This window comes from Nocardia sp. NPDC020380, assembly GCF_044386975.1.
Taxonomy (GTDB): domain Bacteria; phylum Actinomycetota; class Actinomycetes; order Mycobacteriales; family Mycobacteriaceae; genus Nocardia.
This window is the reverse complement of record NZ_JBIRVQ010000004.1, coordinates 171,098-228,768: the sequence shown is the minus strand read 5'-3', so window position 1 is coordinate 228,768 and position 57,671 is coordinate 171,098. Positions and strand designations below refer to the sequence as shown.

The window sequence follows — 57,671 nt, the reverse complement described above, 5'->3', positions numbered from 1 at the left end:
CCGAGCAAGTCGCGTAGCGCATCGGCCTGGCCCCAGACCACGGTCGACTGGGCGTGGTCATCTGTTGCGGACAACACCAGGTCGAGCCCCACTTCGGTGGGCAATTCACCGAAGCCCATGTCACGCAATGCCCGTCGGGCGGCGGCCGGCGGCCGCATTCCACCCTCGGCCCATACCGGCCACGCGAGACTCACCACGGTCGGTCCCGGCTGGCCGGCCGATTGTTCGGCAAGAACGTCCAGATAGCGATTCGCCGCCGCGTAATCGGATTGCCCTGGATTACCGACGATTCCGGCGAGCGACGAGAAGAGCACCAAGCGGTGTGCATCGGACATTGTGGCCAATAGGTTCGCGGCCCCGATCAGCTTGGGCCCGAGCACTGTTCGGGCACTGTCACGATCGGTGGACAAAAGCATTCCGTCGCGCAGTTCGCCCGCGCAGTGGTACACCACATCGATCCGGCCGAAATGCGCCCGGGCCACCTCGGCCAGGCGCTGCACATCGGCGGCGACGGTCACATCCGCCGTCACATGGATTGCGCTGCCGCCCAGTTCGTGAAGCTCGCGCAGCAGCCGGACAGCCGTCTCGTCGAGCGGATGGCGAGCCGCGAGTACCAGTCGCCCGCCACGCCCGGCCAGTCTGCGGGCAAGCATCCGGCCGATACCGCCCATGCCTCCGGTTATGACCGCGACGTCGGTCGGCTGATCATCGCCGGGCTGGTGTGTACCGCCGAGGATTACCGCGACGTCCGGCCTCTTCTGGCCGAGTTGGCGGGTGCCGACGGCGGCCGTCGTGGGTTCGGGTCCGTCGTGATGGCTGGTGCTGTGGGTGCGATCGGTGGCTGTCGTGGCGTTCGGCTTGTAGCGGTGGGTGGGCTGGTCGGTGCTGGTGCGTTCCCGCGGCACGCGGACCTCGCGTAGGCCGTGCCAAAAGCGAATCTCGCTGGCGGCGCGCTGTTCCGGCGCACGGGCGATCTCCGCGGCAATGATCCGGGGTAGGTCCGCGTCGGCCTCGTACAGCACCGCGGCCACCTTCGGGTGCGGGAGCTCCCGACGGGCCGTCCGGGCGAGGCCGCCCGCCATCGCGGTGAACAGCGCGCCGCTGGTGGTCGCTGGGCTGACAGCGAGCACAATCGGGCACATCGCGGCGGCGGTGGCGGATTCGGCGAGTGCACGCATCAGATCGCGCAGGGGCAAGTAGCCCTGCTCGATCAGCTGTGCAGGATCCGTTGTCGCATCGGGGCCGGTGTCATTCCATCGGTAGATTGCGGCATCGAAGGTGAGCCCACGATCGGACAGATGCCGCAGTAGGCGTTCCATGTGCTTCGGATCGGCTGGATCGATCGTGTAGCCGTCCGCCTGTGTGGCGAAGACGTCGCCTGGTCGGATGTGGATGGTCTGTATTGGCGGGTTCGGTTGGTACGGGGCGGCATCGGTGTCGAAGACCAGCAAGGCGTGCGGCGATACGGCGGTTTCGGGTGTGGTGGTTGCGGGTTCCCAGTCGAAGCCGAAGACCATCAGGCTGTCGGTGTCGTTCTGCGGTGGGTCGAAGGTCGTGGCGTCGGCCAAATGGTCGGCGAGGGCGTCGATCGTCTGGTGCTCGAACAGCAGGGTGGGGTAGAGCAGTCGGCCGAGGCGCGACTCCAGTGCGGTGGTCATTTGCAACAGGCGGGCCGAGTCGACGCCCAGCTCGTAAAATCCTGCGTCGGTGGCGATCTCGGCAGGGGCGAGTCCGGTCGCTTCGGCGATGAGCTGCCGGAGTTCGGTGACCAGTGCCGCCCGGTCCGTAGGGCCTGTAACCGGGGGAGCTGCGATCACGTCGTTTGTGGGGCGTATCTCCCTGGTGACAGCACCAGGATCTGTGCCGAGGCTACGATACAGGTCGCTGTCACTGCGTACGCGTTTCGCGGTGAGGTTCCGGTATTCGGCGATGAGCGCGCCGGAGGTGTCGGTGAGCAGGATGTCGGCCTGCATCACGTCGGCTCTGCCGTCCACCGCGCGGACCACCGAGCGCAGGATCACCTCGTCCGGGGTGGGTTGCCAGGCGCGGAATCGACCGAGGTACATAGGGATGTAGGCACTGTCGTCGTCGGGGTCGACGCAGCCTACGAACGGCACGATGGTCGCGGCGTCGAGAAAGGTGGGGTGCAACAGGAACTCCGAGGCGCGCGCCGCAGCCTCGGGGCCGAGTCCGAGGAGGGCGGTGGCGTTGTCGCCATCCCAATCGAAATGACCTGTTGCGCACATGAATCCGCGGTGCACGATGCTGCGTCCGCGGACATGCTCGTACATCTGCTGCAATGGGCGATTGCCCATCGTGGGCACGAGTGGCGGCAGAACGGGTTCGGGTGCGTCGGTGCGAGCTGCTACGCATTCCGCGATGCGGAGGGGCGGATCCGTGGGCTCGCCGCCGGATCCCTGCCTGGCCGCCTCGATATCGATCTGCCCGGTCACCGGGTCGACTCGGAAGATGATGCGAGCTGTTCCGTCCGGCAGCGTCAATGGCCGGTGGAACAGTATGTCGCGCAACTCGATATCGGCCTGAGCATGCCCCGCGGCCAGCGCCGCGCGCTGGAGGATATCCAGATACACCACGCCCGGCAGGATGGGCATGCCGTGCACCCGATGGTCGAAGACCACGGGATCGTCCGCTCGGAGAGTGGTTGCGAAACTGGTCAATTCGATCCCTGTCATGACAGTGGCTCCAATCGCAGCATCGGCAGCCGCTCGGCGAGAGCAGGCAGGGGGAGGGCAGACCGCTTGGGCAGCAACAGGCGCCGCTTGACGAACCGCGGCGGCGGCAGCGCGATCCGGGCAGCGTGATAGCCCGGTGGAGCCTGCTCGACGATGAGGTGCGCATTGGTGCCGCCGAATCCGAACGAACTCACCCCGGCCAGCCGGTGGCGGCCATCAGCGGTGATCCACGGCGTCGGTTCACGGTTGACATACAGCGGCGAGCCGTCGAACCGGAATCGCGGGTTGAGATTCGGGCAGTGCAGCGAGGGCGGAATCAGGCCATTGCGCACGGCGAGAATGGTCTTGACCGCACCCGCGATGCCGGAGGCACCCAGCAGATGACCGATATTGGTTTTCACACTGCCGACCGCGCAGCGATCCGCCTTGTCCGGTCGTGAGCCGAGCACCGTGGCCAGCGCCTTGAGCTCGATGGGGTCGCCGATCATGGTTCCGGTGCCGTGCGCCTCGACATACGACAGCTCGTCCGGGGCCGCACCCGCCGCACGCAGCGCCCCGGTGATCACCGAGATCTGCGCCTGCAGGTTCGGCGTCGTGAAACCCATGGTGTGACCGTCATTGCCGACCGCGGAGCCGCGAAGGACCGCATATACCTGGTCGCCGTCACGCATCGCCGCATCCAGTGGTTTGAGCAGCAGGGCAGCGGCGCCCTCGCCGGGCACGAAGCCGTCGGCGTTCTGATCGAAGGTGCGGCACAGACCGTTCGGAGACAACACACCCGCGGCCGACAGCGTCAGATAGCTCATCTCGTCGAGCAGCACCTCGACGCCGCCCACGAGCGCCGCATCCAGCTCACCTGTCCGCAAAGCCTGGCAGGCCAGATGCACGGCGACCAGTGAGGAAGAGCAGGCGCTGTCGATCACCATATTGGCTGCGTGCCAGTCGAAATGGTCCGAGATGCGCGCCGCGATGAAGTTCTGGCCGGTACCGAGCAGCGTGTGCCGATCGGGCACCGGCATTCGCTCGAAGTAGTTGGCCGAGCGGCAGCCGACATAGACGCCGATCCGCCCGCCGGCCAGCTGGTTCGGCTCGTAGCCCGCGTCCGCGACAGCGCCGGCCGACACCTCGAGCATGAGCCGCTGCAGCGGGTCCATCTGGCGGGCGAATGGTTCGGTGAGGCCGAAGTAGTCCGGATCGAAGAGGTCGATATCGGTGAGGAAGCCACCCAATTTGCTGACGGTGCGTCCAGGGCGTGGCTCGGGTGCGTAATAGCGTGCCGGATCCCATCGGGCCGGATCGACCTCGCGGACAGCGCATTCGCCGGCGGCCAGCAAGCGCCAGAAGTCGTCCGGTGTATCGCCGCCGGGGAGGCGGCAGCCGATGCCGACGACCGCGATGGGGGCCTGCGCGGTCGGAACCGGCTTCCATGCCTGGCCTGGTGACAGGCTCGAAACCGGTGCAGCTTCGGCGGTCGTGGCCTTAGCGGTGACAGTCGTTGCCCTAGTAGTGAATCGATGCGGATAGCGCTCGGCCAGCAGCTCGGACAACGCCTGCAGCGTCGGGTATTCGAGCACCGTGGCGGGGTCGACCGGCTCATCGACCAGGCCCTCGATGCGGCGGACCACCGAGGCGATGAGCACCGAATCGGCGCCGTAGTCCTCGAATCGGCGATCGGGTTCGAATCGCGTCTGCGGCAGCTTCAACTCCTCGGAGAAGATGCGCAGCAGATCCTGGTAGGCGGCCGGTCGCGGTGTCGTGCCGTTCGAGGCGGGCCGCCGGGTGCCGCCATTGGTGGCAGCGCGTGATCTCGGCGGGGTGCGCAGTGTGAGGGTGGGGTCGGGGCCCAGATAGGGCAGCAGGACCGGCTCATTTGGCACTGCCAGAACGGCTTCCAGGAGTCGGAGACCGTCGGCGGCAGCCAGTTTGGGGAGGCCCGTCGCACCGTAGGCCGCGGTGGTGATCTCACGCAGGCCGCCGTCGCGGAAGGACGGCCACTGCACCGACCGCACTTCGGCGTGGCCGGCGGCCCGCCGGGCCTCGGCGAAGCGATCCAGGTGGGCATTGGCCATGGCGTAGTCGGACAGCCCCACCGCCAGTGTCGGCACGATGGCCGCCACCGAGGAGAAGAGCACGAAGAAGTCCGGCCGATCGGTGTCGAGCGCCTCGGCCAGCGCGGCCAGGCCGGCGATCTTGGGCTCGGCAACCTCCGCGATGCCCGGACCGGTCTTGTGTACGAAGGCCGGACTTTCCGCCGAGGCAATGCCCGCGCAATGCAGCACACCCGCAATGGGACCGAGTTCGGTGCGGACCGCGCCGAAGAAGTCGCGTAGCGCGGCACGATCGGTGAGCGGACCGCTGTAGAGCCGAACCGTCGCACCGCGCTCGCGTAGCGCCCGAAGGCTACGCACCCGGCCCGCTGACGGATCTCCATTGACGGCGAGTCGATCCCACTGATCTTCCGGCGGCAGCGGCGCTCTGCCGAGCAACGCCAGCCGTCGTACCCCGCGGTCGACCAGCATGGAAGCGAACTGCGCGCCGAGCCCGCGGGTCCCGCCGGTGATCACATAGACGCCCTCGGGATCGATCCGCACGCTCCCGGTGGGTTGCGCCGCAGCCAGTTCCGGCACCTCGCGAACGGCACCCCGATAGCGCACGCGCGGGCCGTCGTCGGTCCATGCGCATTCCGCGCCGAGGACGCGGAGCAACCGATCCGGATCGGCAGCGACCGATGCCCTCGAATCCGCGAAATACACACTGCGGGTGCTGATATCGGTGAACTCCCGTGCCAGCCCCGCCGCAAGACCTGCGAGCGGGGCGTACTCGGGCCCGTCGACTCCGGGCAGGCCGGCGCATACGTGCAGTAGCGTCACCGCGCCCGCGTGCGCATCGAAAACGCCTTGGTAGAAACCGATCCGGCCGAAATCGACCGATCCGGCGGTCGAGCCTCGAAGGGGCGCCAGATCGCAGAGGTCGATCACGCAGTCGGTGTCGCGATGGTGTGCGAGCATCGCCCGGCCGAGGTGCGCACCGTCCGCGAAGTTGTTGCGGTCCAAGTACTCAGGGAAAGCTTTGCCCGCCGCCGTGGGCCGACGTGCGCTCCCTACCGTCACGAGCCGATCGACGCCGCCGATCGTGGCGGCCACGGCGTTGCGCAAAGCGGCGGGTGTGTCCTCGTCGCAGAGCACGATCACGCGGTGTTCGTGCAGCGTGTCCACGGGCGCGGGGGCCTCTCGCCACCGCGGCACCAGGACCTGCGGAGTGGAATCGTCGGTGGCTGCGGTATCGGTGATATCCGGCAGCCAGTAACGCTCCCGCGCAAACGGATAGGTGGGCAATGCGATTTGTCGCCGCTGCTCATGGGATGGGCGCCAGTCGACGGGTTCGCCGGCCAGCCAGCGGTGGGCGCGTGGGTCGCGGTTGGCCGAGGGCTGGGCAGGCCAGGCCGCCAGTTGGTCAGCGAGCTCGGCCACCGTGGTTGCCGTGAACAGAGCGCGGGTTGGCAGCTGGATGCGGCCGCGTTGGAGGGTGTGAGCGGTGTCCGCGAGATCTGGCTGTTCGGTAGTGAGGAACCCGTGCAGACGGGCTACATACTCCGCCAGCCGTTCTGGGTCGCGGGCCGACAGTGGGATCAGATGCGGGCCGGAGACGGGGGTGGGCATGCGGGTGTCGAGGTATTCCTCGATGATGACGTGCGCGTTGGAGCCGCCCGCCCCGAAGGAGTTGATCACCGCGCGCCGCGGGCGCCCGGACTCCGGAGACGGCCACGGCACCAGGCGATCCGGGACACGGAACGGCGTGGCGGAGAAATCGATGGCGGGGTTCGGTGGGCTGCTGTGCAGCGAGGGCGCGATCATGCCGGCGCCCAGTTGCAGCACCACCTTGGTGAGTGCGGCAATACCGGCCGCCGCCTCGGTGTGACCGATGTTCGACTTCACCGAGCCGAGCAGGCAGCTGCCGGGGATCGCGGCGCCGAATACCCGTGATAGTCCGGCGATTTCGATCGGATCTCCGAGGGCAGTACCGGTGCCGTGCGCCTCGATATAGGAGATCGTCGCCGGATCGATGTCGCCGCTGCGCAGGGCCGCCCGGATCACCTCCGCGTGCGCCTCCGGATTCGGCACGGTGAAACCGGTGACGTGACCGCCGTGGTTGATCGCGGTGCCCTTGATCACCGCGTGGATGGTGTCGCCGTCGGCCTCGGCATCGGCCAGCGGGCGCAGCACGACGGCGCCTACTCCCTCGCCCGGCACGTATCCGTCTCCACCCGCGCCGAACGAACGGCAGCGCCCGTCGGTGGAGAGGTACTTGCCTTGGCTGAGGGCCAGATACTTGTACGGGTGCGTGGTCAGATTGACGCCGCCCGCGATCGCCAGTCGGCATTCGCCGGTGCGCAGGCTCTGACACGCCAGGTGTAGCGCGGTCAGCGACGACGAGCACGCGGTATCGACGGCCATGCTGGGGCCGCGGAAATCCAGCGCATGCGAGACCCGGTTGGCGATGCTCCAATACGTCGACGACGGCACCGCGCCATGGCCCAACCGGCGCGGATCGCCCGCGAAGAGTTGATAATTGCCCCACATGACTCCGGCGAACACGCCCGCCTCGCCGTGGCCGAGCCCGTTGCGGAACAGGTCGTCGGCGGTATGGCCGGCGTTCTCCAGTGCGGCCCAGGCGATTTGCAGGAAGAGTCGTTCCTGCGGGTCGAGGAGTTCGGCTTCGCGCGGTGAGATGGCGAAGAACAGCGGGTCGAAGCAATCGACATCGTCGAGGAAGCCGCCCCACCTGCTGTAGGAGGTGTGTGGACGGTTCCGGTCCGGATCGAAGTAATCGTCGGGATTCCATCGCTCGGAAGGGATTTCGGTGATGCAATCGCGGCCCGTCGCCAGCACCTGCCAGAACTCGGTGAGGTCGGCAGCGCCCGGATACCGACCTGCCATCCCGACGATCGCGATATCCCCGTCTCGGGACGGGCGGGTCGCCCCGGAGCCGGGCGCGGGTCGGCTATCGGGCCGTGGCTCCGACCGAGGCGTCGGCTGAGTGGCTGCGGTCTGTTCAACGAGATAGTCGACCAGCGCGCGTGGTGTCGGATACTCGTAGGCAAGCGTCATGGGCAGCCGCAGCCCGGTTGTGTAGGCCAGCTTGTCGCGAAGTTCCACTGCGGCAAGAGAATTGATCGCGGCGTCGGACAGCGGTAGGTCGAGGTCGTGGGTGTCGGACAGACCGGCGGCCTGACGGACCAGATGCTCGAAGCGCGTGACGGCTGAGTTCGTAGCGCGCGGAACGGTATCGACGGCGGCGGATGCATCGGTGCCCGTCGTGGCGGACCCATGGAGAGGTGCTGTGGCGTCGATGCGGATCAATCGCATGCCCCCGACCGCGAGCAGCACCCGGCCCGCCGCGTCGAGCACCTCGACGTCGTAGACGCCGGCGGCGCCGGTCTGTTCGACCACCCGCGCATGGCCGAAGCGGGCCGTTCCGCTCCGGCCGTAAACGGTGACGCTGTCGATGGCGAACGGGACCCAGGTGTGCAATCTGGCATCCGCATCGAGGGCGGCGAGGATCGTGTGGAAGGCCGAATCCAGCACCGCCGGATGCACGATATCGGTGTCGCCGTAGGGATCCGACAAGGTCACGAGGCCTTCGCGCCTGCCGGTGCGGATTCCGCGCGCCTGCTGGAATGCCGGGCCGTATGACAGCCGTGAGGCCGCAAGGCTCGCGTAGAAGTCCTTGCTGGGCATGGTGTCCGGGCAGCGTGCGCGGACACCCTCGAGATCCAGATCGGGGGGCGGCGCGATTTCCGCGGACATGGTGAGCCGAGCCGTCAGATACGACTGTCCCGCACCTGCCGCCGGGCCGGCCTCGACCGTGAAGTGGCCCTCGGCCGGATGGAAATCCAGTGCCAGCCGGTGACGGTCGGTCAGCTCGACCGCACGATGCAGCTGGAGGTCGGTGAGCCGCAGTGCATTGCCGCGTTCGGCACCCATCGACCGTGCCGCACGCACGATGGCGGTCAGATACCAGGAGGCGGGGAGCAGCACCCGGCCGTCGATGACATGGTCGCGCAAGTACCTCTGGTGATCCGGTCCGACGGTCGCCGAGAATCGTGTCAGCGGCGCAGGAGCGTCCACGCGGACGGGATGGTCCGATACATCAGGCTGATCCGGGCTGCCGCCGTGATCGAGCGCGGTAGCCTGCACCGGCGCGGTTACGTGGGGCGCGGTTACGTGGGGCGCGGACGCGTGGGCCGGCGCGGGGGCAAGATCGAGCCAGCAGTGACGGCGCTGGAAGGTGTAGGTGGGCGCGATGATCCGCCGCCGCTGATGCGGGCGATGCACCTGCTCCCAATCGATGTCGATACCCGCCGTGTACAGCTGTGCCAGCGCGGCGCCCATCGATGCGAGAGCATCCTGGCCGCGGCGCAGCGACGGCACGAATCGCGCGGGCTGCTCGACACATCGTTGCCCGAGTGCCGAAAGGATGGGGTGGGGACCTATTTCGAGATACATGTCCGTGCCGAGCCCGGCCAGTGCCTGCATTCCTGCGGCGAATTGCACCGGCCGGCGGGTATGTCGCGCGAAGTACTCCGCGGTCAGCTCGCCTGCGGCCAGCGGCACGCCGGTGACGTTGGAGATCAGCGGAATCGCCGGGTCCGACAGCTGGATTCGCTCTGCCGCCGAGATCAGGTCGGCGAGCATCGGTTCCATGAGCGGGGAGTGGAAGGCATGGGAGACGCTCAACGGGGTGGTGCTCATACCCATGGCGCGCAGCCGGTCGCCCAGCTGTCGTAGAGCGGCCGCGCGGCCCGCCACGACAACCTGTTCCGGACCGTTGAATGCCGCCACCGAGACCGCGTCCGCTTCTGCCGTCGCCGAGGCGGTCAGCGCGGGATCGCCTGTGACAGCGAGCATCTCACCGCTTTCCGGCAGGCCCTGCATCAACCGACCCCGGAGTGCGACGAGCCGGAGTGCATCCGTCACCTCGAGTGCGCCCGCCGCGCACGCGGCAACGTACTCTCCGACGCTGTGCCCGAGGACGGCCGCGGGCTCGATACCCCAGTCCCGCCACAGTTGCCACAGCGACCACTCGACCGCGAACAGCGCGGGCTGGGCGAACACCGTTCTGGCCAGCATCTGGGCGCCGGAGGTTTCATCGAACACCACATCCAGCAGACGTCGGCTGTTCGCCGGGCTCCCAGGATCGGCTATGGGGCCGACGATTTCATCGCACTGTCGCATAGCGGCCGCGAAAACCGGTTCGGCGTCGAACAGGTCCCTCGCCATACCCGGATACTGCGATCCCTGCCCGGTGAACAACAAGGCGAGAACCGGTCGGGGAGCGGCTCGCTCGACGCGTCCGCGGGCGACCAAGTGATCATCGGCCGTTCCAGTGGCCGCCGCCCGCAGCTGTACGGTCGCATCGGCGCGCGAATCGGCGACAATGGCGAGCCGGTCCTCGAAATGGGTACGCCCGGCCGCCGCCGTGTATGCGAAGTCGCCGAGGCCGTCCGGATGGGCGGTGGCTCCAGGATCGTCGGCGAGTGCGTCGGCCCAGCTCTGCGCGAGTGCGGTCAGGGCCTCGCCGCTGCGGGCCGAGAGCACCAGAACCTGATGCGATCCGGTGTCCGGCGCGGAGGCGGTGACCGGTGTGGGCTCCTGCAGCACCACATGGGCGTTGGTGCCGCTCATCCCGAACGAACTCACCGCCGTGAGTCGGGGTCCCGAGGAGATCGGCCAATGGCGTCGTTCTCGCACCACCTCCAAAGGAACTGCATCCCAGTCGATGTGCGGGTTGGGGTTGTCGAAATGGAGGCTCGGCGGGATCTCGCCGTGCTGCATCATCAGCACGGCCTTGATCAGGCCCGCGACACCTGCCGCGCCCTCGGTGTGGCCGATATTGCCTTTGATCGATCCGATCAGCAGTGGAGTGGTGCGGCCGGCACCATAGGCAGAGGCCAATGCGCCGGCCTCGATGGGATCGCCGAGCGGCGTTCCGGTGCCATGGGCTTCGACATAGCCCACGTCGGCGGGAGACACCCCGGCGCGGTCGAGCGCCTCGGCGATGACCCGCTCCTGGGCTGGTCCGTTGGGGGCCGTGAGTCCGTTGGACCTGCCATCATGATTGACCGCGATGCCCCGCACTACCGCCAGCACCGGGTGCCCGTGGCGGCGTGCGGCCGAAAGTCGCTCGGCCACAACCACTCCGCATCCGTCGGCGCGCACGTATCCCTTGGCGTCGGCGTCGAAGGCCCGGCACTGGCCATCGGGGGAGAGAGCGCCGAGGCGGCAGAACGCGATCGTGGTGTCCTGATCCAACTGCAGGTTGACTCCACCAACCAGGGCGAGGTCGCAGCGACCCGCGCGGAGGCTGTCGACCGCCGATTGCAAGGCCACGAGTGAGGAGGAACAGGCGGTGTCCAGTGTGAGCGCCGGCCCCTGTAGACCGAGGCAGTACGCCACGCGGCCCGCGGCGATGCTGCGGGCAGTGCCGGTGATGAAATACGGGCCGAAAGTCGTCGGGTCACGGTGCGCGCCGGTGGTTCCCGGATTGCTGCGCGTGCCCGGATACTCGTCGAAACACAGGCCGACGAAGACCCCGGTACGACTACCTACCAAACTGCCCGGCGCGTACCCCGCGCGTTCCAGCGCCTCCCAGGATGTTTCCAGTAGCAGCCGGTGCTGCGGGTCGACGGCTTTGGCCTCGGTCGCGGCCATGTCGAAGAATTCCGGATCGAACTGATCGCATTGGTCGAGGAAGCCGCCCCAGCGGGTGTACATGGTGCCGAGTGCGGTGGGGTCTTCGTCGAAGACCGCGTCGATATCCCAGCGATCGGCGGGTACCTCGGTGATGGCGTCGCGGCCTGCGGACAGGAGATCCCAGAGCAGCTCCGGGCTATTGGCCCCGCCGGGGAAGCGGCAGCTCATTCCGACGATGACGATCGGGTCGTCCGAATCATCGTCGGACATGGCGGGTTCGGCTACATCGGCCGCTGACGCCGGGGTGGTGACGGTCGGAGCGTTGGGTGCTGCGGCGGGCACCCCGCCCGTTCGATCCACCAGAGCGGCGATCGCGCGGATCGTCGGGTGATCGAAAACCAGTGTCGGGGGGAGGGTTCGGCCGATCTCGGTCGACAACGCATTGCGGAGTTCGAGGCTGGTCAGCGAATCCACGCCGATATCACGCAATGGGCGGTCGGGATCCACCTCGGCGGGCAGATCCAGCAGCCGCATCACGATCCACTGCACCACTGAGCGTGTATCGACCTTTGCGGTGGTCGCTGTGACGATTGCGTCGCTGGTCGCGAACACTCCGGTAGTTGCCGGATCGATCCGAAGCAACCGATCCAGCGCCGCGTCGGCATCGGCGACCGTGAGTGCGGGAAAACCGCGCTGAGCCAATCGGTCCAGCAGGCCCGGTTGTGAGGCAGCCATCCCGACTTCCGCGAACGGTCCCCACGCGACGCTCAACGCCGGAAGTCCATCTGCACGCCGTCGCCAGGCCAGCGCATCGAGTGCGGCATTCGCGGCGGCATAGTTGGCTTGACCCGGTGAGCCGAGCAGTCCGGCCACCGAGGAATACATGATGAACAGGTCCAGGGGCAGGTTCCTGGTGAGTTCGTCGAGGTGTTGCGCGCCTTCATATTTCGGGCCCAGGACCTTCTCGAAGCGCGACCACTCCTGATCGGTGACCAGTGCGTCGTCGAGCACGCCCGCGCAGTGGATCACGCCACGCAGCACCGGCATATCGGAGTCCGAGAGCTCGGTGAGGAGTCCCGCGACGGCGGCGCGCTCGCCGATATCGATGCGGCGCTGTAGGACTCGGACGCCCATGGTTGTGAGTTCCTCGACCAGTGCACGACCCTCCGGGCCCGGTCCGCCACGGCCGATGAGAGCCAGGTGGCGTGCGCCGCGTGCCACCAGCCAGCGCGCGGCCGCGGCACCGAGTCCGCCGAAACCGCCGGTGACGAGGTAGGTTCCATCGGCCACCACGCGTGCGGCCGGTGCCGCGCACAGCACGATCTTGCCGATGTGGCCGCCTTGGGACATCGTCCGGAAGGCGGGCTCCACGGCCGACATCGGATAGGTCGCGAGCGGCAACGGGGTCAGCTCGCCGTGTGCGATGAGTGCGGCTACCTCGCGCAGGATCGTGCCGAGTCGATCCGGGCCCGCCTCGTTCAGATCGAAGGCCCGGTAGCGCACGTCGGGACGGTCGGCGGCGATCGTGTCCGGGCTGCGCACATCGGTTTTGCCGAGTTCGACGAAACGGCCACCGGGATTCAGCAGCCCGATGCCCTCGTCGATGAACGAACCGGTCAGCGAATTCAGCACCACGTCGACGCCTGTGCCACCCGTGCGGGCGCGGATCGCTGCGGCGAAACCGGACTCACGGGAGCTGTAGACCTGCGGTAGACCGAGCGCGCGGACGGCCGGCCATTTGGCCGGGGCCGCGGTCGCGAATACCTGCGCACCTGCCCGGCGGGCCAATTGCACGGCGGCCATGCCGACTCCGCCCGCGGCCGCGTGTGCCAGCACGCTGGTCCCCGGGCCCACTGCCGCGAGATCGAAGAGGGCATACCAGGCGGTGGTGAAGGCCATCGGGATCGAAGCGGCCGTGGTGAACGACATGCCCTCGGGGATGGCCGCGGTCAGCCTGCGATCGACGGTGACGTAGCGGGCGAGGCTGCCGCCGGTGAGCGCCATAACCCGATCGCCTACGCGGAACTCCTGCTCGCCCGCGCCGATTCGGTTCACCCGGCCCGCACATTCGAATCCGAGCGGGCTCGGTCCATCGGGGTACGCGCCAAGTGCGAGCAGGATGTCGCGGAAGTTGAGACCTGTTGCCGCCACTTCGATTTCGAGCTGTTCCGGGTCCGGTGCGATACGGTCGGCGGGTGTGCCGCGCAAGGCGGCGAATTCGCCGGACGGGTCGGGCGTGAATCGGTAGTTCTCGGTATCGGGGACCACTGCGTCGGACGGCCAGGGACCGTTCGTGGTGCGGCCGGCCAAAGTCCGATCGCCTCGGAGAGCGAACTGTGCCTCGTCTCCGGCGTCGCACAGGATCGCCGTGGCGTGCCCGGAATCAACCCGCTCGGGTGCGAGGTCGAGTAACCGGCAACGCAATTCGGGATGTTCGGCGGCGAGAGTGCGACCGAATCCCCACATCATCGCTTGCTCAGGTGATGGCCGATCGGTCGCGGCAGCGTACTGCGCGCCGACGGTTACCAGCCATAGCGAGGTAGCCGGGCGACCGTGCGCTACGAGGGCTCGGGTGAGCTGAAGGGCTGCGGTGAGTCGAGTCTGTGCTGATCCGCCACACCATGCGTAAACCACTGCGGTGGCTGAATCCTGAGCGAGCAGGCGTGCGAAACCTGACGGGTCTTCGACCGGCAGCAGGTATCTGCCGTTCGCGGCAGCGAATTCGCTACCGGGGCGCACCAGCACGACGTCGGCACCCCGCGCGGTGAGTCCGGCGGCCAGCGCATCGCCAGGCTCGCTGTCGCTGAATACCAGCCACCGGCCGGTTGGGCGAGAATCGGCGATCACCGCCGGAGTCCACGTCAGCTGATGCCGCAATGCATCGATCCGAGCGGTATCGATTGCGGTGGTATCGGTTCGGGAGTCGCGTGCGGCGGGGGGCTCGCTGTCCGCCCGCGGTGCCGCCGCGGGCGCATCATCCACCTCGATCCAATGCCGTCTGCGCTGGAACGGATAGGTGGGCAGCTCCGGGTAGCGAGTTCTGCCGAGATATTCTGTGGCCCAGTCGATTGCGGCGCCAGAGAGATATCGGCGCGCCAGTTCGACTGTTCGAACCCCGTGCTGGTCTGCGGCCACGATGACCTCGCCGGGAGCGGTCGTGCTGTCGGCGAGCGCGGCCAATCCCCGTCGTGCCGTCTCGATGCTGTCGGCGATGACCGCTGCCCGGCATTCGAAATGAGAGCGGCCCGCATTCATCGCTGTGCAGAGCTGCGGGAGAGGAATGTCCGGGTGGGCGGCGAGGTGGTCCCGATACCGCGCGGCGAGATCGCGCAGCGCTCCCTCGGTGCGAGCGGAGAGCACGAGCAGATCCGCGGCCGGCTCACCGATCGCGGACCAGGGAACCGATTGCGGGGGAGCCTCTTCCAGCAGTACGTGGGCGTTGGTGCCGCTGATTCCGAAGGCGCTCACTCCGGCGCGGCGCGGTCGGGCCGAGCGCGGCCACGGAGTGGGTTCGGCCACGACCCGGATGGCGAGGTCATCCCAATCGATGTGAGGGTTACCCCGGCGGTAGTGCAACGTGGACGGAATCCGTTGGTGGCGAAGCGATTCGACCACCTTGATGATCCCGGCGATACCCGCAGCCGCTTGGGTGTGCCCGATATTCGATTTGACCGCGCCGAGCAGCAGCGGTCGCTCCACGGGCCGCCGCGCCGCCAATGTGGCGGCCAGCGCGTTCACCTCGATCGGATCGCCGAGCGCGGTGCCGGTGCCGTGGGCCTCGACATAATCGACATCGGCCGCGTCCAGCCGGGCATCGGTGAGGGCCGCGCGCAACACGGTCTCCTGCGCCGGTCCGTTGGGCGCGCTCAATCCCTGGCTGCGCCCGTCGGAATTGACTGCCGAACCGCGAACCACCGCGAGTATGCGGTCACCGTCGCGCCGCGCGTCGGACAGCCGCTTGAGGACGAGGGCCGCGGCCCCGTCGCTCCACACCACACCGTCCGCGGCGGCGTCGAAGCTCTTGCAGCGTCCGTCCCGGGCCAGTCCTCGGGCTCGGGCGAAGTAGATGTCGAGGGTAGGGGTGAGGACCACGCTCGCGGCAGCGGCGATGGCCAGGTCGGATTCGCCTCGGCGCAGGCTCTGTACCGCGAGGTGGACCGCGACCAGCGATGACGAACAGGCAGTGTCGACGGTAAGACTCGGCCCGCCCGCACCGAGGAAGTAGGACAGCCGGCCCGAGGCGACGCTGGAGAGATTGCCGGTGCCGAACCAGCCGTCCGGGGCAATGCCCGCCCGGGTCATCCGCTCGGCGTAGTCATTCGACATGATGCCTGCGAAAACCCCGGTGGCACTGCCCATTACCTGGTCGGCCGGATGATTCGCGTGCTCCAGCGCCTCCCATGTCACCTCCAGCAGTAGCCGCTGCTGGGGGTCGAGCATGCGGGCTTCGCCCTCGGAGATATTGAAGAAGCCGGCATCGAAATCCTCGACACCGTCGACGAATCCGCCCCAGCGGGTGTAGGTCTTGCCCTCGGCGTCCGGGTCGGGGTCGTAGTGGGCGGCGAGGTTCCAGCGGTGCGCGGGTACCTCGGTGATGGCGTCGACCTCGTCGGAGATCAGCTGCCACAAGCGGGCGGGACTGTCGACGCCGCCGGGGAACCGGCAGGCCATGCCGATGATGGCGACGGCGTCCGGGTCGTCGGGTGGCTGCTGCCGGGTGACATCCGGGGTGGGGACGGTCTCCGGCGAGGGTGCCCGAACCTCAACGGGCTGGGGCGTTTCAGGAGCCCGGCGGGCCAACTCGGCTGCCACCTCCTGGACGGAGGGATGGTCGAAGAGCAAGGTCGCGGGTAGCCGGATGCCTAGCTGCTCGGCGAGGGCAGTGCGCAGATCCACCGCCATGATCGAATCCAGGCCGAGTTCACGCAGTGGTGTGCGGTCGGGGATCGGCGCGGTGCGCTGTAGTACCGCCGCTGCTTGATCGCGCACCAAGCTCAGTAGGTCAGGTGCGGGATTGGCGCTGTGGTTAGGTTGTGCGGGAGCAGGTTTCGCGATGGCATGTGTGGTGAGTACGCCGCCGGTGGTGGATATGGTGTCCCACATCGTCGCGGCATCGCCGGGGGCCAGTGGACCGATCCCGGCCTGTCGCCACCGCGCGAGGGCGGCATCGCCCAGTCCGCTCGCCATACCGACCGTCGCCCACGGTCCCCATTGGACGCTCGTCGCGGGCAGGCCGCTCGCCCGGCGCATGCGGGCCAGCCCGTCGAGAAATCCGTTGGCGGCGGCGTAACCGGCTTGTCCGCCGGTGCCTTTCGAGGCGCTGATCGAGGAGAAGAGGACGAAGTGGTCCAGATCGTGTCCGGCGGTCAGTTCGTGCAGGTGCCAGGCGCCCATTGCCTTGCCGGCGAAGATGCGGCGTAGTCGTTCGGGTGTGTGGTTCAGCAGTGTCCCGTCGTCGAGGACGCCGGCACAATGCACGATCCCGCCCAGCCGGGGGAGATCCGTGCCGAATCGATCGACCAGCTTTCTGGCTGCCACATTGTCGGCGATGTCGGTGCGCACGCAGTGGACGGCAATGCCACGTGCGGTGAGCCGGTCGACGAGTACGGTCGCTTCCGCACTCGGTGCGCTGCGGCCGGTGAGCACGAGGGTGCGGACGCCGCGGTCCGCGAGCAGTGCGGCCGTGTGCAATCCGAGAGCTCCGAGCCCGCCGGTGACCAGATAGGCGGCCGTGGCATCGAGAATCTGGCGGTCCCGTGCCATGGGAAGAGGGGAGAAGGTCGGCGCGTATCGGCCGTCGGGACGGACCGCGACTATGAGTTGGCCGTCCGTCGCCGTGATCTCGCTGATGACGTCGTCGGCATCGAGTGGCAGCTCGGCCGCGATATCGATGACCCGGCAACCGATTTCGGGCAGCTCGGTGCGAATCACGGCCGCCAGGCCCGCCAGTGCGGCGGCGGTGGGTCCGGGGTGCGGAGTGTTCGAGCGGGCATTGTGAGTGACCAGCAGTAGCGGACCCCGGCCGGTTCCAGCGGCCATTGCCTGGGCGCTGCTCAGCGCCGTTTCGACTGCGCGGAAGGCGGAGTCGGCGTCGTCCCCGGCCTCGATCAGGAACAATACGGAGTCATCCGCGATCCGAGCGGGTAGGACCGGCACCGCGAGTGCCCGGTGCCCGGCGCGCTCGAGGCCCGAGGCCACCGCCGAGGCGGGGTGCGAGGGGCCGAGTATTCGCCATTTCCGCTGTGGGGCCGCCGACGCGGATGCGCCGAGCGAGTGCCATTCTTCGTGGCCGATGAACAGGTGCTCTGGTGTCACCGCGGGCTCTGCTGGCAAGAGCGGACTCGGAACCGGTTCGGCGGCCGCGAAACGCACGCCCGTCAGGATGGCCAGTACCGTCCCGTCGTCGGCATACAGCGTGACGTCTACTGTGCTGTTGTGGGCGGCGCCAGCTGCATTGCTGCTCGAACATGCCAGTGCCCAGCCATATTTCACCGGATCCGGGGTCATGGTCAGTTGCGTGCGGTCGATGGCGATCGGTGGGCCGACCGGACCTGTGGCGGATGCCAGTGCGAATCCGGTCTGGATGGCAGCGTCGAGCAATGCGGCCTGGAGCGGGTCGGCGGATGGATGCAGCGTTGCTGGGCGAATCAATCTGGACAGCAACCGATCTGGCCCAGCATGCAGCTCGGTTATCCATCGCAGGCTCGGACCGAGGTCGAGGTGCGCTGTGGTGCAGTGGTTATGGAAGTCGGCAAGGTCGTAGTCGGTGCGGCAGCTGGACCGGGCCGACTGCAGAGATTCGTGGTCGGCGGACTCGCTCTCGTCGAGGTGGCGGATGTGCGCCGAGCAGACGATCGGATCATCGGCTGTGGCAGCGAATGTCACGTCGACTCCTACCGCCGCCGGAGCGGTGCGGACCACCGGTGTGTGGCTCGTGCCCAGCGGCCGGGCGACAATGAAATCGAGCAGTTCTTGTGGACCGGCGGGGGCGGCGACCTTGGCGGCGCGTAGCAGGAGGTACGCGGCCGGTAGTACCGCGTTGCCGTCGAGCCTGTGTTCGTCGAGATAGCTGGGTAGCGGCTGTTCTGCGGCGGCGGGATTCGAATCAGTGGGTTGTGCAGTCATATTCGGGACGCAGCGTTCACGTTCGAAGGGGTAGGTGGGTAGATCGGTGCGACGCCGCGCGCCCGGGTCAATTACGGCGGGCCATGTGGGTTCCGCACCGGCACAGTAGAGTTCGCCGAGCGCGGACAGGATCGAATGGTCCGCTGCGGTTCCAGGCGCGGCGGCGGCCATCCAGCGGATGCCAGGATCGGTGATCACCTGCCGGCCCAGCTCGGTGAGTACCGGTTGCGGGCCGAGCTCGAGGTAGCAGTCCACCCCGAGTTGCGCCGAAGTACGCAGGGCATCGGCGAACCGGACCGGCATTCGCGCTTGCGTGGCCCAGTATTCGGGATCGAGGTCCTCGGGTGCGGTGGGGCGACCGGTGAGGCCGGACACCATGGTGATCGTCGAATCTGGTTGGGGAGTGGGGAAAAGACATTCGCGGGCAATGGTTCGGAGGTCGTCGAGAACGGGGTCGATCGCAGGGGAGTGGAAGGCGGTGCGGCCCGGCAGCGCGATGGTGGTGAGGCCGCGTGCGGCCGCGGTCGCGCAGGCGCGCTGTACGGCTGCGGCAGAGCCGGAGATGACGAACTGGTCCTCGCTGTTGATCGCGGCGACCGTTATCCCGGGTGTCTCGCTATCCAGCACGTCGCTCAGCTGAGACGGCTTGCCGTATACCGCCGCCATCGCACCGTCCGAGGGCAGCGATTGCATCAAACGCCCGCGCTCGGCCGCGAGCCGCAGTGCCGCAGCGGGTTCCAGGGCACCGGCAATGCAGGCGGCCACGAGCTCACCGAGGCTGTGGCCGAGCACCGCCACCGGTTCGATACCCCACGCGGACCACAGGCGGAAGCACGCCCATTCGAAGGTGAACAACGTGGGCTGGGCGAGGTCGGTCCGGTCCGGCGTGAGATCGGCCGGGTCCAGCAAGAGTTTTCGCAGGCGGCGGCCGTCGGCGAACTCTCCCAGCAGTTCGTCGCATTCGTCCACTGCGGTGCGGAACGCCGGAAACGTGTCGTAGAGCCCGGCGCCCATGCCGGGGTACTGGGTGCCTTGCCCGGTGCACAACAGTGCGATCCGTGGTGGGTGTGAGGTCGCCGTGCTCCGCATCGCGGTGCGGGTGCGCAACTGGTGGGCGGCGTCGGCGGCGTTGGATGCGACGACCGCGGCCCGGTGGCCGAACGATTGGCGGCCGAGCATTGCCGTCGCGCAGACGTCGGCGAACGAACTGTCGGTATTCGGAAGCGCTGCCGCCCATTGCGTGAGCTGCGCATCCAGCGCTCGATCCGAGCGGGCCGAGAGGACCAGGAGCTGTGCGCCTTCGTTTGCCGGCGTAGGCGTTCGATTCGGGGGCTCACCGAGGATGATGTGTGCGTTGGTACCGGCGAAACCGAACGAGCTCACTCCGGCATACCGCGGCCGGTCCCCGCGTGGCCATGCGGTATCCGCGGTGGGAATCGCCAGCGACGACCCCTGCAAGGTGATATTCGGGTTGAGTGTGGTGAAACCGTGCTGCCGTGGCACGGTTTCGTGTTCGAGCACCAGGATCGCCTTGATGAGCCCGGCAATGCCCGCCGCCGACTCCAGGTGCCCGATCTGGGATTTCACCGATCCGAGCAGACAGTCCGCACCATCGGGGCGAACCGTGCCGAGAACCTCGCGCAGGGCCTCGATCTCTATCGGATCGCCGAGCAGCGTTCCGGTGCCGTGGGTTTCGACGTAGCCGATATCCGTTGCGGCGCAACCTGCCTCGGCGAGTGCGCGTCGCAGCAGTTGCGCCTGGGCGACCTGGCTGGGCGCGGTGAGCCCGAGGGATCGCCCGTCGTGGTTGACCGCCGAGCCGCGGATGACGGCCCGGATATCGTCGCGATCGGCCAGCGCCTGCGAAAGACGTTTCAGCACAATCATTCCGGCGCCCTCGCCACGCACGTAGCCATTGGCCGCGGCATCGAAGGGGCGGCAGCGGCCGGTCGGCGAGAGGGCGTTCATGCGGTGCAGCGCGGCCGAGATGAGTTCGGATTGCAGCAGATTGACACCGCCCGCGAGCGCCACATCGCAGTCGCCCGCCTGCAGGCTGCGCACCGCCTGGTGGATCGCGACCAGCGAGGACGAGCATGCGGTATCGATCGCGATCGCAGGGCCGCGCAGGCCCAGCAGATACGAGATGCGGCCCGCGACAATGCTCGACATCGTGCCGGTGAGGGTGTGCGCGTCCACCGACGCGACTCCCTGCGGGGTAAGGGTTCGCTGGTACTCCTGCCAGCTCACCCCCGCGAAAACGCCGGTGGCGGACCCGTTCGACTGCGCGGGGATGATGGCGGCGTTTTCCAGTGCCTCCCAGGCTGTTTCGAGGATCAGCCGTTGTTGCGGGTCCATTGCGGCGGCTTCGCGGGGTGCGATCCCCATGAAGTCGGTGTCCATGGTGTCGATCGGATCGGTGAGCAGGCCGGCCCGATAGGCCTGGCTGCCGGGCTCGGGCTCCCAGCGATTCGCGGGCACCGGGATGACGGCGTCGGCGCCCGACCGGATCAACTCCCAGTACTGCTGGGCGTTGTGCACGCCGCCGGGGAGGCGGCAGGCGAGGCCGATAATTGCAATGGGTTCGTTCGGCGAATATGAAGCAATCGATCCTTGGGTGCCGTCTTGCAGCTCTTCGATTCTCTTAAGAGCCCGAGTGAGCATTTGTCGGAGTTGCCGACCACTGTCTGTCGCCATGTTGACCGCCAACGCTTACCTGATCGTAGCTTTTAGACGCTACAACGGGGTTCTGCATTTCGGGATCGATATGGACAAATTGAACTGTTAGCAGGGCGTTACACGCAAGCGTGTGAAACTTCTTTCCACTTGGTAGCTGGTTGGTTGTCGAGTGGCTGGGACAGCGCCGGTCAAGCTGTATTTTCGATCTTGACAGGAAAAACGAAGCGCACGAATGCCCAGAATCTGAAGCCCATTCCGGCCAGGGTGCCGATTATTTGTGCGGAAATGAAATCCGCGAGGTTCTGTGTGAAGCGCGAGACGTTCGGTATCTCCAATCCGAACGCATAGCGTGAGAGCCATAGTGGCGCAATGTTCAATACCACGGCCAGGAAGCTGATGAGATAGAACAGAAATGCTTCCTGGTGTGGTGGCCGGCCGCCGCGGCGATGGAAAGACCACTGCCGATTCAGTGCATAAGAGAACGTAATGGCGACCAGTACGGCAAGGAATTTGGCGGTGATGGGATGGGTAACGAGAACCGTGCTCTTGAGTACCAGGAACAAGGTCGTATCGATCACGAAAGCGATTGCACCGACGAGGGCGAACCGGCTCAGTTCTGGGCTCCGGAGCGCGGAAGGTACTGCGGCCGTTGCCTGTTGGATCAGCCTTCGAACCCACGCTGACATGCGTAGAGTCTAAGCAGAAGTTCCGCGCCCCGAGACCGATAGGGGAACATCGTGATACGGAATCCATTCCGGCCGAGTCCTGCCGCCGCCACTGCGGCGCCATTCCCGGGTGCGGCGAATGCGTTACCGCCGGAGCCGATAGCCATAGTCGGCATGAGTTGCCGGCTACCGGGCGGAGTGGACGGCCCGGCAGCGTTCTGGCATTTACTCGTGGATGAGGTGGATGCCGTTGAGGATACCGTGCCGGCGACCCGCTGGACGGCCGAACAGTATGTAGACGTCGATCGCGCTGCCCCGGGAAAGACCGTGACCGCCGCGGGCGGATTTCTTCCAGCCATCGAACGGTTCGACGCGGAATTTTTCGGTATCAGTCCCCGCGAGGCCGCGGAGATGGATCCACAGCAGCGGCTCGCACTCGAACTGGCCTGGGAGGCATTCGAGGATGCGGGAGTGCCACCACGTGCCAAGGAAAACGGACCGACTGGTGTGTACTTTGCGGTTAAGTTCAATGATTATCGCGCGCTGAAAATAGCCATTGCAACGGAGATTTCACCGTTTACCAGTACCGGCGATGTGGAAGGCATCATTGCGAACCGGATTTCGCATTGCCTCGGTATGAGCGGACCCAGCCTGACGGTGAACGCATCGTGCGCCGGATCCTTGATCGCCGTCCATCTCGCCTGTCAGGCCATCCGTTCGGGAGATTGCCCGACGGCTCTCGTCGGCGGCGTGCAGCTGAATATCATTCCGGAAACCGCCGTGGGGCTGTCGAAGCTCGGCGTGCTGTCACCGCATGGACGCTCACGGGCCTTCGATGCGGCCGGGGACGGATATGTCCGCAGCGAAGGCGGTGGAGCGATCGTTCTGATGTCCCTGGCCGACGCGGTGAAACAGAACCGGCGAATATATTGCGTCGTGCGCGGCACCGCGACCAATAACAACGGGCACAACCACAGCCTCCCGGCCACCAGCGAGACGGCCCAGCGGGAGCTGTTGCGGCGCGCTTGCGAACGGTCCGGAATCGATCCTGGCACAGTGGATTACGTCGAGGCGCATGGGACGGGGACCGAGCTCGGCGATCGGACCGAACTGGGTGCGCTGGGCGCGGTCTACGGCACCGGGCGCGGCGCGGACCGGCCGCTGCTGGTCGGCTCGGTGAAGACGAACATCGGGCACACCGAGGCTGCGGCGGGGATAGCGGGCCTGATCAAGACGGCGCTGGCACTGCGGCATCGGATCATTCCGCGGAGTCTGCACTATGAACGGGATCGCGAGGGGCTGGATTCGGCGGCGCTCAACCTGCGGATGACTTCGCGGCGATGGTCGTGGCCGGAGGCGGCGGACCATCCCATGCGAGCAGGGGTGAGCGCCTTCGGGTTCGGCGGGTCGAACGCCCACGTCATTGTGGAGGAGCCGCCGCATCGCGCCGCCCCGGTGGTTGCGGAGCGCGAGCAACTGCTGGTGCTGTCGGGCCGTACACCAGCGGCCACGCTTGCACAGGCTGCTCGCCTGCGGGATTACCTGTTGGCACATCCCGATACGCCGCTAGCGGCGGTAGCCGACACCCTCGGCCGAGGACGCACTCATTTCCTGCACCGGGTGGCGGTCACTGCGACGACAGTTGCCGAGGCCGTCGAGGCATTGGCGGACGTCGAGATTGTGTCTGTGACGGATGAATCTCCCTGGCACGAGATGGTTTCCGATGGCGCGGTAGGGAGTTCTGAAGCGGTGCGGCAGTGGGTGCGGGCATTCCCGGCGGCCGAGCTCGAAGGGGATCAGCGGCACGCGTCGTTGAACGCCCTTGCCTCGCTCTACCGGCTCGGCTTCCTGCCGGACTGGAGTGCGCTCGCTGCGCCGGTCGAAGTGCTGTCGCTGCCGACCTATCCATTCCAGCGCGAATCACACTGGCTACGAATGAATTCCCCGGCAACGAGTGCGACCGTGCATCGTGTGCAATCAAGCGCGGTCGGCCAATCGATGCAACCACGTGCGGAGACGCTGCCGGATGAGTCGACCGCTGCGGCACGCGTGACGGGCGAGTTCACTCGGACCGTGGCGAGTGAGGTAGCCGCGGTGCTGGGGATTGCCGTGGCGGCACTCGATCTCGGCGAGAACTTCGCACGGGTCGGGATCGGATCGGTGCAGGCGGTGGAAATCAGTGCGCGACTTGCCGCCAAGCTCGGCATCGAAGTGCCCACCGTCGTCGTCTGGGGGCATCCGAGCGTGCTCGAACTTGCCGGCCATCTGGCCACGTCGAGTGTGCCGCGGGCTGTGGATGCGCCGGATGAATCCGACGCCGATATCCTCTCCGACGCAGAGCTTTTGGACCTGGGACGCCGACTGCTCGGGTGATCAGGCCTGCACGAGGCGGGTGGCGCGGCGTACCGGCATCATCCGGATCCCGTACCGGGGGCGGAGATTCACCGAGGCCAGCGGCACCACCGGATGCGTCTTGTCCGGCTCGAACCGGAATCGTTGCAGGGTCATGGCGAGTATCAGCACCATTTCCGACAGCGCCATGTCCTTGCCCAAGCAGGTGCGGGGTCCACCGGAGAAAGGGAAGTAGGCGAAACGCGGTCGCTGCGCGATCTCCTCGGGCGTGAAGCGTTCGGGGCGGAACTGCAGCGGGTTGTCCCAGAGTCGCTCGTCGTGGTGGATGCGGTGCATGAACATGCTGATCCGCGCGCCGGCGGGGACGGTGTAGCCGCCTATGGTGTCGTCCTCGAGCGGGCTGCGTTCCACCAGCCAGGCCGGCGGGTACAGCCGCATCGTCTCGTCGATGACCATGCGGGTGTATTCGAGATCGCGGAGATCGGCGAAAGTCGGTGTGCGGTCGCCGAGTACCTCCTGGATCTCGGTCACCAGGCGGGCTTCGACCTCGGGGTTCGCGGCCAGCAGATGCAGGGCCCAGGACAGCGCGTTGGCGGGTGACTCGTGCCCCGCGACGAGCAGCGTCTTGACCTCGTTGAGCAGGTTCTCCTCGCTCATACTGTTGCCGTCTTCATCGCGCGCCCGCACCAGATTGGTCAGCAGATCACCCTGATCCGTACCGTGGCGGCGTTCGTCGATCAGCCTGCGCACCACCTCGTCGAGATCGCCGACCCTGCGAGAGACATTGCGCGACGCGGGCGTCGGGAGCCAGCGCGGCACCTTCACCGGCGAGTTCACCCGCTTCATGATGTAGGCGAAGGCGGTCTCCATCGCATCGGTGACCTGCCGGGTATCGGTGGACAGGTCGAGGCTGAACAGGATCCGGCCGATCACGGTCACCAGCAACTCGACATAGTCGGCGTAGATATCGCGGTATTCGCCTGGTGCGGCATCCCAGCGATCCAGCATGGCCGCGGTGCTCTCGGTGATATCGGTGGCGAATCGCTGCACGTGCGAGCGGGAGAACGCCGGATGGATGAGCTTGCGCTGTGCGCGCCAGTACTTCATGTCGTTCGTCGTCAGCTGGCCCTCGCCGAGCAGGATGCTGAAGTCGTCGTAGATCGCGCTCTTGCGATAGTTCGCGTAATTGTCTTGCAGCACATAGCGAGTCATCTCGGGGTCGGAGATGACCAGGACCAGCATCGGCCCGGCGTTCACCCGGACGATATCGCCGAACGAGTCGGCCAGATCATTGAGGGCTCCCATCGGATCGGGGCCGAGTTTGCGCAGCAGCCTGAGGGTTTCGACGGGAGTGGGGCCGGGTGGCTTCATGAGGCGACCTCTTGCCGAGATATGAACTGGCCCTTCAGATTGCGCGCGTGCCGGTGAGCGCGTCAAGATCCGCGACCACGCCTTGCCCGCCGGCATCCCGAGGGCAAACGATCCGGCCGCGGTTTTCCACTTTGCAAGCCAAACTTACCAGTCTAGCCTTCTAATCATGAGTAACGAGGCGCCCGACCTTCGTGACGTCGCCGCGGGACTGCGGGGCGGCATCGGCCTGGTGGTGCGGCGACTGCGGCAGGCGCAGTCCGAGGGCGGGCTGACCCTGCCCGAACGGTCGTTGCTCGGGAGACTCGACCGCGGTGGCCCGGCCACCACGGCCACCCTCGCCCGGCTCGAGCAGATCAGTCCGCAGTCGATGGGGACGACGGTCGGCGGACTCGAGACCCGCGGCCTGGTCGGCCGGCAACCCGACCCGCAGGACGGGCGATGCGCGCGAGTCTCCATCACCGAGTCCGGCCTGCAAGCGCTGCGCGACAAGCGTGATGCGCAGACCCAGCTACTGGCCTCGGCCCTCGCACACGGCTTCACACCCGAGGAGATCGGTCACCTCAGCGCAGCGGGACCGCTCCTCGAAAGATTGGCGCAGAGCATCTGATGACGGCGACCGGGCCGCAACGGCATCCGGTCACCGCGATACCTCTGCCGGACAGGATGAGCCGAAATGTCCAACCGGCCTGCAACACCCGTCCTGCCACCCTCCGGACTGCCCGCCGAACCCGGCAGTGCGCGACCGGACCGCTACAAATGGGTGGCGCTGTCGAACACGACGCTCGGCATGTTCATGGCCACGGTCGACGCGTCCATCGTGATCATCTCGCTGCCGGCGATCTTCCGCGGCATTCACCTCGATCCGTTCGCGGCGGGGAACATCAGCTATCTGCTGTGGATCATCATGGGATATCTGCTGGTCACGGCCGTGCTCGTGGTGACGCTCGGGCGGCTGGGCGACATTGTGGGGCGGGTGCGGATCTACAACCTCGGGTTCGTGATCTTCACGCTCGCCTCCGTCGCGCTGTCGCTGGATCCGGCGCTGGGTACGGCCGGGGCGATATGGCTCATCGTGTGGCGGCTGGTGCAGGCCATCGGCGGGTCCATGCTGATGGCCAACTCCGCGGCGATCCTGACCGACGCCTTCCCGGCGAGCCAGCGTGGGACGGCGCTCGGCGTCAATCAGATCGCGGCGCTGGCAGGGCAATTCATCGGGCTCGTGCTGGGCGGGATTCTGTCCGTGTGGGATTGGCGGGCGGTGTTCTGGATCAATGTGCCGTTCGGGATCATCGGCACGATCTGGGCGTATCGCAGCCTGCGTGAGGTGTCCGCGCGGCATCCGGCGCGGATCGACTGGTGGGGGAACGCGACTTTCGCTGTCGGGCTGGGGATTCTGCTGATCGCCATCACCTACGGCATTCAGCCCTACGGCGGACATGCCATGGGATGGACCAGGCCCACGGTGCTCGGCGGGCTGATCGGCGGGGTGGCGCTACTGGTGGTGTTCGTGCTCATTGAATCGCGGGTGGCGCAGCCGATGGTGCGGCTGGCGCTGTTCCGCAGTCGCGCCTTCGCGGCGGGAAACATTGCGGCGCTGCTGGCTTCGGTCGCGCGGGGCGGCATGCAGTTCATGCTGATCATCTGGTTGCAGGGCATCTGGCTGCCGCTGCACGGGTACGACTACGCCGATACACCGTTGTGGGCAGGGATCTTCCTGCTACCGCTCATGGTCGGATTCCTGCTCGCGGGGCCGCTGTGCGGGTATCTGTCCGACAGGTACGGCGTGCTGTACTTCACCACCGGCGGACTGCTCGTCTTCGCGGCCAGTTTCATCGGATTACTGCTGCTACCACTGAACTTCCCGTACTGGGCGTTCGCATTGCTGATCATGCTCAACGGCATCGGATCGGGCATGTTCTCCGCCCCCAACACCTCCGCGATCATGAGCGCTGTCCCGCCCGAGCACCGCGGCGCCGCCTCCGGCATGCGCGCCACCTTCCAGAACTCCGGCATGTCGCTATCCATCGGCATCTTCTTCTCCCTGCTCATCGCGGGCCTGGCCAGCCGACTACCCGAAACCTTGTCGACCGGCCTACGCGCCCAGGGTGTTCCGGCCGCCGCGGCCGCCCACGCCGCCGCACTCCCACCCGTCTCCACCGTCTTCACCGCCTTCCTCGGCGCCAACCCAATGCAAACCCTCCTCGGCCCAACCGGCGTCCTGGATTCCCTCTCGCCGGCCGACCGAGACACGATCACCGGTCACACCTTCTTCCCCAACCTGATCTCCGCCCCCTTCCACCACGGCCTCACCATCGTCTTCGCAGCCGCCGCCGGCATGGCCCTCCTCGCCGCAGCCGCCTCCCTCCTCCGCGGCGGCCCACCCGCCGAGCGTTGACGTTTCGACCACCGGACCGTAACCATGGTTGCGAAGGTGGTGCAGCCATGGATAATTCGATCGAGCCGAACGCAAAGTCCATACCGCTCGACGGATACCGTCAGGTACTGGCCCAGCAGGAAAAGGCCGAACTGGAACGACTATCGGCCCTCGAAGCCATCGCCGACCCCCACACCATCGCCCTACTCGAGCGCATCGGCATAGAAACCGACTGGCAATGCGCCGAACTCGGTGCGGGCGCGGGTTCGATCGCGCGCTGGCTCGCCCAGCGCTGCCCAGCAGGACGACTGGTAGCAACCGACCTCGACACCCGCTTCCTCATCGACCTGGGCCCGAATGCCGAAGTCCGCCAACATGATATGCGCACCGACGACTTCCCCGCCCGCTCCTTCGACCTCGTCCACGTCCGATCGGTCCTGGAACACCTACCCGACCGCGACACGGTGCTCCCGCGCCTGGCGGAATGGGTCGCCCCCGGCGGCTGGCTCGTCATCGAAGACGCAATATCAACCTCAGCCACGTCACCAGACGCCCAATACCGTCGCGTAATGGGCATAGTCGAAGACACCTTGTCCCGAACAGTAGGCACCGACCTCCACTGGGCCCGCACCCTCCCAAAATCCCTCTCCACCTTGGGCTTCACCGACCTCACCCTCGCCCCCACCACCCTCGTAGTCGGCGCAGGCGGCCCAGTAGACCGCTTCTGGCGAGCCACCCTCACCCAACTCGCCACACTCCGCACCAATACCGGCCACACCGACGCAGCCGACCTCATGTCCCTGGCCGCCCGCTTCGACGACCCGACCTTCGTCGAACTGTCCTACACGATCATCGCAGTAGCCGCCCGCCGCCCCTGACACAGCTTCGAGCGGCACATGGGGATTGCAAACGTCGAGAGACTTCGATCCTGGTGTGCCACTCGAACGTTGACTTCGATCTGGTGCCTGGATTTCGGCCGTGTTCACTGCTCGGGGCAGCAAATCTGTCGGTTGTCCGGCTCGCTGATGGTGGGGCAGCAGGTTTTGCCGCGCCAGGCGTTGAGGCCTTCCTTGGTGGCGATGACTGCGATGACGAGGGCTGCGAGGGGGTCGGCCCAGGACCAGCCTAGGAAGGTGTTGAGGAGGAGGCCGAGTAGTAGGACTGCGGATAGGTAGGTGCAGAGGAGGGTTTGCTTGGAATCGGCTATGGCGGTGGTGGAAGCGAGTTCGTGGCCGGCTTGGCGTTGGCCCCACGACAGGATGGGCATTACTGCCAAACTGATTGCGGCCAAGGTGATTCCGATGGGGGAATGGTGGGGGTCGGTGACGCCTAGGAGGGCGGTTGCTGACGCGGTCGTGACGTATGCGGCCAGGGCGAAGAATGAGAAGGCGATGATCCGGAGGGTTGTTTGCTCTCGGCGGTGGGGGTCTCGGGCGGCGAATTGCCAGGCTACTGCGGCTGCGGAGGAGACTTCGATGACCGAGTCCAGGCCGAATCCGATGAGGGCGGTGGAGGAGGCGCGGGCGCCCTCGGTGAGTGCTACGGCGGCTTCGATCACGTTGTAGGAGATGGTTGCTGCGACGAACCAGCGGATGCGGCGCGTCAGGACGGCTCGGCGCTGCGGTGAGAGGACTGGCTGGGGAGCGAACTGGGGTATGCCGAGGGATTGCAACATCAGCAGCACTCGTCGGTGTCGGAAGTGGGGCAGCAGGCGGGGTCTACGGCCAGGATGAGGCCGGTGAGGTCGGTGAGGGCGCGGGCGATGCGGGGGTCGGCGAGTTCGTAGCGGGATTTGCGGCCTTCGGGGACGGCTACTACCAGGCCGCAACCACGCAGGCAGGCAAGGTGATTCGAGAGGATCTGGCGGGAGACGCCGATCTGGTCTGCCAGCTCCGAGGGGTAGCTGGGGGCGGTGCTGAGCGTCAGCAGGATTTGTGTTCTGGTCGGGTCGGACAGGGCGTGTCCGAAGCGGGCCAGTGCGTCACGGTGCAGCAGGGTGTCCACGCCTCGATAGTACATGGAGAACTGTATTCATAATCTGATGAACTATCCCTGTCGGGGCGGCGACTCACCTGTTCGGGTGAGGGCAGGCCTGTCGGTGGTGGCGGGCTTCTGATCCACTTCCAGGACCTGCCAAGTGCCGTCGAGGAATTCGATGCGGTTCCAGCAGGCGGTGCGCTGGCGGACGCCCGTCAGGCGGGGGGCCAAGGCGGTGAGCAAGGGTTGGTTGAAGGCGTCGTGGGAGACGAGGACCAGTGGGCCGGTGGGGTATTCGGTGACGATGTCGTGGAAGGCTGCGGTGGCGCGGGCGGCTACGACGGGGAGGGGTTCGACGCCGGGGGCGTCGTCGACGCTGCCGAAGCGGGCGATGACCTCGGAGCGGAGTTCGCCGGTCCAGGGGCCGTAGTCGCGGTCGTTGAGGCGGGCGTCGATGGTGACTTCGAGGCCGGCCGCGGCGGCGATGGCGGTCGCGGTGGAGATGGCGCGTTGCAGGGGGCTGCAGAGGACGGCGGTGGGGTGGTGGGCGGCGAGGACGTCGGCCAGGGCTTTCGCCTCGGCTATGCCGACCTCGTCGAGGGGTGGGTTGCTCAGTCCGCGGAGGCGGTCGCCGACATTGAGGGCGGTGCGGCCGTGGCGGGCCAGGAAGACCTGTCGCACACCGGGTTCCGAGGGGGTCGATGGCATCGTGGGTCCTTCGGGTCGGGGCCGCGGGCAGGCGGTCGCGTGGTCGGCGCCCGGCGCCCGGCCGGTAGCGGACTACCGGGCGGGCGGAGCGGGCCTTACGGTGTTTCAGCCGTTGGCATTACCGGCTTTCCATGTCGCCCAAGGGACTTCCCAGTCACCGTAGGTGTCCCACACCGGCAGGGCGGGGCCGCCGGAGTTGGTGATCTCGACGACGTCACCGATGCCGAAATGGTCGTAGAACCACTGGGCGTTGGCGGGGGAGAGATTGACGCAGCCGTGCGAGACATTGCTACTGCCCTGCTGGCCAACGGACCAAGGGGCGGAATGGACGAATTCGCCGTCGTTGGAGATGCGTTCGTCGAGGGCGACGGTCTCCTTGTAATAGCCGGGCTGGCCCTGGCAGGTGCCGTAGGTGCAGGAGTCCATCACGATCGAGGGCTGCTTGCCGGAGATCACGTGCGGGCCCTCATGCGAGGGAAAGCCGGGTGAGCCGAGGCTCATCGGCATCTGGTTGACCTGATTGCCGTTGTCGAAGATGGTCAGCAGGTCGGTACTGCCGTCGGCCTTGGCGACCCAGGCATCGTGAACGGTGTAGTCGGCGCTGTCGTTCTCCGCGCCGAGCACGCCGTTACCCAGGTCCAGGCCGAGGACATCGGCCTCGATGTGCAGTTTGGTTCCGGGCTGCCAGTAGTTCTCCGCGCGGTAGTGCACGTCCTTGTCGTCGACCCAGTACCAGGCGCCCTCCTGCGGCGGCGACACCGTGACGTGCAGGTGCTTCTCCACCTCGGCCTTGTTCGAGACCGGCGCGGTGAACTGGAAGACCATGGGCTGACCCACGCCGATGCCGGTGTCGGAGACGACGTCGGGTGCGGGCACGACATTCGCGTAAGCGGTCTTACCGGGAGTGATCGTGGTGACGGTGAACGTCTGCTTGGTATGCGCCCCAGCCGAATTCACCGCATCGGCGGTGACGGTGTACGTGGTGGCGTACCCGAGCGGATCGGTAGTCGCCCACGATTGGTGATCGGCGGCGAAAGCGCCCGCGATCTGGCCTTTGTCGTACTGTACGGTCACGCTAGCCAGCTGCCCGCCGGCAGCCGATACCGCGATCGGAGTGGCCGGGTTGATCGGATTCGGCCCCGCCACCGGCACACTCAGGGTCGCGGCCGCCGGGGCCGCGGGTGCCGCCGCAGGCTGGGACGACCGCCCGCTGTGGCCGGAAATGCCGATCACTACGCCGGCGATCACGATGACCACTACGACGGCCGCGCCTATGAGCAGCCACATCCGCGTCCGCTGCGGTGACTTCGGGGCCCCGCCGCTGTTCGGGTTTTCGCTGTTCGGGCTCTCGGATTCGGTCATTGCTCCCCCTTATCGACCAGAAGTCCATCTGCGTGTCTCGGCGTGCACTCGCCGGCGTCTGTAACCGCCATACCCACAACCCAACCATGGAAAGCGCTACGACCACAGCATGTGTACCCGGTTCGCGGCCAATGGGCGAATCGGCGCCGGGGTGTCCCGAACGGCGGCGCGTACCATGAGGGACGGTTCCCAATCGCGGAGAACGGCAGAAAGAGTGGCGCATCGGTGACCGCACGACCGCCCTTCCTGCATCCCGCGCTCCTGTACCGCGGTGAGGAAGAGTATCTGGCGGGGACGGTCGGTTTCATCCGGGCCGGACTGGAAGACGATGAGCCCGTGGCGGTCTCGGTGCCTGCGGTCAACCTGGCTCTACTACGGGACGCCCTCGGGGGCGATGGCGCGGCCGTGCGGTGGATGGACATGACCGTCGAAGGCCGCAATCCGGGACGGATCATCCCGTGTGTGCTGCGGGCCTTCACCGATACGCATCCGGGGCGGCGAGTACGGATCATCGGTGAACCGATCTGGGCCGGGCGCTCGGAGACCGAATATCCGGCCTGTGCGCAGCACGAAGCCCTGATCAACGCGGCATTCGCCGGACGCGAGGTCGCCATTCTCTGTCCGTACGACACGGCGACCCTGCCCGCTCACATCCTGGCCGATGCGTATGCGACGCATCCCGTCGTCATCGACGACAGCGGCGAAAAGGACAGCAGTGCATACGATCCCGATCGGATCGTCGCTGCCTACAATCAGCCGCCGCCCGAGCCGCCTGCAGAAGCCGCTGTGCTCGACTTCGACGGAGTCACCCTCTCGCCCACCCGCTATCTGGCCGTGGACTATGCGCGCCGAGCCGGAATGACCGACGCACGACTCATCGACTTCGAGCTGGTCATCGCCGAGACCACCACGAACTCGGTCGTGCACGGCGGCGGAAGAGGCCGCCTCACACTGTGGCTCGATGGGGACCAGGTGTGCTGTCAGGTGCGCGACTCCGGACACATCACCAACCCGCTCGCGGGACGCCTCCCGGCCCCGGCCCGCGTGGTCGGCGGTCGCGGCCTGTTGATCGTCAACCAGCTCGCTGACCTGGTACGCATCCATACCGGTCCGCAGGGGACCGTCCTGCACATCCTGCTGCCCCGCTCATAGCCGCAGCCCGCCGCATCGCAGCCGGTTCTGTTACCCGTGCCGTTTCAGGGCTTCGAGAGCGGGTAACCGCCCGAATACGCCGGAATCTTCGGGTCCCACAGTGAGGAACTGGACATGTCAACTGAATACGCGCCTCAGTCGGGAACATCGGTCGACGACGAGAGTAGGGGCGATTCATACGACAATATCGAGCCCTGGCTGGCGAAACTGGCGGCTCTGCCGGCCGGTAGCGCCGAACGCGATCGACTGCGCGAGGAAATCCTGGGCAAGTGCCTGCCGCTGGGTGAGCACATCGCGCGCCGCTACAGCGGGCGCGGCGTCGAATTCGACGATCTGGCCCAGATCGCCGCGGTCGGGGTGATCCTCGCCGTGGACCGCTTCGATCCGGGTAATGGCGCGACCTTCCTGTCGTTCGCTGTCCCGACCATCATGGGTGAGGTCAAGCGGTACTTCCGCGACAGCACCTGGGCCGTGCGAGTACCCCGCAGGCTCAAGGAGATTCAGCAGCGCCTCGCCACCGCGGTGCCGGAACTGTCACAGCGACTGGGACATCCGCCCACCGCGCGCGAACTCGCCACCCACCTCGACGCCGATCTGGCCGAGATCACCCAGGCGCTGATCGCGAGCAATTGCTACAGCGCCGACTCCCTCGACGCGAGCCGCTCCACGACCGACGAAGGCGAACAGGCCGCCTCCCCGCTCGACCGGCTCGCCGCCGAGGACCCCGGCTATCGCATGGTCGACGAGACCCTCACCGCGGCACCGCTCTTGGCGGCCCTGCCCGAACGCGAGCGCAGCATTCTGGTCATGCGATTCGGAGATGGCAAGACCCAGGCCGAGATCGCCGAGGCGATCGGCGTATCGCAGATGCACGTGTCCCGGCTGCTGTCGCAGACCCTGGCCCGGCTGCGGGAGCAGGCCCTGTCGCCGCGGCCGCTGGCCGGGGTCGCGTGAGGCCGGTCGGCGCAGCCGGTGTACCAGCGAGGCCGAACAGGTAGTCTTCCCGCACCGGGCAGGCAGCGAAGGGCGGGCGGTGTGGGCACGACGGTGGGACTGCGAGTACGCGCGGAACCCGAACAGCTCACCATGCTGCGCGCACTCGCCGAAACCGTCACGCTGGTAGCCGATTTCGATATCGGCGAGGTCAACGACCTGCGGCTCGCGCTCGACGAGGTGGCCACCGTGCTGATCGGCGACGCCGTGCCCGGGTCGGTCCTCGATTGCGACGTCACCTACGACTCCGACGAGGTCACCGTGCGCGTCACGGTGATCGCCGTATCGGAAGACGCGCTGGAAGACACCGGATTGAGCTGGCACATCGTGCGATCGCTGACCGACTCGCTCGACGCCACCCAGGCCGCCTACGCGCTGCGGGCCGGCGGCTATCCCACGATCGTCGAGTTCCGGTGGCTCCGGCACCGCGATCGCAGCTGACTAGCCACCGTCGGCCAGCGCCTCCGGCAGGGTGCCGTACAGATCGAGCATGGCGTCCAAACCGGTCAACTCGATGGGCCGCTGGACCTGCGGCGACGCCACCACCCGCAACTGCTGCGCGGTGACCGCCGCCAGCGTCTCGACCAGCACGCTCAACCCCGCCGAACCGAAGAAACCCACCTCGGAGAGATCGACTACCACCACCTCCGAACCGGTGGCCAGGGCCTCGGACAAGGCCGTCGACAACTTCGGCGCCGAGAGGATATCGACCTCACCGGACGCGGACACGACGAGCGCCGCGCCGGCCGGGCGCGTCGAGACAACCAGATCGCGAGTCATAACCTTCGCTACCTCCGGATACGTGGCGTGGACGCGAACCGAATGCCCCCGCCGGAAATCACTGTAGTCAGCGGCGCGGGGGCAGTTTGACCACTTGGACGAAGAAGTCGTCGATCTGCTTGATGGCGGCGATGAACTGGTTCAGGTCCACCGGTTTCGTGACGTAGGCGTTGGCGTGTAGCTCGTAGCTGCGCAGGATGTCCTCCTCGGCCGCGGACGTGGTGAGGATGACGACGGGGATGCTGGACAGGCTCGGGTCGGACTTGATGCGCGCCAGCACTTCCTGACCGTCGTACTTGGGCAGATTGAGGTCCAGCAGGATGAGATCGGGGCGGCACGCATGCTCGTGCGCGCCCTTGCGATAGAGGAAGTCGAGGGCCTCCTCGCCGTCGCGGCAGACGTGCACGGTATTGCCGATCTTATTGTCCTCGAAGGCTTCTCGCGTCATCAGTTCGTCGGCGGGATCATCCTCGACGAGGAGGATATCGATCGGCTGCGCCTGCGGGGTCATGGTCGGATTCCTTCGCTGCGAGTATCGGTATCGGCGGCGAGTACATCGATCGCCGCGGGGGCGCCGGTCAGGGTGAAACAGATGCGGGTGCCGCCGGTGAAGCCGGTATCCACCCAGATCCGGCCGCCGTGATGTTCGACGATCTTCTTCGTCAGGGCGAGACCGATACCGGTGCCGCCGTATTCGGTGCGATTGTGCAGGCGCTGGAAGATGATGAATACCTTCTCCGCGAACTCGGGCTGGATGCCGATTCCATTGTCCTGCACCGAGAACAGCCAGCCCGCATCGTCGGGTTCGCAGGTGATCAGGATCTGCGGGGTGCGGTCGGGGGCGCGGAACTTGATGGCATTGCCGATCAGGTTCTGCCACAACATGGTCAGCAGGATCGGCTCACCCATGAGGTCCGGCAACTGTTCGGGGCGGGTGATCCGCGCGTCGCTGTCCTCGATGGCCGAGGCGAGGTTGGCCAGGGCGCGGTCCAGGGGCTGGGCGAGACTCAGCTCGGTGCTGCCGTCGGAGACACGGCCGACGCGGGAGAACGTCAGCAGGTCGTTGATGAGGGTCTGCATGCGCTTGGCCCCGTCGACCGCGAAATCGATATACTGGGTGGCTCTTTCGTCGAGCTGACCGGAGTAGCGCTTCTCCAGCAGCTGACAGAAGGCCGCCACCTTGCGTAGGGGCTCCTGCAGATCGTGCGAGGCGACGTAGGCGAATTGCTCCAATTCGGCGTTGGAGCGGCGTAATTCGACTGTTTGCGCGTCGAGGAACAGCTTCTGTTCGTGTAGCTGGGCTTCCTGGATTCGCGAGGAATCGAGTTCGGCGACGATGCGGCGGCGCATATCGTCGACGGCGGTCGCGACCGCGGCGACGTCGGCGGGGCCGTGCACGTCGATGCGATATCCGAAGTCGCCGACCGCTACTCGGCGGGATGATTCGGTGAGGTACTTCAGCGGGCGATCGATGAGTCGCCGCACGAGTACGGCCAAGCCGACACCGGTGAGCAGATAGATCACCAGCAGGCCGATGAGAATGCTGTCGCGTACGGCGCGATCGTGGTTCAGGCGATTCGTGTCCTTGGTGACCGCATCGGACAGATTCTGATTCTGCTGGGCGAACAGGGTCCGCAGATTGTCGAACATCTGCTTGCCCGCGGCGGCGGTGGCATCACCCTGCGCACGCGCGGTGGCGGGGGAGGCGAGCAAGGGAGAGACGTAGGTGCTGCGCCAGCGGTCCGCGGCGCGTTCGATGTCGTCGATATCGAGGCTGACGCGGCCGCCCTCGTGGCCCAGCAGTTTTCGCAAGCGATCCGCCGACTCTTGTTCGGTGGAGAGGCCGTCCTGGTAGGGCTGCAGGAACTGCGGGTCGCCGGTGATCGCGTAACCGCGGACGCCGGTTTCCTGATCGAGCAGGGCGGTCTGGAATTGCAGGGCCTCGCGCTGTGCGGGCAGGGAATGGTCGATGAGCCGGCTGGTGGCGTCGGCGGTGGTGGCGATGACCCGGGCGCCGAGGACGGCGCCGATGATCACTACGAAGATCATCGAGCCCAGGATCAATTGGAACCACGCGCGGGTGGTGAGCCGGCCGGTCGTGCCCAGCGTTTTGTGCGGTTCGTCGGTCACCTGCCTGCCTTCCAATACAAGTAGAGAAGAGCGACATCGTCGTCCAGGCCGCCGGACACCGCGGCCAGCGCCTCGACACGGTCGATCAACTCGTCGACGAAGGTTTCCGGTCCGGCGGCGCGGATGGTGCGAGCCAAATCGAGTAGGCCTTGCTCGCCGAGCCGGTTGCGGCGCGCGTCGACGCAGCCTTCGAACAAGCCGTCGGTGAACAGGGCGAGACCACCGTCGACGGGGAGATCGACGGTGGTCTCGGGCCAATTCGCCCGGCCCGGCAGGAAACCCAGGGCGGGACCGCCGGGGATCTCCACCCAGTCCCATCCGGTGGCCGAACGGGACAGGGCGCCTGGATGTCCGGCGCGGAGGACTCGTGCGGTGTGGTCGGCCGGATGCAGGGTCAGGGTGGTCGCGGTGGCGAAGGTGCGGCGGTCGGAGCGTTCCGCCAGCAGGACCTCTTCCATCAGTTCCAGCTGTCTGGCTCCGGTGATGCCGCTCAAAGTCAGTGTGCGCCAAGCCAATCGCAGGGCGACACCGGCGGCTGCGGCGTCCGGGCCGTGGCCGGAGACATCGCCGATGACGGCGTGCACGAGTCCGTCGGCGTCTTCGAGGACATCGTAGAAATCGCCGCCGAGCAGGGCGTGGGCGCGGCCCGGGCGGTAGCGGGGGACCACGGCCACCGCACTGTCCGCGCGCAGCAGCGGGGTGGGCAGCAGGCCGCGTTCCAGGCGCGCGTTCTCCTGGGCTCGCAGCTGACTGGCCTGCAATGCTGCGCTGGTGCGCTCGAACTGCTTGCGCTGGATGGCATACCGCACCGCGCGACCCAGCAGGTCCGGCTCGACATGCCCCTTGAGCAGATAGTCCTGTGCGCCCGCGGCCATGGCGGCCGCGCCGATCAGCCGCTCGTCGACGCCGGTGAGCACCACGATCGCCGCATCCGAGGCCGTGCGCAGCCGGGCCAGCGCTTCGAGACCGTCCGCATCGGGCAGATTCAGGTCCAGCAGCACACAATCCGGAGACTGCTCGCGCAGCCGATCGATGGCTTCGCCGAGCGACCGCGCCCAGTGCAGGCGAATACCCGCCGCGCCGTCCTCCACCATGGCCTCGACCAGCAGCGCGTCGGCCGGATCATCCTCGATCAGCAGCACATCCGTGCGGGCAGGAGCCACCTGATCGCCGATCGAACTCCGCGAATCAGACAGCACGGACACCCCGACCACCACCGCACCTCGACAAGCACCCGGGCAATCCGACGAGAGGCCGACACCTCAGCCGCGTGCGGCCCGCCGATTCCGCCAACGCATGGACTCCGATCACCAACGTTGCGGGCAGCGCAACAGCATGCCCCGCAGCCGGTTTCTGGACCGCACAGGCAGTCAGATGCTATCCGATCCCCCGAGCCCGGACACCACATCCTCCTCCGGCCTGTCCGGCGGCTCCGATTACAGCTCGACCATGATCTTGATGTCGTCTTGGCCTGAGGTGAAGGCGTCGATGGCTTTGGCGAGGGGGAGCCGGCGGGTGATGAGGCCGGAGCGCCAGTTCGGGTCTGCTGCGGCGAGGGCCTGGGCGGCTTGGTGGTAGTGGCGCTTGTTGGCGTTGACCGAGCCGAAGATGAGGTTGTTCTCCAGTACGGTGCGGCGGTTGAGTTCGCCTGCGTCGATGTCGAGTTGGCGGCCGGTCGGGGAAATGCCGGTGAGACAGACGATTCCGGCGGGAGCGGGGTGGGTCATCGCGGCCATGGCGATGGAGGGGACTCCGGTGGCCTCGATGATCACGTCGGGGTGGATTCGGTCGGCGACTTCCGGTAGGGGGTCGCTGTGGTAGGTGGCGCCCAGTTTGCGTGCCATGTCGGGTTGAATTCCCTTGTCCGCCAAGGCCAGGACGTGGACGTCCAGGTCTCGTTGCGTGCCCAGGAGAGCGGCCAGTTGGCCGATGGGGCCGGCGCCGGTCACCAGTACTCGGCGGGGTTCGTACCAGGCGCGGGTGCTCACGCGGTCGATCTGCTCCCAGACCTTGGCGACCACGGTGGCCGGTTCCATCAGCACGCCGGTGTCGCCGAGTGCGGGATCGAGTTTCACGGCGTAGTCGGTTTCGACCGTCCATTGTTCGGAGGCGTAGCCGTGGAGGTGTTTGATGCCGCGCTCGGCGTAGAGGTTGTTGCGGCACATGTCGAATTCGCCTCGCGCGCAGGCGCCGCACGGTACCGGGTCCGGTCGGCGCACGATACCGACGACCAGATCTCCTGCTGCGAAGTCGCTGCCGGCCGGTGCGGTCAGCACTCGCCCGAGCGACTCGTGGCCGAGGACGAGACGATCTTCGCCGGGTGGCGCTGCGCCGAAATGGCCGGAGGCGATTTCTCGATCGGTCGCGCATACGCCGAAAGCGATTCCCTCGACCAGCAATTCGTTCGGTGACGCCACCGCATCGGGTATGTCGCGAATCTCCAGCGAGCCTGACTTTTCGGGAATGACGGTTAGTGCGCGCATGGATCAATCGTCGGCCAGAGGCCGGGGTGGTGGTGGGTATTTCAGGGTTGGGTGCGATAACGGTGGCCGCCGAGGGATTTCGCGGCGTACATGGCGCGGTCTGCGGCGTGGATGAGGGCTGCGGCGTCGCGGGTTTCGTCGGTGGCAGTGGCGATGCCGATGCTGGCCTGGATGTGGACCTGGCCGGGGGAGAGGGTGAAGGGCTGGGCGAGGTCGGTGAGGATGCGGTCGGCGTTCTCGCGGGCCGCGGCCTCGCCGCCGAGAGTGGCTATGACGAATTCGTCTCCGCCGTAACGGCATACGCAGTCTTCGGGGCGGGCGACCGCGCGGAGGCGCTCGGCTACCGCCACCAGTAGTTCGTCACCTACGCGGTGGCCGTGGGTGTCGTTGATCTGTTTGAAGCCGTCGAGGTCGACGAGCAGGACCGAGACAGCCTCCTCAGCGGGACGCGGTTCGGCGATCCACTCCTCGAGCACGGCGCGGTTCACGAGTCCGGTGAGGCGATCGTGGGTGGCGGCGTGGTGGAGGCGATCCTGTAGTTCGGTGATGCGATGTTCGCGGGCGGCGACGGCTGCGCGCAGGATTGCTTCGTGCTGGCCCAGGGCTCGTTCGGAGAGCACTTCGGCATAGCCGGTAACCGCGTGGCCGGCATTGCGGGACCAGGTCGTGGCCACATCGGCGGGTGACACCGGCGCCGCGAGCAGCAGGGCGGTAGCCAGCGGGCCGACGAAGCGCGCGCTGGTATCGAGGCCCGGCAGGCTGGTCGCGAGCCCGGCGCCGAGGATGCGTGCGGCGGGGGCGTCGTCTCCGGTGAGGCGGTCCAGGCCACGCAGTAACTCGAGTGCCGAATCGGTGGCGGCCGCGGCGTCGACGACGGTGTAGCCGGCGGCGGCGAGGAGCCGCAGGTACTCCTTGGCGGCGCGCCGCAGCGCGCAATCACGGTCGCGCGGACCCGATCGGGTGGTGTGGGCCTGCGGGAGGTTCATTGCAGGCGTCCCACGCCGGCGTATCCGGGAGTGCGCAGCGGCGGGTTCCCGTCGGACTGGGGATCCGGCCGCCAGGCCGTCGGTGCGACGAGACCCGGTGGTAGCAGGTCGAATCCGTCGAAGAGAGCGCGGATCTCGTCGTGAGTGCGCATGGTGAACGGATTCGAGGTGCGCTGATACAGATTCGCGGCGGCATGATGCGCGTTGGTGTCAGCGCTGGCATGCACGATGACCAGATGACTGCCGGGCGCCAACCGCGAGCTGATCCGCGCGATGATTCCCGACGGATCGTCGGCATCCGGAATGAAATGCAGGACCGCGATGAGCAGCACCGCCACCGGCTGAGAGAAGTCGATCAGCCGGCTCGCACCGTCGGCACCGAGGATCTCCCCCGGATTCCGCAGGTCGGCCTCCAGAACCAGGGTGCCGGGATCGTCCTGCAACAACGCCCGACTGTGCGTGACGGCAACCGGATCACTGTCGACATAGACGACCCGCGCGCCGGGCTGCGTCGCACGCGCCACCTCGTGCACATTGCCGACCGTCGGGATCCCGGAACCGATATCGATGAACTGAGTGATCCCCTGCTCGGCAAGGAACCGAACTGCGCGCCGCAGAAACGCCCGATTCTCCCGCGCGATCACCGGCGCGTCCGGCATCTGAGCCATGGCCTCCCGCGCAAAAGCACGATCGACCTGGAAGTTGTGCGACCCGCCGAGGTAGAAATCCCACACCCTGGCCACGCTCGGCTGGTCGAGGTCCACAGTCAACGGTGCCCATTCCGGGCGCACATCGGCCTTCTCAGGATCCATCAGGGCGCTTCCTCCCCTCAATCGATTGACTCATGCCACTACCGACCAGACCACAACCCCCGGTCCGGAGATCAGCGTACCGACAAGACCGAGGTCGGCGCAGTCTCAGCGAGCCATGTGGCGAGCAACCCTCCGTCGAGCGCACACAAACCGGCGCCGGCTGCCTCGACATCGTTTTCGTCCGAAGTCCTACGTCAGAATCCTGGCCGGATGCCCAGCCCGGCTCAATCGGCCGAGAATCGGCAATGCCGCAGCCAGACCGATCGCACTAGCCTCGATCGCATGACACCGGAAGCGAGTGTTCTTGCCGAGGCGTTCATGGACGATCCGTTGATGGCCTACTTCTGGCCAGAGCCGGAGCGCCGCCGACTGGCCTTACCGCTGTTCTGGCATTCGCGAGTTGAAGCCAGGCGGCGCGCTGGGATCGTTGACACAGCTTCGGACAGTGGTGGCGTGACGACTGTCCTGTTGTGGGAGCGACCGGGGCACGCCGTCCCGATTGCCAAGCCGTACAGTCTGATTCGTGCGCTGGGGTCGGCCGCGCCACGCGCTCTCGCTGCCTCGCGCCGGATCGCGAGCCTGCGGCCCGCGACACCCCATCTATATCTGGCGGTCGGGGCAGCATTGCCACGTGCGCGCGGCAAAGGCGTGACCGCCGAACTCGTCAGGGCAAGAATCGACGGCAACAATATCGACGTCTTCATGGTCGCAACGAACCCGACGAGCGCGGCCATGGCAGAACATGCAGGATTTCATAGGACGCAGGAAATGGTCCTCGGCAATGGGGCCACACTTTGGGGGATGCTGCGGCCGGTCTGAACTATGCACCCGCATTGTGAGGCGTCGGCACTCGTTCGGAGTGTCCGCATCGGCGCGAGCCTGCTCCATCGACCGAAATCCGTTGAACGCCTGCACTTTCAGCGTCGAGCGGGATGCCTGCTGTCTTGTCGCCGGCTGCTCGCAGTAGCTGTCTGATGGCTCACACTCTGGGTGCATCGACGTGAAATCGGTGAAAAGCATGGCATAGTCAGTAGCGAGAACGGGCGTCTTACAAAGAAATTTGCCTGGCTCACCTACAGAAAAGAAGTTGCAAACAGCATGGCTCAAGGCAGTGTGAAGTGGTTCAACGGCGAAAAAGGCTTCGGCTTCATCGCCCAAGACGGAGGCGGCCCTGACGTCTTCGTGCATTACTCGGCCGTAACCGGCTCGGGTTACAAATCCCTCGAAGAGGGTCAGCGCGTCGAGTTCGCGGTTGAGCAGGGCCAGAAGGGCCCGCAGGCGCAGGATGTCCGCGCTATCTGATCAGCGTGACTTGTGAAAAGCTCCGCACCGTCAAGGTGCGGAGCTTTTTTCGTTGGAGCAGCCCCCCTGCTATCTAGTGCCGGCGATTACCGGGTAGTGGTCGGAGAGGTTGGTGTAGGTGTAGGTCTTGCCCCAGCTGGTGACGGTCCAGGGGGTGGACTGTTCGATTCGTACTGTGTTTTTCCAGTTGGAGGGGCGGGCGTGGCCTCGGCGATGCAGGACGTAGTCGAGGTCTTCTTGTGGATCGGTGGGGTAGCGGTAGGAGGCGATCGAGTTCTTCTTTGTGTCGAAGGAGTACTCGTGGCCGGTGCGTTGGTCGGCCGCGTCGAGGGCGGCGTTGTCGAGCATGGATGCGTACTCGGGGGTGTGTGAGTCGACGTTCATGTCGCCGGCGACCATTACTTCTTCGGTGGTCGGAATCTTCTTGGCGTCCAGGAAGGCTGCGATCTGGCGGAACTGTTTGGCGCGGTCGGAGGCGGCCTCGCCGTCGCGGCAGCGGGTGTCGGTGGATTGGGCGTGGGTGCCGACCAGGTGGACGGTGGCGCCGTTGACATTCAGTACGACGTAGGCGAATCCCTTGTTGGCCAGCCAATCTGCGCCGCAGCCGTTCTCGAACAGGATCTGTTCCTTGCGTATGATCGGCCATTTGCTCAGTACGGTGACGCCGCCGTCCTCCACCGTGAAGTTGGAGTACTTGCCGCCGGTGGCATCCCAGCCATCCTTGCTGCGACCGACCACCGGCGTCTGATGCGGATACAGCCGTGCCGCATCGGTTTTCAACGACTCCGACACCTGGTTGTCCAGCGCCTCCTGCAGCACGACGACATCGTTGCCCTGGAAGAAGTCCGCGGCCACAATGGCTTTGGCGCGATGGTCCTGGCCCCAGTTGGGGAACAATGTCGTGCTCATCAGGAAAGTGTTGTAGGTCAGCACTTTCAGCTCCGGCACGGCCGGGGCGGCGGTTGCCTGCGTCCAGTGCGGCAGGACCAGCCCGACTACCGCGGTAGCGGCGACGGTGAGGGTTCTCGCGGACTTGCATCCGACAAGCGGCATCCGGTTCTCCTTCGATCCACACGACGCCCGTCCGGATCTCGGACGGGTCAGCGGAGAATGAAAAGCGGCCGGATCGACGCGGGGATGGCCGTGGGATGATCACTCGCTTGCCAGGCGATGGCTTTTGTCCGAAAGAGCCCATATGTCCATATCGACGGGGATTACCTCATGGACTCACGCCTGCGCGATAGGTGCGATGCGCGGCTGTGCCACGCGGACGTAGTCGTCGGTGGCCAGCGCGATCGAGCGGTCGAGACGCGCGGCGTTGAAGTACAGCTCGGGGGCTCGTAGCAGTGCTGGGTCGGCGATCAGTTCCAGTTGCGGGTGGAATGCGAACGGCAGCACGGTGCCGCTGACGCTGCCGGCCAGTTCCTCGGCCTTGTCCTTGCCTGCGACGCCGGAATAGCTGCCTCCCAGAAGGGATTTCAGCGCTTGCAGGTCTACTCGGGCATCGCCGGGTACCACTGCCAGTACGTATCGCGACTGTTTTTTGCCGACTTTGACGAGGATGATCAGGCACTTGGCCGCGTGCGCCACGTCGTGACCGCGGAGCGCGCTGACGACATCGGTGCGCCCTTCCGGAGTGTGGTCGATGAACCGGTAGTCGACCCCGTTGGCGTCGAGTTCCGATATCAGTTTGCGGTACTGCTCGAGGTCGGGTTCCGTGTGGTCACCAGTCACCGCTCAACAACTCCTTCGCCTGTGCGATCCGAACTTCGTTGCGCCGGTAGAACACCCACTGTTTGATCTTCGTGCTCTCGACCAACCTGGCCTGGCTGAGAATCTTCAGATGCTCGCCGCAGGTCGGCTGACTCACGCCGAGCTTCTCGGCGAGGAACAGCGAGCACACCCCATCGCGAACCAGATCGCCGTCCCGCTGTGGCGGGAAGTGCTGTTCCGGGTCGCGGAGCCAGTCCAGGATCTGGGCGCGCTTGTCATTGGCCAGCGCCTTGATCAGGTCGACATCGATCACTCGGCTACTATGGCAATTAGCTAATTGCCTGTCAAGGATGCGGCGGCTAACCCCTGGCGGCAGTACCCGTGTGAAACGTGTTGGGGTGCAATCTTCTTGATCGGTCCGGGTTGGGCATGGTGGGTGTGGACACCTGGGTGGTGTGATCATTCTGCTCCGGGGAAACCGAAGCTGTGAACCCGTTCTGTGCATATTGTTCAGCGGCAACGGAATTGATTGACACGCTTTGAAAGGGATGGCTAGGCTCTTCGTCTGTTCGCACGGCTCAATCGTTCGAGCGCGTTGGCGCGCGCCGAGCGGGTGATCCTCACCGTTGACGAATCATGTTCCACACCAGGGCAGTTCGGCAGGCGGATGGTGGCCACAAGCTGCCATGGAACACGGCGTCCACATGTTCGACCGCATTCCCGTTAGGAGCGCGTATGACCCGCGCACTGATCATCGGGGCCGGCGTCGCCGGCCCGGTGTTATCGATGGCCTTACAGCAGGCCGGCATCGAATCCAGCATTTTCGAAGGCGATGCGGCGGGGGCCGCGGCAGACGGGTCCTGGCTGAATTTCCAGTCCGCCAATGGGATCGACGCCCTGCGCGCCATAGACGCCGCGGGGCCGGTGGAGAAACTCGGGTACGAGGTCGACACCATGAGCTTCGCCAACAGCAGCGGCCGGGCCCTGGGACGGATGCCGATTCCCGTCCGGCCCGATGGCCTGAAATCGATGATGGTGCCGCGTACGGCCCTGAACGCAGCACTCGGTGACACCGCCCGAGAGCGCGGGATCACCGTGGAATACGGCAAGCGGCTCATCGACGCGGTACGACTACCCGGCGGGAGCGTGCAGGCAGTCTTCGCCGACGGCACCACCGCCGACGGTGACCTGCTCATCGGCTGTGATGGTGTGCATTCCACCGTGCGCACCCACATCGACCCGCACGCACCCGCGCCCAGCCCGGTCGCCGTCCTCACCACCGGCGGCTACATCCCCGACTTCACGGTCGACGCACCCGATCGAGATCTGCACGTCCATCTCGGGTTGCGCTGCTCCTTCGCCTGGTTGCGCACCTCCGACGGCGGTACCGCCTGGTTCGCCAACCTGCCCAAGAACGATGAAACCGCCCACGGCGTGCTCTCGGATACCGACGATGCCGCCATGCGGCGCCGGCTGCACGAGCTGACGGCCGGTGAAGCCGGGCCCGCGCGCGACATCATCGATGCCGCACCGGCGCCGCTGCTCGGCTGGTCGAGCTACACCATGCCGGTGGCCCGCCGCTGGCATGACGGCCGGAACCTGGTGATCATCGGCGACGCCGCACACGTCACCTCACCCACGGCCGGTCAGGGCCTCGCCCTCGCCATCGAGGATGCCGTCGTACTCGCGCAATGCCTGCGCGACTGTCCCGACGTGCCCACCGCGCTCACCACTTTCGACGCTTTGCGCCGTGACCGCGTCACGAAGATCGTCAAGCACGGCCGGAATCCCGAGCCGCCCGGCGCGATCGGCCGCTTCATACGCGATCTGATCATGCCCGTCATGCTCGGCAAGACCGCCAAAGACGGTGGCAGATCACTGATGTGGATACAGGGACACCACATCGATTTCGACGCACGCGTCATACCCGTCACTCGCTCCGATTCGTAAATCCGGACACCCGCGCTGATCGAAGCGTTCAGGACGAGGTCACAAACAAATGCTCTCCGACCCCATTGCGGTCGTCGGTGCCTCCTGCCGTTTTCCGGGGGCCGTACGACCGGCGGAATTCTGGCGTCTGCTGCATGACGGCGGCGACGCGGTAACCGACACTCCGGCGGATCGCCGCACTCCCGCGAATGCCGGGATGCGTGGCGGATTCATCAGTGGCACAGGTGAATTCGATGCGGAATTCTTCGGAATCTCCGCTCGCGAAGCCGCGGCCATGGATCCCCAGCAGCGATTGATGCTCGAACTCGGCTGGGAGGCGCTGGAAGACGCGCGAATGGTCCCCGCCCGGCTGGGCGGCACCGCGACCGGGGTGTTCGTGGGCGCGATCGCCGACGATTACGCCACCCTGACACAGCGGCACGATGCCATCACCCAGCACTCGCTGACCGGGACCAATCGGGGGCTGATCGCCAACCGGTTGTCGTATGTGCTCGGTCTGCGCGGGCCCAGCCTCACGGTCGATGCGGCACAGGCTTCTTCGCTGGTGGCGGTGCATCTGGCCGTGGAGAGCCTGCGGCGTGGGGAGTCCGGCCTCGCGCTGGCCGGCGGCGTGCATCTCAACCTCGCGGCGGAAAGCACGATCCGAGCCGACCGCTTCGGCGGGCTGTCGCCGGACGGGCGGTGTTTCGTCTTCGATGCGCGCGCCAACGGCTTCGTCCGAGGCGAGGGCGGCGGGGTCGTTGTGCTCAAGCGGCTTGCGGATGCGCTCGCCGATGGTGATCGCGTCTACTGCGTGATCCGCGGCAGCGCCGTCAACAACGACGGTGGCGGGGCCAACCTGACTGCGCCGAACGAAGTTGCGCAGCAGGAGCTGTTGCAACTCGCCCATAGAGAGGCCGGTGTCGACCCGGCCCTGGTCGACTACATCGAACTGCACGGCACCGGAACCAAGGTCGGCGATCCGGTCGAAGCCGCGGCGCTGGGCGCGGTGATCGGCACGGCCAGGCCGGATGGCCGGCCGCTGGCAGTCGGTTCGGTGAAGACCAATATCGGCCATCTGGAAGGCGCGGCGGGCATCGCCGGACTGCTGAAAACAGTTCTGAGCATTCATCATCGTGCCCTGCCCGCCAGCCTCAACTTCGAGACTCCCAATCCGGATATCCCGCTGGATACGCTGAACCTGCGCGTGCAGCAATCCACTGTGCCCTGGACTGCTGAGCAGCCGCGAGTGGCCGGGGTGAGCTCCTTCGGTGTGGGTGGCACGAATTGCCATGTCGTGCTGACCGAACACGTCGCCGCGGAGAAGCCGCTGGGGGAGCGCCCGCTGAAGGCCGCTCCCGTGGTCTGGCCGCTGTCCGGTCGTGACGCGAAAGCTGTTCGTGCACAGGCGGAGTCACTCCGAGAACATCTGCGCGCACATCCGGACCTGGATGCGGCGGATATCGGGTACTCCCTGGCCACTACACGCACGGCATTCGAGCATCGCGCCGCGCTGGTCGGGGACGACCCGCGTGCACTGCTCGACGCATTCGCCGACGGCACACTCGTGCCGGACCTCGTGCGTGGCGTCGCCGGTGACGGCGCGGCGGTATTCGTCTTCCCCGGCCAGGGATCGCAATGGGCGGGCATGGCGGTCGAACTGGCCTCGTGCTCAACGGGTTTCGCCGATCGGCTGCAGGAGTGCGCTGATGCGCTCGCACCGCATGTCGACTGGTCACTCACCGAGGTACTGCAGGACGCGGCGGCGCTCGAACGTGTCGACGTCGTGCAGCCCGCGCTGTGGGCGGTCATGGTGTCGCTGGCGGAGCTCTGGCAATCGCTCGGTGTCACACCGTCCGTGGTGATCGGGCACTCGCAAGGCGAGATCGCCGCCGCTTACGTGGCGGGCGCGCTGTCGCTCAGTGACGCCGCGCGCATCGTGGCCGTGCGCAGCAGGCTGTTGTCGACGGTGGCGGGCAGCGGGGCAATGGCCTCGATCGCGGTCTCCGCCGACCGGGTCGAGCTGGGCGACGGGCTGTCGATCGCGGCGATCAACGGACCCAATGCGGTTGTCGTCTCGGGCGAATCCGGCGCGGTGGACGCACTGGTGAGCCGATATCAGGCCGCAGGCGTGCGAGCACGGCGGATCGCGGTGGACTATGCCTCCCACTCGGCGGAGGTCGAACCGATCCGGGCGGCCCTGCTGGCGGAGCTGGCAGATATCCGCCCGCGGCGGGCCCGAATCCCGATGCTGTCGACCGTCACCGGGGAATGGGCCGAACGCGGCGCGCTGGATGCCGAGTATTGGTATCGCAACCTGCGTGAACCTGTCCGCCTCGAAACCGCAGTCCGCACGCTGGCCGACAGCGGCCGGAGGGTGTTCATCGAAGCCGCTCCGCATCCCGTGCTGGCCGGCGGGATTCAGGAGACCTCCGCCGATGCCGTCGTGGTCGAATCCCTGCGACGGGACGATGGTGGGTGGCGCCGATTCCTCACCTCGGTCGCGCAGGCGTGGGCGCACGGCGTCGAGGTGGATGCGGATGCGGTGTTCGCCGGGACCGGAGCGCAGCCAGTGGAGCTGCCGACCTACGCCTTTCAACGCAAGCGGTACTGGTTCGATGACGTCGAAAGCCTTGTGGCCGCGCAGGTTCCGTCCGCCGTCCGCGAGACGGGCGGGGAGCTCGACGTGGTGCGCGCTCACGCCGCAGCCGTGCTCGGGCATGCGGCGCCGGAGTCGATCGACGCCGGACTGCCGTTCCAGGACCTCGGAATCGACTCGCACCTCGCGGTCGAACTGCGCAATCGACTGAGCGCCGAGACCGGGCTCGCGCTGCCCGCCACCTTGCTGTTCGACTATCCCACCTGCACGGCGGTGGCCGCCTTCTTGCAGGCCGAGGCATCCGGCGAACGCGTGGAAGTCGTTGCACCGGAATCGCTGTCGGCCACCACGCTCGAACCGATCGCGATCGTCGCGATGAGCTGCCGCTTGCCTGGCGGCATCGGCACGCCCGAGGAATTGTGGCGGCTGGTCGCCGAAGGTGGGGACGCCATCGGCGAATTCCCTGCCGATCGAGGCTGGGATCCGGCCGGACGATACGACCCGGACGATGCGGGCACCGGCTACCCCCGTTCCGGCGGATTCCTCTACACCGCAGGGGAATTCGATCCGGCATTCTTCGGAATCTCACCGCGCGAGGCGCTCGCGATGGACCCGCAGCAGCGGGTGCTGCTGGAGATCTCGTGGGAGGCCCTCGAACGGGCCGGAATCGACCCGGCGGCCCTGCGCGGCACGCGGACCGGTGTCTTCATCGGCGCCATGGCACAGGACTACGGTCCCCGCCTGCACGACGCGGCCGCCGACGGATTCCTGCTGACCGGCAACCTGACCTCCGTCGCCTCGGGGCGACTGGCCTACACCTACGGCCTGGAAGGGCCGGCGGTCACCGTCGACACGGCGTGCTCCTCCTCGCTGCTGGCACTGCATCTGGCCTGCCAATCGCTGCGGCAAGGCGAATCCTCGCTGGCGCTCGCGGGCGGTGTCACGGTGATGGCCAATCCGGGCATGTTCGTCGAGTTCTCGCGGCAGGGCGGACTTTCGCCGGACGGCCGCTGCAAGGCGTTCGCCGCCGCGGCCGACGGCACCGGATGGAGCGAAGGCGCCGGACTCGTTGTGCTGGAGCGGCTTTCGGACGCGCGGCGCAACGGTCACCGGGTGCTGGCCGTAGTGCGCGGATCGGCGATCAATCAGGACGGCGCGTCCAATGGCCTGACCGCGCCGAACGGGCCGTCACAGCAGCGGGTCATCCGGCAGGCGCTGGCCAATTCCGGACTCGCGGCCGATGAGGTGGATGCGGTCGAGGCGCACGGCACCGGGACCACGCTGGGTGATCCGATCGAGGCGCAGGCCTTGCTGGCGACCTACGGCCAGAAGCGGGAAAACCCGCTGTGGCTGGGCTCGTTGAAGTCGAACATCGGGCACACACAGGCCGCCGCCGGTGTCGCGGGCGTGATCAAGATGGTGCTGGCGCTGCAGCACGGGATGCTGCCGAAGACCCTGCACGTGGATACGCCCTCGCCCCACGTGGACTGGACGGCGGGCGCCGTCGAGCTGCTGACCGAGCCCACACCGTGGCCGCGGAACTCCCGCCCGCGCCGGGCCGGTATCTCGTCGTTCGGTATCAGCGGCACCAATGCGCACCTCATCATCGAGGAGCCCGCCGCCGTCGCTGACGTTCCTGCCGATGTTGTTTCGCCGGTGGTGCCGTGGGTGCTCTCGGCGAAGACCGGTGCGGCACTGCGGGTTCGAGCGCAGCAGCTGCGTTCGCTGGCCGAGCGGGAACTCGAACTCGATCTCACGGACGTGGGCCGGACGCTGGCCATGCGATCGGTCTTCGACGGTCGTTCGGTCGTGCTCGGCGGGAACCGTGCCGAGATGCTGTCCGGTTTGGCCGCGTTGGCCGAGGGCCCGATCACCTCTGCCCAGGTTGGCGATAGCGGCAAGGTCGCCTTCGTTTTCCCCGGCCAGGGTTCTCAGTGGCCAGGGATGGCATTGGAATTGGCGGCGCAGGCACCGGTGTTTGCCGAGTGGCTGAACGAATGTGCCACAGCGCTGCGCGAATTCGTCGACTGGTCGCTGGTGGACGTCCTCGCCGACGAGGCCGCACTGCAACGGGTCGACGTGGTGCAACCCGCACTATGGGCGGTCATGGTGTCGCTGGCGGAGCTGTGGCGCTCCCACGGCGTCGAACCCGCCGCGGTAGTCGGACATTCGCAAGGTGAGATCGCGGCCGCCGTCGTGGCCGGTGGGCTGTCGCTGGGCGACGGCGCACGTATCGTCGCGCTGCGCAGCCGGGCCCTGCTCGCCCTGTCCGGTCGCGGCGGCATGTTGTCGGTGTCGCTGTCCACCGACGCGATCCGCGACAGGCTGGGGGAGCACCTGTCCTTGGCGGCGGTGAACGGGCCCGAATCGGTGGTGGTGTCCGGGGACCCGGAAGCGCTCGATGCGCTGCAGGCGCAGTGCGCGGCGGAAGGTATACGCGCACGACGTATTCCGGTGGATTACCCATCGCACTCCGGACATGTCGAGGCGATCCGTGCGGAACTGGCCGAGCTCCTGTCGCCGGTGCGGCCACGTACCGCTGCCATCCCGTTCTACTCCGCTGTCACCGGCGCGCCGATGGACACCGCCGAACTGGACGCCGAGTACTGGTACCGGAACCTGCGCGAGACGGTGCAATTCGAGCGCGCCACCCGGGCATTGGTCGCCGACGGGTATCGCGCGTTCATCGAGACGAGCGCCCACCCGGTCCTGATGGCAGCGGTCCAGGAATCGCTGGACGCCGCGGACAGCGATGGGATCGTCGCCGGATCGCTGCGTCGTTACGAGGGAGATCTGCGCCGATTCCTCACCTCGCTGGGGGAGGCATTCACCGGTGGGCTGTCGGTGCGCTGGGCGACGCTGCTCCCGGGCACGCGGAGGATGGAACTGCCGACGTATCCGTTTGAGCGGCAGCACTATTGGCTGAAACCACAGCGTACCGCCGATCCGGTCGATGCCCGTTTCTGGTCGGCCGTCGAAGAGCAGGACCTGGCTTATCTGGAGTCGGCCCTGAGTATCGCAGCCGATCAGCCGCTGAGCGAGGTGCTGCCCGCACTCTCCTCGTGGCGTCGCGACCTTCGGGACCGGTCCGCGGCGGATCAGTGGCGCTACCGGATCGCGTGGAAACCGCTGGCACAGAGCGCTGCCGGAACGGCTGCACAGCTCCCCGGGAACTGGCTTGTCGTAGCCTGGCCCGAGGAAACCGAACTCACCACCATGCTGGCCGAGCGCGGTGTCGGGGTACTGCGGCTCGCGCTCGGTGATGATGTGGCCGCGAAGCTCGCCGGAATCGGCCCGATCGACGGCGTGCTGTCGCTGCTGGGCGCCGACGACGAGCCGCACCCGGACTACCCGGCCGTGCCGCGCGGATACGCGATGACTCTGGCACTTGTCCAAGCCCTCGGTGCGGTTGGAGTCGAAGCCCCGCTGTGGTGCGCGACGCGTGGCGCGGTGTCGGTCTCGGGAGAGACCGTCCGGCCCGAACAAGCCTTGCTGTGGGGCCTGGGCAGGGTTGCGGCACTGGAACTTCCGGATCGCTGGGGTGGGCTGATCGACCTGCCGCAGCAATGGGACGAGCGTGCCGCGGAACGACTCGTCGGTGTCGTGACCGATGCCGAGGATCAGGTTGCCGTGCGTCCGGATGGCGTATTCGGCCGCAGGCTCGTGCGTTCTCCCCTGGGCCGCAAGGGGTTCGAGGGCTGGACGCCTTCGGGAACCGTGCTGATCACCGGTGGAACCGGTGCGCTGGGTGCGCATGCGGCGCGCTGGCTGGCCGCTGGCGGAGTCGAGCATCTGGTGTTGGTGAGCCGGAGTGGGCCGGAGGCCGACGGTGTGCAGGAACTCGTGACCGAGTTGCGTGAGCTCGGTGCCGAGGTGACGGTGCGGGCCTGCGATGCGGCCGATCGAGTTGCGCTGGCCGAGTTGGTCACGAGTCTGCCCGCGCTGGACGCGGTGGTGCATACGGCGGCAGTGCTCGATGACGGTGTGATCGATGCCCTGAGTATCGAGCAGGTCGACCGGGTGCTGCGTGTCAAGGCTCGGGCGGCATGGGATCTGCACGAGCTGACCGCCGACATGAATCTGTCTGCGTTCGTGGTGTTCTCGTCGCTGGCGGGTGTGGTCGGCACACCCGGGCAGGGTAACTACGCGCCCGGCAACGCCTATCTGGATGCGCTGGCTCTGCATCGCCGCTCGCTGGGACTGCCGGCCACGGCGATCGCGTGGGGGCCGTGGGCCGGGGAAGGCATGGGGCGCGGTGAGTTCGGGACGGTCGCGCGGCGGCACGGGGTGCCGATGATGCGGCCCGCGGCGGCGGTGACCGCGCTGCGGCAGATCCTCGAGCGGGACGAATCCGGGATACTGGTAGCGGATATCGACTGGGATCGCTTCGGCGTCGCTTTCACTGCCACTCGGCCGAGCCCTCTGCTGAGCGACCTGATTCCCGCCGTCGAAGCGCCGGTCAACTCCGAGGATCATGCGCAGTCGCTGCTGCACGTCGTACGTCAGCAGGCCGCGACCGTCCTGGGATACGCCGACGCCGAATCGGTGCCTGCCGGAAAGGCGTTCAAGGAGCTGGGTCTCGACTCGGTGACCGCGGTCGATCTGCGCAACCGGCTCGTCGCAGCGACCGGCAAGCGGCTGCCCGCCACGGCTATCTATGACTACCCGACCGCGAATGCCCTCGCCGACTTCCTCGGCGGCACACGGGAAACCGCGGAACGGCCGGTGACGGCGGCCGCGGACGACGAGCCGATCGCGATTATCGGGATGGCCTGCCGGTTCCCCGGCGGCGTCGGATCACCGGAAGAGCTGTGGCGCCTCGTCGTCGACGGGAAGAACGTCGTCTCCGGATTCCCGGCGGACCGCGGCTGGGACGCGGACAAGCTGGCCGAGTCCGGCCGTCTGGCCACTCGACAGGGCGCATTCCTCTACGACGCACCGGAATTCGACGCCGGATTCTTCGGCGTCATGCCGCGCGAGGCCGTGGCGATGGATCCGCAGCAGCGGCTGCTGCTGGAGACCACCTGGGAAGCCTTCGAGCGGGCCGGCATCGATCCCAGCACGCTGCGCGGTGACGCGATCGGCGTGTACGCGGGCACGAACGGCCAGGACTACGCCTCGGTGCTGCGCGCCGACGGTGGCGAGCGGTTCGACGGCTACTTGGCCACCGGTACTTCGGCGGCGGTGCTGTCCGGTCGGGTGGCCTACACCTTCGGCTTCGAAGGCCCCGCAGTCACTGTCGACACCGCCTGTTCGTCCTCGCTGGTCGCATTGCATCTGGCGGCCGAATCGCTGCGCAAGGGCGATTGCTCGCTGGCGGTCGCCGGCGGCGTGACGGTGATGTCCACTCCGGATCTGTTCGTCGAGTTCTCCCGCCAGGGCGGGCTGGCACCCGACGGCCGCTGCAAGGCGTTCTCCGCCGATGCGGATGGAACGGCTTGGGGTGAGGGTGCCGGTGTGCTGATCGTGGAACGACTCTCGGACGCGCGCCGCAACGGGCATCCGGTGCTGGCGGTGGTGCGTGGATCGGCGGTGAACCAGGACGGCGCCTCGAACGGCTTGACCGCCCCGAACGGACCCGCACAACAGCGAGTGATCCGGCAGGCGCTGGCCGGCGCCGGGCTGTCGGCACGCGACGTGGACGCGGTGGAAGCGCACGGCACCGGAACGACATTGGGCGACCCGATCGAGGCGCAAGCGCTGATCGCGACCTACGGGCAGGACCGCGAAGTACCGCTGTGGCTGGGTTCGATCAAATCGAACATCGGCCATACGCAGGCGGCCGCGGGCGTGGCCGGAGTGATCAAGATGGTCATGGCGATGCGGCACGGCCTGCTGCCTGCCACGTTGCACGCCGCCGCGCCCACACCCCATGTGGACTGGTCATCGGGTACGGTCGCGCTGCTCACCGAGTCTCGCGCCTGGCCGGAGTCGAATCGTCCACGGCGCGCAGGGATCTCGTCCTTCGGTATCAGCGGCACCAACGCTCACGTCGTCCTCGAAACCGACGCCACCGCGGCAGAACTCGCTACCGCAGGCAGCGATACGCCGGAACCGGCTGTTGTGAATGGGCGCGAGGTTGTGCCATGGGTGCTGTCGGGCAAGGGGCGGAATGCTCTGCGGGCGCAGGCGGCCCGCTTGGCGGCGGCTGTGGAATCCGGGGAGCTGCACCCGGTGGATGTGGCGTTCTCGCTGGCGACCACGCGCGCTGCGGTTGAGGATCGCGCGGTCGTGCTGGGTACCAGCCGCGCGGAGCTCCTCACGGGTCTGCGCGCACTGGCCGACGGAACGCCCTCGGCGCGAGTCGTCGAAGGAACGGCGACCGAGGGCAAACTGGCATTCCTGTTCTCCGGCCAGGGTTCACAGCGGCTGGGCATGGGACGCGAACTGTGCGAAGCATTTCCCGCGTTCGCGCTCGCCTTCGACGAGGTGTGCGGGGAATTGGATCCGGCACTGCGGCAAGTGATGTGGGGCGATGATGCGGAGCTGCTGAATCGCACCGACTACGCGCAGGCCGGGCTCTTCGCTGTCGAAGTTGCACTGTTCCGGTTGCTGGAGAGCTGGGGTCTGAGTCCGGACTTCCTGCTCGGACATTCCATCGGCGAGCTGGCGGCCGCGCATGTCGCGAGTGTGTTGTCACTGTCGGAAGCGGCCGTATTGGTCACTGCGCGGGGCCGGTTGATGCAGGCACTGCCCGCCGGCGGCGTGATGGTCGCGGTGCACGCGTCGGAGGCGGAACTGCGGCCGCTGCTGGTCGACGGGGTGAGCATCGCCGCGATCAACGGGCCGAATTCTGTCGTGCTGTCCGGTGACGAGGACGCGGTCCGATCCGTGACCGGTAGTCGGAAAACCAAGCAGCTGCGGGTATCGCATGCCTTCCACTCCGCGCGCATGGAACCGATGCTCGACGAGTTCCGGCAGGTGGCCTCCGGTCTGTCCTATGCGCGGCCGCGGATTCCGCTGATATCCAACGTGACCGGGCAGCCGATCGAACATTTCGACGGCGAGTACTGGGTGCGGCATGTACGGAATGCGGTGCGCTTCGCCGACGGCATGGGCTCTCTGTCTGAGCTGGGCGTGCAGACGTTCCTGGAATTGGGTCCCGACGGCACACTGACCGCGATGGGCCGCGATTGTGTGCCCGATGCCGGATTCGCGCCCATGCTGCGCAAGGACCGGACCGAGCCCGACGCAGTGATGTCCGCTGTGGCGCAACTGCATACGCGGGGGATCAGTCCGGACTGGTCTGCGGTCTTCCCCGGTGCGCGCACGGTGGCGCTGCCCACCTACGCCTTCCAACGGCAGCGCTACTGGCCCGAACTCGCGGAATCCGGCATCGACTCGCTGCTGTACGGCATCGACTGGTGGCCGCTCGCCGAGACGGACATGCCCGCACTCTCCGGCGCCTGGCTGGTGGTCGGCCCGGCGGACCACGACCTCGTGGACGCGTGCACGGCAGCGCTGCAGCGTCACGGCGCGACGGTCCGCCGCGTGACGGACATCGCCGAGGCTCGCGGCACCGCCGCCGGTGGCGTGTTGTCACTGCTGGCCCTGGACGAATCCCGCGCGCTCGCGGGCACTCTGGCCTTGCTTGATTCCGAGGTCGGCACCCAACTGTGGTGCGTCACCCAGGGCGCGGTCTCCACCGGCGCCGGCGACGTGCTGGAAAGCCCTGCGCAAGCACAGCTCTGGGGCCTCGGCCGGGCCGCAGCGGTGGAATTCCCGGCGCGCTGGGGCGGTTTGATCGACCTGCCCCAGGAATTCGACGAGCACGCGCAGACCCGCCTGGTCCAGGTGCTCTCCGGAGCGACCGGCGACGATCAGGTCGCAGTGCGGCCGTCGGGTCTGTACGGGCGCCGCCTGACCCGCGCGCCCCGCAAGACACTGGCCGCCAGAACCTGGCGGCCGCGCGGCACCGTGCTGATCACCGGCGGGACCGGTGCGCTGGGCGCGCACGTCGCCCGCTGGCTGGCAAACAATGGCGCCGAGCGACTGGTGCTCACCTCGCGGCGCGGCGCATCCGCCCCCGGCGCAACGGAACTCGTCGCCGAACTCACCGCGCTGGGCACGACAGCCACCGTCGTCGCGTGCGATGTCGCGGATCGTGCAGCGCTGGCGGCCGTCCTGGCGGATCATCCGGTCGACGCCGTGGTGCACGCCGCCGGACTGAGCCACATCGCGCCCCTATCCCGCACTACGCCGGAAGAGATTGCCGAGATCGCGGCCGGAAAGATGCTCGGCGCAAAGCATCTCGACGAACTGCTCGGTGATCGCCAGCTCGATGCCTTCGTGCTGTTCTCGTCCATCTCCGCGGTCTGGGGTGTCGCCGGCTTGGGCGCCTACGCGGCCGGCAACGCCTACCTGGACGCGCTGGCCCAACGCCGCCGGGCACGCGGGCTCACCGCGACCTCCATCGCCTGGGGACCCTGGGACGACGGCGGAATGGTCGAGGCCCAAGGTGAACGAGATCCCTTGCGGCGGCGCGGAGTTCCCGTGCTCGCTCCCGCACGCGCCATTGCCGCCCTGCAGCAGGCACTCGACCACGATGAGACCTTCCTGGCCGTCGCCGACGTGGATTGGGCACGATTCGCGCGATTGTTCACCCTCGAACGTCCCAGCCTGCTGCTCGCCGGCATCGCGGAGGCAGTGCCCACACCGGACATCTCCGGTGCCGTCACACCGGATCAGCCGATGGCCGTGGCCTATACGGTGCCGCTGGACGCAACGGCCCTGCTGGACCTGGTCTGCGCGCGGGTCGCCGAGGTCGTCGGCCATACCGGGGCGCAGGCCGTCGAG

29 protein-coding genes (2 of these 29 running past the window's edge) are annotated in these 57,671 nt (G+C 67.1%); 11 read left to right on the top strand and 18 right to left on the bottom strand.

Annotated elements, in window-relative coordinates; all coding sequences use genetic code 11:
• The 3 genes from ACH438_RS11815 to ACH438_RS11805 form a co-directional block, all read right to left on the bottom strand.
• Positions 1-2,693, bottom strand: the 5' end (the start) of a protein-coding gene (locus tag ACH438_RS11815) for an SDR family NAD(P)-dependent oxidoreductase (protein WP_397004064.1). 9,169 nt of this gene lie to the left of the window's left edge; the window shows 2,693 of its 11,862 coding nt (coding positions 1-2,693); the start codon lies at positions 2,691-2,693; its stop codon lies beyond the left edge, outside the window.
• Positions 2,690-21,217, bottom strand: a complete 18,528-nt coding sequence (locus tag ACH438_RS11810) for an SDR family NAD(P)-dependent oxidoreductase (RefSeq protein WP_397004062.1) — start codon at positions 21,215-21,217, stop codon at positions 2,690-2,692. The genes ACH438_RS11815 and ACH438_RS11810 overlap by 4 nt, the downstream gene beginning before the upstream one ends.
• Before the next feature lie 158 nt (positions 21,218-21,375).
• Complete coding sequence (locus ACH438_RS11805; RefSeq protein WP_397004060.1) at positions 21,376-21,873, bottom strand: GtrA family protein; 498 nt, start codon at positions 21,871-21,873, stop codon at positions 21,376-21,378.
• 51 nt (positions 21,874-21,924) lie between these two features.
• On the opposite strand from ACH438_RS11805, the gene ACH438_RS11800 reads away from it, so the two are divergent.
• Positions 21,925-24,225, top strand: a complete 2,301-nt coding sequence (locus ACH438_RS11800) for a beta-ketoacyl synthase N-terminal-like domain-containing protein (protein ID WP_397004058.1) — start codon at positions 21,925-21,927, stop codon at positions 24,223-24,225.
• On the opposite strand, the gene ACH438_RS11795 is transcribed toward ACH438_RS11800, so the two are convergent.
• Positions 24,226-25,575 carry a cytochrome P450 gene (locus ACH438_RS11795; protein ID WP_397004056.1) on the bottom strand — a complete coding sequence of 450 codons (1,350 nt, stop codon included), beginning with the start codon at positions 25,573-25,575 and terminating at the stop codon, positions 24,226-24,228.
• Between the two features lie 166 nt (positions 25,576-25,741).
• Between ACH438_RS11795 and ACH438_RS11790 the strand changes: the two genes are divergently transcribed.
• The 3 genes from ACH438_RS11790 (at position 25,742) to ACH438_RS11780 (ending at position 28,827) form a co-directional block, all read left to right on the top strand.
• Positions 25,742-26,182 carry a MarR family winged helix-turn-helix transcriptional regulator gene (locus tag ACH438_RS11790; RefSeq protein ID WP_397004054.1) on the top strand — a complete coding sequence of 147 codons (441 nt, stop codon included), beginning with the start codon at positions 25,742-25,744 and terminating at the stop codon, positions 26,180-26,182.
• Between the two features lie 66 nt (positions 26,183-26,248).
• Entirely contained in the window at positions 26,249-27,970 is a 1,722-nt protein-coding gene (locus tag ACH438_RS11785; protein ID WP_397004052.1) for an MFS transporter, read from the top strand.
• A 47-nt stretch (positions 27,971-28,017) separates the two neighbouring features.
• Positions 28,018-28,827: a class I SAM-dependent methyltransferase gene (locus ACH438_RS11780; RefSeq protein WP_397004050.1), complete on the top strand. Its 810-nt coding sequence runs from the start codon at positions 28,018-28,020 to the stop codon at positions 28,825-28,827.
• Positions 28,828-28,931: 104 nt separating this feature from the next.
• Here the strand turns inward: ACH438_RS11780 and ACH438_RS11775 are convergent, their stop codons facing one another.
• From ACH438_RS11775 to ACH438_RS11760, 4 genes are all read right to left on the bottom strand, one after another.
• A complete protein-coding gene (locus ACH438_RS11775; RefSeq protein ID WP_397004047.1) occupies positions 28,932-29,624 on the bottom strand; it encodes a cation transporter in 693 nt (230 codons plus the stop codon).
• The gene (locus tag ACH438_RS11770; protein WP_397004045.1) at positions 29,624-29,953 is read right to left on the bottom strand and encodes an ArsR/SmtB family transcription factor; all 330 of its coding nucleotides are present in this window, start codon (positions 29,951-29,953) and stop codon (positions 29,624-29,626) included. The genes ACH438_RS11775 and ACH438_RS11770 overlap by 1 nt, the downstream gene beginning before the upstream one ends.
• Positions 29,954-29,995: 42 nt before the next feature.
• Positions 29,996-30,634, bottom strand: coding sequence for a histidine phosphatase family protein (locus ACH438_RS11765; RefSeq protein ID WP_397004043.1), 639 nt, complete (start codon positions 30,632-30,634; stop codon positions 29,996-29,998).
• Positions 30,635-30,739: 105 nt separating this feature from the next.
• A complete protein-coding gene (locus tag ACH438_RS11760; protein WP_397004856.1) occupies positions 30,740-31,921 on the bottom strand; it encodes an Ig-like domain-containing protein in 1,182 nt (393 codons plus the stop codon).
• A gap of 300 nt (positions 31,922-32,221) precedes the next feature.
• Between ACH438_RS11760 and ACH438_RS11755 the strand changes: the two genes are divergently transcribed.
• The 3 genes from ACH438_RS11755 to ACH438_RS11745 all read left to right on the top strand — a co-directional run bounded on the left by ACH438_RS11755 (position 32,222) and on the right by ACH438_RS11745 (position 34,582).
• The gene (locus ACH438_RS11755; RefSeq protein ID WP_397004041.1) at positions 32,222-33,148 is read left to right on the top strand and encodes an anti-sigma factor RsbA family regulatory protein; all 927 of its coding nucleotides are present in this window, start codon (positions 32,222-32,224) and stop codon (positions 33,146-33,148) included.
• A 114-nt stretch (positions 33,149-33,262) separates the two neighbouring features.
• Entirely contained in the window at positions 33,263-34,102 is an 840-nt protein-coding gene (locus ACH438_RS11750) for a SigB/SigF/SigG family RNA polymerase sigma factor (RefSeq protein ID WP_397004039.1), read from the top strand.
• A gap of 81 nt (positions 34,103-34,183) precedes the next feature.
• On the top strand, positions 34,184-34,582 hold the full coding sequence (locus ACH438_RS11745) for an anti-sigma factor (RefSeq protein WP_397004037.1): 399 nt from the start codon (positions 34,184-34,186) through the stop codon (positions 34,580-34,582).
• On the opposite strand, the gene ACH438_RS11740 is transcribed toward ACH438_RS11745, so the two are convergent.
• From ACH438_RS11740 to ACH438_RS11710, 7 genes are all read right to left on the bottom strand, one after another.
• Positions 34,583-34,921 (bottom strand): STAS domain-containing protein, encoded by a 339-nt coding sequence (locus ACH438_RS11740; RefSeq protein WP_397004035.1) that lies wholly within the window; start codon positions 34,919-34,921, stop codon positions 34,583-34,585.
• Positions 34,922-34,988: 67 nt separating this feature from the next.
• Positions 34,989-35,432, bottom strand: a complete 444-nt coding sequence (locus ACH438_RS11735) for a response regulator (RefSeq protein WP_397004033.1) — start codon at positions 35,430-35,432, stop codon at positions 34,989-34,991.
• Positions 35,429-36,970: a CHASE3 domain-containing protein gene (locus tag ACH438_RS11730; RefSeq protein WP_397004854.1), complete on the bottom strand. Its 1,542-nt coding sequence runs from the start codon at positions 36,968-36,970 to the stop codon at positions 35,429-35,431. Before ACH438_RS11730 ends, ACH438_RS11735 begins: the two co-directional genes overlap by 4 nt.
• A gap of 77 nt (positions 36,971-37,047) precedes the next feature.
• A complete protein-coding gene (locus tag ACH438_RS11725) occupies positions 37,048-38,256 on the bottom strand; it encodes a PP2C family protein-serine/threonine phosphatase (RefSeq protein WP_397004031.1) in 1,209 nt (402 codons plus the stop codon).
• Between the two features lie 231 nt (positions 38,257-38,487).
• Positions 38,488-39,534 carry a glucose 1-dehydrogenase gene (locus tag ACH438_RS11720; protein ID WP_397004029.1) on the bottom strand — a complete coding sequence of 349 codons (1,047 nt, stop codon included), beginning with the start codon at positions 39,532-39,534 and terminating at the stop codon, positions 38,488-38,490.
• A 41-nt stretch (positions 39,535-39,575) separates the two neighbouring features.
• Positions 39,576-40,520: a diguanylate cyclase domain-containing protein gene (locus tag ACH438_RS11715; protein WP_397004027.1), complete on the bottom strand. Its 945-nt coding sequence runs from the start codon at positions 40,518-40,520 to the stop codon at positions 39,576-39,578.
• Positions 40,517-41,332: an SAM-dependent methyltransferase gene (locus tag ACH438_RS11710; RefSeq protein WP_397004025.1), complete on the bottom strand. Its 816-nt coding sequence runs from the start codon at positions 41,330-41,332 to the stop codon at positions 40,517-40,519. Before ACH438_RS11710 ends, ACH438_RS11715 begins: the two co-directional genes overlap by 4 nt.
• A 282-nt stretch (positions 41,333-41,614) precedes the next feature.
• Here ACH438_RS11710 and ACH438_RS11705 point away from each other — a divergent pair, with 282 nt between their 5' ends.
• Together ACH438_RS11705 and ACH438_RS11700 are read left to right on the top strand one after the other, a co-directional pair.
• On the top strand, positions 41,615-42,151 hold the full coding sequence (locus tag ACH438_RS11705; protein WP_397004023.1) for a hypothetical protein: 537 nt from the start codon (positions 41,615-41,617) through the stop codon (positions 42,149-42,151).
• Positions 42,152-42,430: 279 nt separating this feature from the next.
• Positions 42,431-42,634 (top strand): cold-shock protein, encoded by a 204-nt coding sequence (locus tag ACH438_RS11700; protein ID WP_397004852.1) that lies wholly within the window; start codon positions 42,431-42,433, stop codon positions 42,632-42,634.
• Between the two features lie 69 nt (positions 42,635-42,703).
• Here the strand turns inward: ACH438_RS11700 and sph are convergent, their stop codons facing one another.
• The 3 genes from sph to ACH438_RS11685 form a co-directional block, all read right to left on the bottom strand.
• On the bottom strand, positions 42,704-43,687 hold the full coding sequence (gene sph, locus ACH438_RS11695; RefSeq protein WP_397004021.1) for a sphingomyelin phosphodiesterase: 984 nt from the start codon (positions 43,685-43,687) through the stop codon (positions 42,704-42,706).
• A 174-nt stretch (positions 43,688-43,861) separates the two neighbouring features.
• Positions 43,862-44,368, bottom strand: coding sequence for a YbaK/EbsC family protein (locus tag ACH438_RS11690; RefSeq protein WP_397004019.1), 507 nt, complete (start codon positions 44,366-44,368; stop codon positions 43,862-43,864).
• The gene (locus ACH438_RS11685) at positions 44,358-44,660 is read right to left on the bottom strand and encodes an ArsR/SmtB family transcription factor (RefSeq protein WP_397004017.1); all 303 of its coding nucleotides are present in this window, start codon (positions 44,658-44,660) and stop codon (positions 44,358-44,360) included. Before ACH438_RS11685 ends, ACH438_RS11690 begins: the two co-directional genes overlap by 11 nt.
• A gap of 422 nt (positions 44,661-45,082) precedes the next feature.
• Here ACH438_RS11685 and ACH438_RS11680 point away from each other — a divergent pair, with 422 nt between their 5' ends.
• The gene (locus ACH438_RS11680; RefSeq protein ID WP_397004015.1) at positions 45,083-46,297 is read left to right on the top strand and encodes an FAD-dependent oxidoreductase; all 1,215 of its coding nucleotides are present in this window, start codon (positions 45,083-45,085) and stop codon (positions 46,295-46,297) included.
• Between the two features lie 49 nt (positions 46,298-46,346).
• A protein-coding gene (locus ACH438_RS11675) for a type I polyketide synthase (protein WP_397004013.1) crosses the window boundary here: on the top strand, positions 46,347-57,671 show its 5' portion. Its footprint extends 5,001 nt past the window's final position; the window shows 11,325 of its 16,326 coding nt (coding positions 1-11,325); its start codon is at positions 46,347-46,349; its stop codon lies beyond the right edge, outside the window.

Excerpts from the sequence above, each read along its gene's own strand:
- ACH438_RS11805 (WP_397004060.1), bottom strand. The coding sequence starts at position 21,873 with ATGTCAGCGTGGGTTCGAAGGCTGATCCAACAGGCAACGGCCGCAGTA.
- ACH438_RS11795 (WP_397004056.1), bottom strand. The coding sequence starts at position 25,575 with ATGAAGCCACCCGGCCCCACTCCCGTCGAAACCCTCAGGCTGCTGCGC.
- ACH438_RS11790 (WP_397004054.1), top strand. The coding sequence starts at position 25,742 with ATGAGTAACGAGGCGCCCGACCTTCGTGACGTCGCCGCGGGACTGCGG.
- ACH438_RS11785 (WP_397004052.1), top strand. The coding sequence starts at position 26,249 with ATGTCCAACCGGCCTGCAACACCCGTCCTGCCACCCTCCGGACTGCCC.
- ACH438_RS11780 (WP_397004050.1), top strand. The coding sequence starts at position 28,018 with ATGGATAATTCGATCGAGCCGAACGCAAAGTCCATACCGCTCGACGGA.
- ACH438_RS11775 (WP_397004047.1), bottom strand. The coding sequence starts at position 29,624 with ATGTTGCAATCCCTCGGCATACCCCAGTTCGCTCCCCAGCCAGTCCTC.
- ACH438_RS11765 (WP_397004043.1), bottom strand. The coding sequence starts at position 30,634 with ATGCCATCGACCCCCTCGGAACCCGGTGTGCGACAGGTCTTCCTGGCC.
- ACH438_RS11760 (WP_397004856.1), bottom strand. The coding sequence starts at position 31,921 with ATGTGGCTGCTCATAGGCGCGGCCGTCGTAGTGGTCATCGTGATCGCC.
- ACH438_RS11750 (WP_397004039.1), top strand. The coding sequence starts at position 33,263 with ATGTCAACTGAATACGCGCCTCAGTCGGGAACATCGGTCGACGACGAG.
- ACH438_RS11740 (WP_397004035.1), bottom strand. The coding sequence starts at position 34,921 with ATGACTCGCGATCTGGTTGTCTCGACGCGCCCGGCCGGCGCGGCGCTC.
- ACH438_RS11735 (WP_397004033.1), bottom strand. The coding sequence starts at position 35,432 with ATGACCCCGCAGGCGCAGCCGATCGATATCCTCCTCGTCGAGGATGAT.
- ACH438_RS11730 (WP_397004854.1), bottom strand. The coding sequence starts at position 36,970 with ATGATCTTCGTAGTGATCATCGGCGCCGTCCTCGGCGCCCGGGTCATC.
- ACH438_RS11720 (WP_397004029.1), bottom strand. The coding sequence starts at position 39,534 with ATGCGCGCACTAACCGTCATTCCCGAAAAGTCAGGCTCGCTGGAGATT.
- ACH438_RS11715 (WP_397004027.1), bottom strand. The coding sequence starts at position 40,520 with ATGAACCTCCCGCAGGCCCACACCACCCGATCGGGTCCGCGCGACCGT.
- ACH438_RS11710 (WP_397004025.1), bottom strand. The coding sequence starts at position 41,332 with ATGGATCCTGAGAAGGCCGATGTGCGCCCGGAATGGGCACCGTTGACT.
- ACH438_RS11705 (WP_397004023.1), top strand. The coding sequence starts at position 41,615 with ATGACACCGGAAGCGAGTGTTCTTGCCGAGGCGTTCATGGACGATCCG.
- ACH438_RS11700 (WP_397004852.1), top strand. The coding sequence starts at position 42,431 with ATGGCTCAAGGCAGTGTGAAGTGGTTCAACGGCGAAAAAGGCTTCGGC.
- sph (WP_397004021.1), bottom strand. The coding sequence starts at position 43,687 with ATGCCGCTTGTCGGATGCAAGTCCGCGAGAACCCTCACCGTCGCCGCT.
- ACH438_RS11680 (WP_397004015.1), top strand. The coding sequence starts at position 45,083 with ATGACCCGCGCACTGATCATCGGGGCCGGCGTCGCCGGCCCGGTGTTA.